Annotated in this window: 49 protein-coding genes and 1 tRNA gene (1 of these 50 running past the window's edge); 17 read left to right on the top strand and 33 right to left on the bottom strand. The window is 71.7% G+C overall.

The genetic code is table 11. The features are described 5' to 3' along the window. The 19 genes from H7A73_RS09820 to H7A73_RS09730 form a co-directional block, all read right to left on the bottom strand. A protein-coding gene (locus H7A73_RS09820) for a DUF58 domain-containing protein (protein ID WP_259362818.1) crosses the window boundary here: on the bottom strand, nt 1–1213 show its 5' portion. It extends 101 nt beyond the left edge of the window; the window shows 1213 of its 1314 coding nt (coding positions 1–1213); its start codon is at nt 1211–1213; its stop codon lies off the left edge, out of view. Between the two features lie 98 nt (nt 1214–1311). Beyond that, nucleotides 1312–2283: an AAA family ATPase gene (locus H7A73_RS09815; RefSeq protein WP_182065794.1), complete on the bottom strand. Its 972-nt coding sequence runs from the start codon at nt 2281–2283 to the stop codon at nt 1312–1314. Between the two features lie 67 nt (nt 2284–2350). Then, nucleotides 2351–8224 (bottom strand): Ig-like domain-containing protein, encoded by a 5874-nt coding sequence (locus H7A73_RS09810; RefSeq protein WP_182065793.1) that lies wholly within the window; start codon nt 8222–8224, stop codon nt 2351–2353. Further along, nucleotides 8221–9633 (bottom strand): serine/threonine-protein kinase, encoded by a 1413-nt coding sequence (locus H7A73_RS09805; RefSeq protein WP_182065792.1) that lies wholly within the window; start codon nt 9631–9633, stop codon nt 8221–8223. The genes H7A73_RS09810 and H7A73_RS09805 overlap by 4 nt, the downstream gene beginning before the upstream one ends. A gap of 130 nt (nt 9634–9763) precedes the next feature. Then, complete coding sequence (locus tag H7A73_RS09800; RefSeq protein WP_017885739.1) at nt 9764–10585, bottom strand: PP2C family protein-serine/threonine phosphatase; 822 nt, start codon at nt 10583–10585, stop codon at nt 9764–9766. A 3-nt stretch (nt 10586–10588) separates the two neighbouring features. Continuing rightward, nucleotides 10589–11398 (bottom strand): FHA domain-containing protein, encoded by an 810-nt coding sequence (locus tag H7A73_RS09795; RefSeq protein WP_182065791.1) that lies wholly within the window; start codon nt 11396–11398, stop codon nt 10589–10591. A gap of 28 nt (nt 11399–11426) precedes the next feature. Continuing rightward, the gene (locus tag H7A73_RS09790) at nt 11427–11984 is read right to left on the bottom strand and encodes a hypothetical protein (protein ID WP_182065790.1); all 558 of its coding nucleotides are present in this window, start codon (nt 11982–11984) and stop codon (nt 11427–11429) included. Nucleotides 11985–12093: 109 nt separating this feature from the next. After that, entirely contained in the window at nt 12094–12846 is a 753-nt protein-coding gene (locus H7A73_RS09785; protein ID WP_247737754.1) for a YaaA family protein, read from the bottom strand. 14 nt (nt 12847–12860) lie between these two features. After that, nucleotides 12861–13124 carry a F0F1 ATP synthase subunit epsilon gene (locus H7A73_RS09780; protein ID WP_027465776.1) on the bottom strand — a complete coding sequence of 88 codons (264 nt, stop codon included), beginning with the start codon at nt 13122–13124 and terminating at the stop codon, nt 12861–12863. Between the two features lies 1 nt (nt 13125). Continuing rightward, the gene (atpD, locus tag H7A73_RS09775; RefSeq protein ID WP_017885744.1) at nt 13126–14580 is read right to left on the bottom strand and encodes a F0F1 ATP synthase subunit beta; all 1455 of its coding nucleotides are present in this window, start codon (nt 14578–14580) and stop codon (nt 13126–13128) included. Between the two features lie 47 nt (nt 14581–14627). Then, nucleotides 14628–15530, bottom strand: coding sequence for a F0F1 ATP synthase subunit gamma (locus H7A73_RS09770; RefSeq protein WP_027465777.1), 903 nt, complete (start codon nt 15528–15530; stop codon nt 14628–14630). Next, nucleotides 15531–17159, bottom strand: a complete 1629-nt coding sequence (gene atpA / locus H7A73_RS09765) for a F0F1 ATP synthase subunit alpha (protein ID WP_110859011.1) — start codon at nt 17157–17159, stop codon at nt 15531–15533. Nucleotides 17160–17267: 108 nt separating this feature from the next. Next, nucleotides 17268–18062 (bottom strand): F0F1 ATP synthase subunit delta, encoded by a 795-nt coding sequence (locus H7A73_RS09760; protein ID WP_182065789.1) that lies wholly within the window; start codon nt 18060–18062, stop codon nt 17268–17270. A 2-nt stretch (nt 18063–18064) separates the two neighbouring features. Further along, nucleotides 18065–18619, bottom strand: coding sequence for a F0F1 ATP synthase subunit B (locus tag H7A73_RS09755; protein WP_182065788.1), 555 nt, complete (start codon nt 18617–18619; stop codon nt 18065–18067). 9 nt (nt 18620–18628) lie between these two features. Then, complete coding sequence (gene atpE / locus H7A73_RS09750; RefSeq protein ID WP_027465781.1) at nt 18629–18865, bottom strand: ATP synthase F0 subunit C; 237 nt, start codon at nt 18863–18865, stop codon at nt 18629–18631. Between the two features lie 61 nt (nt 18866–18926). Beyond that, nucleotides 18927–19787 carry a F0F1 ATP synthase subunit A gene (atpB, locus tag H7A73_RS09745; protein WP_259362816.1) on the bottom strand — a complete coding sequence of 287 codons (861 nt, stop codon included), beginning with the start codon at nt 19785–19787 and terminating at the stop codon, nt 18927–18929. A 104-nt stretch (nt 19788–19891) separates the two neighbouring features. Continuing rightward, the gene (locus H7A73_RS09740) at nt 19892–20383 is read right to left on the bottom strand and encodes a hypothetical protein (RefSeq protein ID WP_259362814.1); all 492 of its coding nucleotides are present in this window, start codon (nt 20381–20383) and stop codon (nt 19892–19894) included. Next, complete coding sequence (locus H7A73_RS09735; RefSeq protein ID WP_182065787.1) at nt 20380–21606, bottom strand: MraY family glycosyltransferase; 1227 nt, start codon at nt 21604–21606, stop codon at nt 20380–20382. Before H7A73_RS09735 ends, H7A73_RS09740 begins: the two co-directional genes overlap by 4 nt. Further along, complete coding sequence (locus H7A73_RS09730) at nt 21603–22277, bottom strand: L-threonylcarbamoyladenylate synthase (RefSeq protein WP_182065786.1); 675 nt, start codon at nt 22275–22277, stop codon at nt 21603–21605. Before H7A73_RS09730 ends, H7A73_RS09735 begins: the two co-directional genes overlap by 4 nt. 37 nt (nt 22278–22314) lie before the next feature. Between H7A73_RS09730 and H7A73_RS09725 the strand changes: the two genes are divergently transcribed. Next, nucleotides 22315–22968 carry an HAD family hydrolase gene (locus H7A73_RS09725; protein ID WP_182065785.1) on the top strand — a complete coding sequence of 218 codons (654 nt, stop codon included), beginning with the start codon at nt 22315–22317 and terminating at the stop codon, nt 22966–22968. A gap of 34 nt (nt 22969–23002) precedes the next feature. On the opposite strand, the gene prmC is transcribed toward H7A73_RS09725, so the two are convergent. From prmC to argS, 9 genes are all read right to left on the bottom strand, one after another. Further along, nucleotides 23003–23878 carry a peptide chain release factor N(5)-glutamine methyltransferase gene (gene prmC, locus H7A73_RS09720; protein ID WP_396136821.1) on the bottom strand — a complete coding sequence of 292 codons (876 nt, stop codon included), beginning with the start codon at nt 23876–23878 and terminating at the stop codon, nt 23003–23005. 25 nt (nt 23879–23903) lie between these two features. Beyond that, a complete protein-coding gene (prfA, locus tag H7A73_RS09715; RefSeq protein ID WP_017885756.1) occupies nt 23904–24986 on the bottom strand; it encodes a peptide chain release factor 1 in 1083 nt (360 codons plus the stop codon). A gap of 3 nt (nt 24987–24989) precedes the next feature. Beyond that, entirely contained in the window at nt 24990–27299 is a 2310-nt protein-coding gene (gene rho / locus H7A73_RS09710; RefSeq protein ID WP_182065784.1) for a transcription termination factor Rho, read from the bottom strand. Nucleotides 27300–27481: 182 nt separating this feature from the next. Then, nucleotides 27482–28465 carry a homoserine kinase gene (thrB, locus tag H7A73_RS09705; RefSeq protein ID WP_182065783.1) on the bottom strand — a complete coding sequence of 328 codons (984 nt, stop codon included), beginning with the start codon at nt 28463–28465 and terminating at the stop codon, nt 27482–27484. Between the two features lie 32 nt (nt 28466–28497). Further along, nucleotides 28498–29577: a threonine synthase gene (gene thrC / locus H7A73_RS09700; RefSeq protein ID WP_182065782.1), complete on the bottom strand. Its 1080-nt coding sequence runs from the start codon at nt 29575–29577 to the stop codon at nt 28498–28500. Nucleotides 29578–29664: 87 nt separating this feature from the next. Further along, the gene (locus H7A73_RS09695) at nt 29665–30972 is read right to left on the bottom strand and encodes a homoserine dehydrogenase (RefSeq protein ID WP_182065781.1); all 1308 of its coding nucleotides are present in this window, start codon (nt 30970–30972) and stop codon (nt 29665–29667) included. Nucleotides 30973–31037: 65 nt separating this feature from the next. After that, nucleotides 31038–32459 carry a diaminopimelate decarboxylase gene (lysA, locus tag H7A73_RS09690; protein WP_182065780.1) on the bottom strand — a complete coding sequence of 474 codons (1422 nt, stop codon included), beginning with the start codon at nt 32457–32459 and terminating at the stop codon, nt 31038–31040. 59 nt (nt 32460–32518) lie between these two features. After that, entirely contained in the window at nt 32519–33274 is a 756-nt protein-coding gene (locus H7A73_RS09685) for an LmeA family phospholipid-binding protein (protein WP_182065779.1), read from the bottom strand. 154 nt (nt 33275–33428) lie between these two features. Next, a complete protein-coding gene (gene argS, locus H7A73_RS09680) occupies nt 33429–35099 on the bottom strand; it encodes an arginine--tRNA ligase (RefSeq protein WP_056068838.1) in 1671 nt (556 codons plus the stop codon). Nucleotides 35100–35158: 59 nt separating this feature from the next. On the opposite strand from argS, the gene H7A73_RS09675 reads away from it, so the two are divergent. From H7A73_RS09675 to H7A73_RS09660, 4 genes are all read left to right on the top strand, one after another. Next, on the top strand, nt 35159–35734 hold the full coding sequence (locus H7A73_RS09675) for a hypothetical protein (RefSeq protein ID WP_182065778.1): 576 nt from the start codon (nt 35159–35161) through the stop codon (nt 35732–35734). 246 nt (nt 35735–35980) lie between these two features. Beyond that, nucleotides 35981–36052: transfer RNA gene (locus tag H7A73_RS09670), tRNA-Arg, on the top strand. Nucleotides 36053–36350: 298 nt separating this feature from the next. After that, entirely contained in the window at nt 36351–40247 is a 3897-nt protein-coding gene (locus H7A73_RS09665) for a Pls/PosA family non-ribosomal peptide synthetase (protein WP_182065777.1), read from the top strand. Nucleotides 40248–40261: 14 nt separating this feature from the next. Beyond that, the gene (locus H7A73_RS09660; RefSeq protein WP_259362813.1) at nt 40262–41662 is read left to right on the top strand and encodes a M1 family metallopeptidase; all 1401 of its coding nucleotides are present in this window, start codon (nt 40262–40264) and stop codon (nt 41660–41662) included. Here the strand turns inward: H7A73_RS09660 and H7A73_RS09655 are convergent. Then, on the bottom strand, nt 41625–41894 hold the full coding sequence (locus H7A73_RS09655; protein WP_031259117.1) for a helix-turn-helix domain-containing protein: 270 nt from the start codon (nt 41892–41894) through the stop codon (nt 41625–41627). The two genes, H7A73_RS09660 and H7A73_RS09655, sit on opposite strands and share 38 nt — an antisense overlap. A 32-nt stretch (nt 41895–41926) precedes the next feature. Here H7A73_RS09655 and map point away from each other — a divergent pair, with 32 nt between their 5' ends. Continuing rightward, on the top strand, nt 41927–42694 hold the full coding sequence (gene map / locus H7A73_RS09650; RefSeq protein ID WP_182065775.1) for a type I methionyl aminopeptidase: 768 nt from the start codon (nt 41927–41929) through the stop codon (nt 42692–42694). Here map and H7A73_RS09645 read toward each other — a convergent pair. Together H7A73_RS09645 and H7A73_RS09640 are read right to left on the bottom strand one after the other, a co-directional pair. Further along, the gene (locus H7A73_RS09645; protein ID WP_182065774.1) at nt 42678–43232 is read right to left on the bottom strand and encodes a 4'-phosphopantetheinyl transferase family protein; all 555 of its coding nucleotides are present in this window, start codon (nt 43230–43232) and stop codon (nt 42678–42680) included. The genes map and H7A73_RS09645 overlap by 17 nt on opposite strands. A gap of 72 nt (nt 43233–43304) precedes the next feature. Further along, nucleotides 43305–43508: a hypothetical protein gene (locus tag H7A73_RS09640; RefSeq protein WP_071255966.1), complete on the bottom strand. Its 204-nt coding sequence runs from the start codon at nt 43506–43508 to the stop codon at nt 43305–43307. Between the two features lie 284 nt (nt 43509–43792). Here H7A73_RS09640 and H7A73_RS18205 point away from each other — a divergent pair, with 284 nt between their 5' ends. The 5 genes from H7A73_RS18205 to H7A73_RS09615 all read left to right on the top strand — a co-directional run bounded on the left by H7A73_RS18205 (nt 43793) and on the right by H7A73_RS09615 (nt 49213). After that, the gene (locus tag H7A73_RS18205; RefSeq protein ID WP_182065773.1) at nt 43793–45712 is read left to right on the top strand and encodes a TPM domain-containing protein; all 1920 of its coding nucleotides are present in this window, start codon (nt 43793–43795) and stop codon (nt 45710–45712) included. Between the two features lie 91 nt (nt 45713–45803). Then, nucleotides 45804–46529: a PspA/IM30 family protein gene (locus tag H7A73_RS09630; protein ID WP_182065772.1), complete on the top strand. Its 726-nt coding sequence runs from the start codon at nt 45804–45806 to the stop codon at nt 46527–46529. Between the two features lie 44 nt (nt 46530–46573). Then, the gene (locus tag H7A73_RS09625) at nt 46574–47395 is read left to right on the top strand and encodes an arginase family protein (protein WP_182065771.1); all 822 of its coding nucleotides are present in this window, start codon (nt 46574–46576) and stop codon (nt 47393–47395) included. Nucleotides 47396–47450: 55 nt separating this feature from the next. Next, nucleotides 47451–48854: a dihydrolipoyl dehydrogenase family protein gene (locus H7A73_RS09620; RefSeq protein ID WP_182065770.1), complete on the top strand. Its 1404-nt coding sequence runs from the start codon at nt 47451–47453 to the stop codon at nt 48852–48854. Nucleotides 48855–48856: 2 nt separating this feature from the next. Further along, nucleotides 48857–49213: a Fe-S oxidoreductase gene (locus H7A73_RS09615; protein ID WP_175330772.1), complete on the top strand. Its 357-nt coding sequence runs from the start codon at nt 48857–48859 to the stop codon at nt 49211–49213. A gap of 610 nt (nt 49214–49823) precedes the next feature. Here the strand turns inward: H7A73_RS09615 and H7A73_RS09610 are convergent. Together H7A73_RS09610 and H7A73_RS09605 are read right to left on the bottom strand one after the other, a co-directional pair. Beyond that, nucleotides 49824–50642, bottom strand: a complete 819-nt coding sequence (locus H7A73_RS09610; RefSeq protein ID WP_182065769.1) for an ABC transporter ATP-binding protein — start codon at nt 50640–50642, stop codon at nt 49824–49826. Next, nucleotides 50642–51544, bottom strand: a complete 903-nt coding sequence (locus H7A73_RS09605) for a siderophore-interacting protein (RefSeq protein WP_259362808.1) — start codon at nt 51542–51544, stop codon at nt 50642–50644. Before H7A73_RS09605 ends, H7A73_RS09610 begins: the two co-directional genes overlap by 1 nt. Nucleotides 51545–51610: 66 nt before the next feature. Here H7A73_RS09605 and H7A73_RS09600 point away from each other — a divergent pair, with 66 nt between their 5' ends. The 6 genes from H7A73_RS09600 to H7A73_RS09575 all read left to right on the top strand — a co-directional run bounded on the left by H7A73_RS09600 (nt 51611) and on the right by H7A73_RS09575 (nt 57643). Next, nucleotides 51611–52621 carry an alpha/beta fold hydrolase gene (locus H7A73_RS09600; RefSeq protein ID WP_182065768.1) on the top strand — a complete coding sequence of 337 codons (1011 nt, stop codon included), beginning with the start codon at nt 51611–51613 and terminating at the stop codon, nt 52619–52621. Further along, a complete protein-coding gene (locus H7A73_RS09595; protein ID WP_182065767.1) occupies nt 52618–54162 on the top strand; it encodes an ABC transporter substrate-binding protein in 1545 nt (514 codons plus the stop codon). The genes H7A73_RS09600 and H7A73_RS09595 overlap by 4 nt, the downstream gene beginning before the upstream one ends. 64 nt (nt 54163–54226) lie before the next feature. Further along, on the top strand, nt 54227–55180 hold the full coding sequence (locus H7A73_RS09590) for an ABC transporter permease (RefSeq protein WP_071404591.1): 954 nt from the start codon (nt 54227–54229) through the stop codon (nt 55178–55180). Further along, nucleotides 55177–56043 carry an ABC transporter permease gene (locus tag H7A73_RS09585; protein WP_182065766.1) on the top strand — a complete coding sequence of 289 codons (867 nt, stop codon included), beginning with the start codon at nt 55177–55179 and terminating at the stop codon, nt 56041–56043. The genes H7A73_RS09590 and H7A73_RS09585 overlap by 4 nt, the downstream gene beginning before the upstream one ends. Next, on the top strand, nt 56040–56861 hold the full coding sequence (locus H7A73_RS09580) for an ABC transporter ATP-binding protein (RefSeq protein WP_182065765.1): 822 nt from the start codon (nt 56040–56042) through the stop codon (nt 56859–56861). Before H7A73_RS09585 ends, H7A73_RS09580 begins: the two co-directional genes overlap by 4 nt. Further along, nucleotides 56858–57643, top strand: a complete 786-nt coding sequence (locus H7A73_RS09575) for an ABC transporter ATP-binding protein (protein WP_182065764.1) — start codon at nt 56858–56860, stop codon at nt 57641–57643. Before H7A73_RS09580 ends, H7A73_RS09575 begins: the two co-directional genes overlap by 4 nt. Nucleotides 57644–57671: the final 28 nt, after the last annotated feature.

Here is a 57671-nt window from a genome sequence, read left to right as displayed (position 1 = left end):
CCTCGGGCTCGCAGATCACCGCGACGACCTCCACCCCGACGGGGAACCGCGTGGCGGCGAGTCGGAGCGCGGGCAGGCCGACGGTCGACCCCACCACGAGGAACGCGACGGAGATGCCCTCGGTGTCGCTCCCGACGATCCGGGAGACCTCGGCGATCGGCAGGCACGCGTCAGCGAGGCCGACCGAGGCGAAGTCGTCGAGCAGGCGCGTCGGCGTCACGGTGGGGAGCGTCCGCACGGCGTACACGGCACGCTTCGCGAACTCGGGCGTGCGCTGGGACACCACGACCGAGACCTCACGGCCGTCGCGGATCGCCCGCGCGCCGAGGGACGCGGCCGCGCTCACCGCGAGCTCGAACTCCTCGTCGTCGGCGAACTCACCTCGGGCGATGCCGAGCGCGACGACGAGGTGCGAGCGACGGGTGTCCTCGAACTGCCGGACCATGAGCGCGCCGGACTTGGCCGTCGACTTCCAGTGGATGGTGCGCGGGTCGTCGCCGGGCATGTACTCGCGGATGGCGTGGAAGGCGATGTCCGCGGGCGACAGGTCCGTCGTCGCCTGCCCCTCGAGGTCGCGCACCAGGCCGGTGCTCGTCGACGGGATCGCGATCGTGCGCGGGTGCACGATGACCTGCTCGCGGGCGGTCCAGACGAGCTCGCGGCGGACGAGTCCCACCGGGTCGGCGCGGACACCCGTCACCGGACCGACGTCGAGCACCCCGCGGCGGAGCGTCGGGACCGGGACCTGCCGCTCGAAGGTACCGTGCGGCCCGATGGCCGGGATCGCGACGTCGACCAGGCCGGATCCGACCGGCACCTCGACGGTGGTCGGCACCGACGGCAGACGCGTGGGGTTCTCGGCCGTGATGACCACGCCGGCGTCGTCGCCGACCGCCACACGGTGCTGCGGCAGCCGCATCCGGATCGCCAGCCGCGACCGGCCGATCAACGCCACCGCGGCGACCACCGCGAGCACGGCGCCGGCGAACCCGACGACGACGATCTCCCGCAGCCCGAACCGGTAGCCGGTCACGAACGCGACGAGCGTCAGGGCGGCGACCGTCCACCCGAGCCCGGTGACGACAGACGAGACCTCGTCCCAGAGACGCAGGACGAGCCTCCAGGCCGTTGCCCAGAGCCGGACGATCCCGATGACCGCATCAGCTGCCACGCCCTCGCGGTCACCGACGATGCGCGTCCGGACGTTGGTCATGCCGGTGACCGTCCCCGTGCGCTCGTACGCCGTCGTGCCACGACGCGACCGCGTCGAGGACGGACGGCGCGAGCGCGTGGAGACGGGCCGGCGGTCCGTCACGTCGTGACCCGGTCGGCGGGCGGCGAGGTCTCCACCAGGAGCTGCGCGATGACGCTCGGCGCGCTGACGCCGTCGAACTCGGCCTCGGCGTCGAGCACCAGGCGGTGCGCGAGGACCGGGACGGCCAGCGCTTTCACGTCGTCCGGCGTGACGTAGTGCCGGCCGCTCAGCGCCGCGAGGACACGGGAAGCGCGGATCAGGCCCATCGCCCCACGGACGCTCACGCCGAGCCGGACCTCGCTCGCGGAGCGGGTCGCGTCCACCAGGCGGGCGACGTAGTCGGCGATCACGGCATCGACGTGCACGGTGCGCGCCAGCGCGGCCATCTCGGTGATGGTCGCGGCGGGCACGACGCTCGCCAGCGGGACCGAAGCCGACGGTGCGGACGAGGTCTCGAGGATCTTCACCGTCGCGGCGTGGTCGGGGTAGCCGATGGAGGTCTTCATGAGGAAGCGGTCGAGCTGCGCCTCGGGCAGGCGGTAGGTGCCGGCCTGCTCGATCGGGTTCTGGGTCGCGATGACCATGAAGGGCGCGGCGAGACGGTGGTTGACGCCGTCGACCGTGATCGCCGACTCCTCCATCGCCTCGAGCAGCGCGGACTGGGTCTTCGGGCTCGCACGGTTGATCTCGTCGGCGAGCACGATGTTCGCGAAGACCGGCCCGCGGTGGAAGTCGAACTCCTGCGTCCGCTGGTCGTAGACGCTGATGCCGGTGATGTCGCCCGGTAGCAGATCAGGGGTGAACTGGATGCGGTTCGTGGTGCCCTGCACGCTCTGCGCCATCGCCCGGGCGAGGCTCGTCTTGCCCGTTCCGGGGACGTCCTCGAGGAGCAGGTGCCCCTCGCTGAGCATCGCCGTGACCGCGAGGCGGATCACGAACGTCTTCCCGAGGAGCACCTGCTCGACGTTGGTCACGATGCGGCCTGCGACGTCGGCGAACCAGGTGGCCTGCTCCGGGGTCATGCTCATGCGGGATGGTCCTTCGGTCGTGGGGAGAGGTGCGGCGGAGGGCGGGTCTGGGCAGGTCGGGCGGGCGTCAGCCGCCGGGAGCGGGTTCCGGGGCGGGCTGCTCGGGAGCTGGCTGCTCCGGTTCCGGTGCCGCATCGATCGACGCGCTCGGCGGGTTCGGGTCCTCGTGGCCGTCGACGATCGCCGCGACGTACACGTAACGCGAGAGCGGTGCGTCCTCGACCGTCGGCAGGGCGTCCGGCGCGTAGACCGTGCCCTCTCCGCAGAGCTGGTAGTACCGAGAGGCGCAGAAGACGACGCGGTAGCCGGTCGGCTGGAGCCCGGCGTTCTGCGGCGGAGCAGTCACCGTCAGTTGCGTCCCCGCCGTCACGGAATCCGGCAGCGTAGCGCGGGTCTGCACCGGGCGCAGCCCGCCCACCGTGGAGCCGTCCCCGCAGAAGTTGGACGTGCCGTCCGCACAGGCCACCACGGTCACGCTCACCGTCGCGCCGAACGCGGCACCGGTGACCCAGGCGCCGTTCCCGCCGAAGGACACGAGGCCGCCGCCGTTGACCGAGTAGGCGTAGTGGTCGATCGATCCGTTGGGGCTCGGCTGGGCTCGTGGGTTCCGGATGCGGATCGCGAAAGTGCCGTCGTCCTCGCTGAACCGCTCGACGCCGATGTCGGCCGACGCCGTCCCCGGAGCGGAGAACCCCTGCACGGACGCCGCACGGCTCGGCGTGCAGAACAGACCGTTGTCGGCGAGCGCGACGTACTGGAAGTTGCCGTTCGAGTTCAGCGTGTCGTTGGCGCTGCCGCCGTCCCAGCGCTTGTCCGAGCCGGTGGTCGAGCAACCGTTCGGGATGTTCGCCCCGGGCGGGTACCGCACGATCGTGAGCGTTCGGCCACCCCCGGCCCAGTCGCTCTCGGCCGCACTGAGCGACACGTTCGTCCGCCCGGGCGACACGTCGCGCGACGCGTTCAGCGTCGGGACGCCCGGTGTGCCGACGGCACTGCCGGTGGCGGACGCGGAGTTCCACTGCACGACGGTGCCGTTGCGGTCGGCAGCGTTGCGAGCGGACACGGTGACCTTGTACTGGGCTGCACTCTGGGCGCCGGTGAACGAGGTGCTGGTGGCGGTGCCGGTGTGCCGCGTCGTCGACAGGCCGGGCCCCTCGATCGTGACGATGTAGTCGTCGACCGCGCTGCCGTTGTTGGGCGCGGACACCTTGCCCCACTTGACGTCGAGCTGGTTCGGCGTCGCCTTGCTGGGCGTGACCGTGATGCCCTTCGGCGGTGCCGGCACGAAGTCCGCACTCATCGGACCCGAGCGGGCCGAGGGCTTCGAGTCACCGATCGCGTTGGTCGCGACGACCTGGAACCGGTACGACGCCTTCGGATCGAGTCCGGTGATCGTGCACACCGTCGCGGTCCCGCAGTTCTTCGAGACGCCGTTGGTCCCGACGACGCGGTAGCCCGTGATCGGCGAGTTGTTCCCCTGCGGTGTCGACCAGGTGAGCGTGACCTGACCGCCGTCGTAGGAGCCGGTGCGGGTGGGCGCTCCAGGAGCTTCCGGGACGTCCTGCACCGAGATGGTGACGTCGCCCCAGACGTACCGGTCAGGGTCGTTCGTCGCGTCCGCCACCTGGTACTGCAGGTGGGCGTCGCCGGGCTTCGCGGCGTCCGCGACCGAGACCTGCAGGCGCGTGCGGTCACCGCTCGGCGTCACGGTGACGCCGCTCGGCAGCCCGCCGGACAGACCCCGGATGTTCACGACGCGCAGCCGCTCTCCCGGGAACGGGTTGGTCGGCCGGTCGTTCGTGAGCACGTCGATGGTTGTGGTCGCTCCACGCTTGGCCACCGAGCGGTCGGCGCCTGGCTGGACCACGGGACGGGTGGAGGCGACGACGCCCACCGTGACGGTGCCGGCGCGACCGCTGTTGGCGTCGTCCGCGACACCGATCCCGATCGACGCGGTGGTGTTCTTCCTCGCGGTGTCGGCGACCGCGATCGTGAGCTGCTGCTTCGCGATCGACGCGGTCGTGCCGGCAGCGGGCCGGCCGACGATCGAGTACCGGAGTTCCGGCAGGTCCCGCGGGTACGGGTAGTCGGTCAGCTTCGTCAGGTCGATCTTGCGCGTCTCCCCCGGCTGCATCTCGAGCGAGGACCCCGTGAACGCCGGCGGCTGGTTCGACCGGGGCGTGACCGTGATCGGGAGCACGAGCGTGGCGACGCGGCCCTTGCCGCCGTTCGCGGACGACCCGTCGGTGACCTCGAACGAGATCGACGCCTTGCCGTAGTAGAGCTTCGCTGACGTGAACTGCAGCGTCGACGAGTCCACCACCAGGCTCTGCCCGTTGGCGTGGGTGGCCTTGACCGTGCCGCGGTCGGTGATCTTCGCGGTCTCGCCGTTCGCCGTCACGACGAAGTCCTGCAGCGGGATGCGGACGGTCGCCTCGCTCTTCACCGTGACCGCACCGGCGCTGCGGTTGATCTGGGGCAGGGCGTCGTCGAAGCCCGGCACGTTGATGAAGCCGTAGGAGACGATGTCCGGGTGATCGGCCCGGGCGACCGAGAACGGGATCACCTGCGAGTCGTCGGTCAACCGGACGGTGATGCGGCCGTCGTCGGTCGGCGTCGCCGTGTCACCGTAACCGGGGACGACCCCGACCCGGAGGTCGGCAGCGGTGCCCTCGGCGAAGAAGACGTTGTCGAGCACGTCGACCGTCACGCTCTGCCGGTGCAGGATGTCCTGCAGGTCGAGGGTCGTGTCGTCGACCTCGGGCCGGAGCGGCTGGGCGTCGGGGTCGACGGTCACCGTGAGGAACGCCGTGCTCGATCCCCCGCTGCTGTTCGCGACCGTGTAGAGCACCGCGAAGTCACCGCTCGTCGCCGACTTCGGGGGCGTGACGCGGATCTGCTGCTTCCGGAGGACCTTCGCGGTGACGTCCTCGGCGGTCGGCTCGGCCTGCGATACGGTCAGCTGCCCACCCTCTGGGTCGGAGTCGTTCTGCAGGACGCGCACCGTCACCGACCCGCCGGGGCGGATCGTGACGTGGTCGGCCTCGGCCACCGGGTTCGAGGCCTGTTCGGCACGGGGTGCGATGCCGACCCGCACGGTGCCGGTGGCGCGGGCTCCGAGGGCGTCGACGACGGTGTAGGTGAACTCGTCGGTGCCGGCCGAGTAGTCGCCCGCCTCGTAGGTGAGGGCGTCCGAGGCCACGTCGGTGACCGATCCCTTGTCGGGGTTGGACCCCACGCCGACCAGCTGGACGGAGTCGCCGTCCGGGTCGATCCCGTTCAGCGGCACGCTGACCCGCACCGACGACCCGGCGACGACGCGCGCGGTGACGGTCTGCGGGACCGGCGGGTTGTTCGTGGCGGCGTCGCGCTCGCGCACCGAGATCGACACCGCGGCGTCGGCGTACTGGCCGTCCGGCCCGGCGACGCGGTAGACGGCGGTGTGGTTGCCCGGCGTCTTCGGGGCGAGGTAGCGCAGGTGGTCGCCGGAGGCGAACAGCAGGCCGCCGTCGCCCGGCACGTTCTGCACCAGCTCGGGCTGGAGCGTCAACGGCTCGCCCTCGGGCTGGGTGTCGTTGCCGAGCACGTCGATGTTCGCGACGTCTCCGACGCGCACGGTGGCGGTGTCCGGCTGGGCGACCGGGGGCTGGATGCGGTCGGGCTTCGGGATCTCGACGACGGTGATCGTGCCCGGGGACGACGCCAGGCCGTTCGTCTCCGTGTACCCGAACGACACCGGACCGTCGAGCGGCGCCGTGAGCGTGACGCGGACCGTGTGCTGGTCGAGGATGCTCGCCTGCACACCGCTGCCCCGTGCGGGCCCGTCCAGCGCCGTCACGAGCAGCACACCACCCGCCGGGTCGATGTCGGTCGCGGTGACGTCCGTGTCCTTCGTGGACAGCGTGTTGACGAACACCGTCTTCGGCGTGGTGATCGGCGCCGTCGAGGCATCCGGCGGCGCGAGGACGGTCACCCGGACGATGCCGCTCGAGGTCTTCACGCCGTCCGTCACCGTGTACTCGAGCTGGTGGTCGCCCGCCCGCTCCCCCTGCACCCGGAAGGTCCCTGCGTCGTAGCTCGGGGTGACCGTGAGCCCGGACGCGGACGACACGCTCGTCAGCGTCACGGTGCCGTTGCCACCGCGCACGTGGTCGAGCGGCTCGACCGTGAAGGCCTTGCCGGCGTAGCCGGACACGGGGAACGGATCGGCGCGCAGCGGGACGGCGCCCTGCTTGGCGACCCGTACCGTCACGGCTCCCCGTCCGTCGGCGCGTCCGTCGCTCACGACCAGCTGCACCGACCGCTCACCGGTGCGGCCGCTGTCGTTCCGGAAGTCGAGCAGGCCGTCCGGCGTGGTGGACACCCGGTCGCCGTTCGACGCGGTCGCCGACTCCAGGTACACCGGATCGCCGTCCGGGTCGACCCAGTCGCCGAGGACGTTCGAGACGACGTGCCCGTTCTGGACGACGTCGGCCGAAGTGTCGCGGACCTGTCGCGGGGCCTCGTTCTCGCTGTCGGGGCGCACGCTGATCCGGACGGTCGCGGTGTCCGATCCCCCGTTGCCGTCGGTGATCGTGTACGGGAACGTCACGGTCCCGGTGGCGCGCGACGACAGCGTGACCTGCAGACGTTGACCGTCGCCGACGATCGCGACGCGGCCGGCGGACTTCGAGATGGTGCCGACCTCACTCACGATGATCGGGTCACCGTTCGGGTCGTAGTCGTTGAGCAGGACCGGGAGGCTCGTGGTGCGTCCCGGACGAGCGCCCAGTTCGTCGTCCACCGCAACCGGCGGCTTCTGGTCCTTGTCGACTTCGGGGTCGTCGTCGGAGACCTGCTCCTGCTGCTGGTCGTCGTCCTGCTTGATCAGGTCGGCCCAGTTGTCGATGAGCTGACCGCTCCGGTCGATGGCCCAGGAACGGCCGCTCGTCGGGTCGTTGGCGACGACGGTGGCGCCGTTGTGCAGGATCTGCAGTTCGCTCGTGCCGCCGGTGCTCGCCAGCCGCTGCAACGCGCTGCCGTCACACGTGTCGATCGCCTGTCCGCCTGCCCAGGCCGCGTACGTGCAGGAGCCGTCGACGTAGGGCCGCGCGGCTCGTCCGGACACCTGGAGTGCGGTGGCGTCCACGGTGCCGGAGGCGCTGACGCGGACCAGGCCCGCCGTGCCCGCGACCGTGACCTGGGCGGTGCTGTCGGAGGACCGTTGGAGGGCCGGCGACGACCCGACCCGGTCGCCGAGCTCGACCGTGCGGCCGTCGACCGACAGGGCACCGCTCGTGCGGTCGAGCACGGCAAGGTGCCCGTCGAACGTGGCGACCTGGAAGTCGTCGCCCCGGTCCATGTCGACCTTCCACCGTTCGGCGACAGTGAGGGTCGCGCCGACGTCGACCAACGACGCCGTCCCGGTCTTCGCGGAGTAGACCGCGACGTGGCCGTCGGAGGCGTCGAAGACGGTGTCGGCGCCCAGGGTCAGGTCTGCCTTGGCCGACGCGTCGAACTCGGCGAGGTCGCTCGCGGGGGTCGCCCAGAGCTCGCCTGTGTCCGCGTTGCCGACGACCGCGGTGTCGCCCGCGAAGAAGACCTGCGGCGTCCCCGCCGGCAGCGTGATCGCGTCACCCACGGTGGCGTCGGCGACGTCGACCCGGGCGACCGTGCCCTTGGTCTCGTCGACGCTGTAGACGGTGGAGCCGCGCTGGAGCACGGACAGGTCGTCGCTGGCCGTCTCGACCGCGGTGTTCAACTGCAGGATGCCGGTGTTCGCCCGGCCGACCGCGCCGTACTCGGCCGACGGCACCCACACGGTGCCGTCGCCGAGGTCGACACGTTGTGTGTGGTACCCGGTGGAGACGATGGCGGTGGTCGCGACGACGGCGGCGACGAGCACCGAGGCACCGGTGGTGACGGCGGCGGAGCGGTGCTTGGCGAGGAGTGCCCGGATCACCCGGCGCTCCCGATCGTCGCGCACTTCTGCGCGCTCGCCGCGCCCGTCTTGCCGTCACGGTTCACGGCGACGGCGATGCACTCCTCGTCGCCCCGCTCGCCGGAGACGACGAACGTCGTGCCGGTCTGCTGACTCGAGGACCCGTCGGACGAGATGACGTACGTGTCGCCGCTGCGCAGCCCCGGGTCGGTCCAGCTGAAGGACACGGACTGCGGCGACGGCTCGGCACGGACCTCGTCCACGACCGGGATGGCCCCGGCGCCGAGCCGACCGACGACCACGACCGTGGCGATCGCGAGGGCGGCGACCACGACGACGGCGAGGGACGTCGCCCACACCAGGGTCGAACGGGTCCGGCGCCGGGCACGGGTCACGGACCCCGTGCGGTGCACGGTGCCGACGCTGTGCGAACCGCCGGCCACGACCCCGCCCTGCACCGCGCGGCGGGTGCGACGACGCCCGCCGACCCGGGTGGGTGGCTGCAGCTCACGGATCACGGTGCGGTCACCGTGCGGGGTCGGCGTCGAGATCGCCCAGGCCTCGACAGCAACGTCGGCGGACGTCTGCGGGATGCCGAGCTCGGCCTCGACCTGCTGGAACCCACGCACGAGTTCGATCACCGTCGCGGGACGTCCCTGCGGCTTCCGGGACAGCGCCGTCGCGAGCAGGCGCTCGAGCGAGGGCGGCACGTCGGTGCGACCGGTGGGCTTCACGCCGCCCTTGTCGATCCGGTGCATCAGGTCGTTCGCACCGTTCTTGCCGCCGCGGACCTCGAACGGGCTGCGCCCGGCGAGGAGCGAGTACACGGTCGCCGCGAGCGAGTACACCTCCGACTGGATGGTGCCGCGCGACTCGTCGATCAGGACCTCGGGCGCGGACCACGGGATCGACATGCCGATCGGCTCGTCCGGGTCGGTGCCCCCGATCGTCGCGGCGATGCCGAAGTCGGAGAGCACGGGGTTGCCGTAGGCCGTCAGCAGGATGTTCGACGGCTTGATGTCGCGGTGCAGCACGCCCTCACGGTGTGCGGTCTCGAGCGCCGAACCGATGCGGATGCCGATCGACAGCACCTCGGACACGGGGATCGGTTCGCGACGGTAGCGCTCGCTGAGGGACGAGGAGCAGAGCTCCATGACCAGGTAGGGACGTCCGTCAGCAGCGACGCTGGCCTGGAAGACGGTGAGGATCGACGGGTGCGTGCTGAGCCGGGCCATCAGGTTGGCCTCGGCCTGGAACATCTGGCGGACGCGGTCGTCGACGACCTCGTCCAGCAGCACCTTCACCGCGACCTGTCGTCGGGGCATGTCCTGCTCGTAGAGGAAGACGTCGGCGAAGCCACCGGACCCGAGGACGTGCACAGGACTGAAACCGCCGATCACGGGCGGGTCGGACGGCAGGCGTCTCGCCATCGTCCTCTCCTCCCCCGGCCGAGCGGCCAGCTCTCTCGACGTGGCCATGTCATTGTACGAAGCGTGGGTGACCGACATTCCGCACGCCGATCCCCCACAGCTCGACGTGTTCCCCCAGTTCGGGGGCCAGCTAGTGCCGCGGCAGCGTGTCCTCGAGGTCGCCGTCGTCCGGTGCGGCATCGACCTGCAGCACCACGACGGTGACGTTGTCACGCCCGCCTGCCACGACGGCGTCGCCGACCAGGCGCTCCGCAAGGTCCTGCGCGCCCGGCTCACGTGCCGCGATGCGTGCGATGCCGGCGTCGCCGAGTTCCTTGGTCAGCCCGTCGGAGCAGACGATGTAGCGGTCACCGGCCCGCAGGGGCAGGGTCCACCAGTCCGGCGCCGGCGGTTCGCCGAAGCCGACCGCTCGCGTGATGACGTTGCTGTCCGGGTGCTGTTCGGCGTCCTCGGCACGCAGCAGGCCGGCGTCCACCATCTCCTGCACCACCGAGTGGTCGACGGTGACGCGGCGGAGCACGCCGTCCTCGATGCGGTAGGTGCGGGAGTCGCCGACGTTGAACACGAGCGCCGCGGGCTGCCCGAGCGACGCCACGAGCGCGATACCGGTGACCGTGGTGCCCGCGCCGATGGCGTTGCCACCGGCCGCACGCTCGATGTCGGCGGTCGCGAGGAGCAGTGCACGCTGGATGCCCTGGCGCGTGGTGAACGGCTCGGCCGTCACCTGTTCGAGCCGACGCACGACCGCGTCGCTGGCGCGGTCGCCCGCGAGGTGCCCGCCCATGCCGTCGGCGACGACGAAGAACGGCGCGCCCACGATGTAGCTGTCCTCGTTGTGGTCACGCCGTCGACCGACGTCGGTCGCGGCTCCCCACGAGAGCGTCAGGGTGGCGCCGTCGGCACCGGGGACGTCGATGGCGTGCGCAGTGGCTGCTCGGCCGAGTTCGGTCACGTGTCAGGATCGCTCTCTGGTGGGTCGGGGCGTGCCGTGTGCTGTCTGATCGGAGGGCCACGGGGGAACCGGAGGCAGCCCCTCTGCCGTCGGTGCGACCCGGAGGTACGGCGAGAGGACCTCGATGGCGTTGCCGTCACCGATCTCGACTACCGTACCCGTCAGCGCGACGATCGACGCACCCGATGCCATGCGGTACGCGGGCGCGCCGGCCGGGCGGACGACCGTGCCGTTCGTGGACCGGAGGTCCTGCACGACGACGGCTTCGCCCTCGGCGTGCATCCGGACGTGGGACGACGACACCTGGCCGTACGCCGACCGCACGGTCACGAGTTCGGGCTGCGGGCCACGGGTGACCCGCGGCAGCGACGGCCGTCTGCCGATGACCACGGGGTGGTCGAGACGGAAGGTGCGGTCGCCGATGCGGATCGAGGGCACGCGTGCCGTGGGGGCGGCGGGTACCGCCGGGACGGACGGGAGGCCCGGTGCAGCACCCACGAACGGGCTCGCTCCGGCGCCGGGTCGCGCCGGCACCCGGACGACGGTGTCGTCCGGATCGACGTCGACCACGGCTGGCGGTGGCTGACCGGGTGCCCCGGGCCCGGGCCGGATGACCGTGTCACCGAGGACCCCGTCGTCGGACCCGGGGTCGGGATCGGGGTCGGGACCGGGGACGACGGGAGCTGCGCCGCGGATGACGGTGTCGTCGATGGCGTCCGCCGTCCGGTCGCCCAGCGATCGTCGGGGTCGCGGGATGACGGTGTCCTCGATGTCGTCGTCGCGCAACCGGAGCCCTCCCAGTGTGGTCCCCACCACCGTAGACGATCCGGTCGACCCCACGTCATCGACGCTCCCACGACGGCCCGCTGCCCGCGACGACCGAGCGCAGGACGAGGCCGGCGAGCGGGTCGTCCGCGCGGGTCTCGAGAGCGTACCGCGCACGCGTCTCCGCCCGGGCCCACGACCCGAGCGCCCACGCGCACCAGGCACCGAGCGACAGGGCACCGGCCGCGCCCGACGATCCATCGAACGGGCCGTCCTGCGCCCGCCACACCCGCCACGCTTCGGCGCACCGGTCGCCGGCGACCCGCACGCGGGCCCGATCGGGAGCCGGGCCGAAACCATGGAGCGCGGGCGGAGTCGGGTCCGCGAAGGGGTCGAACACCCGGATCGAACGGGGATCCGGCGTGCCCTGCGCCGCGATGAACGGCACCAGGGCCATCCGGGGCGCGAGTGCGCCGCACGCCGTCACCACGGCCGTCGCAGCGGCCGTCGACAGGACGGCGCGGCCGGGCGCGACCAGCGCGGCCGCTGCAGCAGGGAGGGTGACCGCCGCGGCGATCTCGCGAGGGAAACGGACTGCGGAGCCGGGACCGGACTGTGCCGTGAGAGGGATCATGCACGCCATCGAAACGTGCCGCGGGCCTCCAGGCAGGGGCGCCCCGACCATCTGTGGACCGGAGCGACCCCGCTCACGCCTGTGGAGGACGGGCCGACCCAGCACCCGCTCAGGCCGCGACCGGCTCCAGGCTCTCAGCGACCAGGTCCCAGCTGCCCTCGTTGCGCTCGACGACCACGCCGTTCGCGGCCGCCCAACGCACCAGGTCGTCCATGCTGCCGATGCGCGCGCCGGTGCGGGCGAGCAGCGCCACCAGGCGGCCCTTCGCGGTCTTGTTCCAGTGGTTCAGTGCACGACGACGGCCGGAGCCGTCGACGCTCACCACCCGTGGTGCCACCGCCCCAGACACGGGCCCGAGCTGCCGGTACCCCTCGGACCGCAGGTCGAGCACCAGGCCGTCCGCACGGGTCAGCAGGGAGCGGGTCGACACCGCGGGCCAGTGCGCTGCCAACCGGATCGACCCGAGCCGGGAGTCGTGCGAGAGCCGGTACGCCGGGATCGGGTCACCGGCACCGATCGGCCCGAACATCGCGGACTGCACGATCACGTGCTCCGCCCACCACGCACGGGTCGCCACATCCGCGTCCTGCGCGCCCAACGGGTCGTACAGGACCCCGGTGTACCGCTCGATCGCGGGCATGGTGCCCGAGGTGTCGAGCTCCAGGTTCCGGAGCCGCTCGGCGATCGACTTCGGACCGAGTTTGAGCGCCGTCCTGGCCGAGGACTCCTCGGAACTGACGAAGCGGGCCGCGGTCATCACCGCGGCCCGCTCATCGGCCAGTTCCGGGAACGAGAGCGCACGCAGATCGAGCGTGCGGCTCGTGTCCCCGCCCTCCCGCTTCGTCTCCGAAGGCGGGAGCAGGACGGTCAGTCCGGTCAGGACGCCAGCGCGGCCTGCCGCGCGACGATCGTCACCGTGTCGTGCTCGACCGACAGGAAGCCGTCCTCGGCGTCGACCGCGACGGTCGACCCATCGGCCCGCGTGATGCGGACCTGACCCTGCGCCAGGATCGCGAGCATCGGCTCGTGTCCGGCGAGGATGCCGATCTGGCCCTCTGTCGTCCGTGCGACGACCATGGTGGTGTCGCCCGACCAGACCTCACGGTCGGCCGAGACGACGCTCACGCTGAGACCCGCCATGTCAGCGGTTCTCCTTCTGGATCTGAGCCCACTTCTCTTCCACGTCGTTGATGCCACCGACGTTGAAGAACGCCTGGGTCGCAACGTGGTCGAACTCGCCGTCGGCGATGGCACGGAAGGACTCGATGGTGTCCTTGAGCGGCACCGTGGATCCCTCGACACCCGTGAACTTCTTCGCCATGTAGGTGTTCTGCGAGAGGAACTGCTGGATACGACGAGCGCGCTCGACCGTGATCTTGTCCTCTTCGGAGAGCTCGTCGACACCGAGGATGGCGATGATCTCCTGCAGTTCCTTGTTCTTCTGGAGGATCTGCTTGACGCGCGTGGCCGTCTCGTAGTGGTCGGCACCCAGGTACCGCGGGTCCATGATGCGCGACGTCGACGCCAGCGGGTCGATCGCGGGGTACAGACCCTGCGAAGCGATCTCACGGGAGAGCTCGGTCGTCGCGTCGAGGTGCGCGAACGTGGTGGCCGGAGCCGGGTCGGTGTAGTCGTCAGCCGGCACGTAGATCGCCTGCAGCGAGGTGATCGAGTGACCGCGCGTCGAGGTGATGCGCTCCTGGAGCACACCCATCTCGTCGGCGAGGTTGGGCTGGTAACCCACGGCGGACGGCATGCGGCCGAGCAGCGTCGAGACCTCGGAGCCGGCCTGCGTGAAGCGGAAGATGTTGTCGATGAAGAGGAGCACGTCCTGCTTCTGGACATCGCGGAAGTACTCCGCCATCGTCAGCGCCGACAGGGCCACGCGCAGACGCGTTCCCGGCGGCTCGTCCATCTGGCCGAACACGAGGGCCGTCTTGTCGAAGACACCCGCCTCTTCCATCTCACCGATGAGGTCGTTGCCCTCACGGGTGCGCTCACCGACCCCGGCGAACACCGACACACCGCCGTGGTCCTGCGCAACGCGCTGGATCATCTCCTGGATGAGGACGGTCTTGCCGACGCCCGCACCACCGAAGAGGCCGATCTTGCCACCCTGCACGTACGGGGTGAGGAGGTCGATGGACTTGATGCCGGTCTCGAACATCGAGGTCTTGGACTCGAGCTGGTCGAAGGCCGGAGCCTTGCGGTGGATCGGCCAGCGCTCGGTGATCTCGAGCTTCTCGTCCGTGTTGAGCACGTTCCCGAGGACGTCGAAGACCTTGCCCTTGGTGACGTCGCCGACGGGGACCGAGATCGGAGCGCCCGAGTCACGGACCTCCTGGCCACGGACCAGGCCGTCGGTCGGCTTCAGGGAGATGGCACGGACGAGGTCGTCGCCGAGGTGCTGCGCGACCTCGAGGCCGATCTCCTGCGACGAGTCACCGATGGTGATGGTCGTGAACAGGAGGTTGTACATCTCCGGGATTGCGTCGTGGGGGAACTCGATGTCGACGACGGGGCCCGTGACACGGGCGATCCGGCCGACACCGGGCGCCGACGACGTCTCGACCGCGGTGGTTGCGGTGTCGGTCATGGCTGGTGCCTTCCTGAGGGTGGGTATCTGTCCGCGAACGACGCGGACTACTTCTTCTTCGACGAGAGGGCGTCGGCGCCGCCGACGATCTCGGAGATCTGCTGGGTGATCTCCGCCTGACGCGCGTTGTTCGCGAGTCGGGTGAAGTCACGGATCAGCGAGTCGGCGTTGTCGCTGGCCGCCTTCATCGCCTTCTGACGCGCGGCGTGCTCGGAAGCAGCCGACTGCAGCATGGCGTTGAAGATGCGGCTCTCGATGTAGACCGGGAGCAGCGAGTCGAGCACCGCGTCGGCGTCCGGCTCGAACTCGTAGAGCGGCAGGGGCTCGTTGCCCTCGGGCTCGTCGATGCCCTCGACGACCTCGAGGGGCAGCAGGCGAACGACCTGCGGCTCCTGGGTCGCCAGGCTGATGAACCGGTTGAACACGATGTGGATCTCGTCCACACCGCCGTCAGCGGTGTCCTGGAGGAACTTCGCCACGACGGCGTCGCCGATCTCCTTGGCCGTCGAGAACTCCGGCTGGTCGGTGTTGCCGACCCACTGCTGCTCGGACGGACGCTCACGGAACGCGAAGTACCCGACGGACTTGCGGCCGACCAGGTAGTAGACGACGTCCTTGCCCTCGCTGCGGAGCAGGGAGGCTAGCTCCTCGCCCTGCTTGAGGACGTTCGTGCTGAACGCGCCGTTCAGGCCGCGGTCCGAGGTGAAGAGCACGACGGCTGCACGGGTCGACGACTCCGGCTCGGTGGTCAGCACGTGGTCGACGTTCGAGAACGTCGCCACGGCCGACACCGCACGCGTGACGGCCCGCGAGTACGGACCGGACGCAGCCATGCGGGCCTGCGCCTTCTGGATCCGCGACGCCGAGATCAGCTCCATGGCGCGGGTGACCTTCTTCGTGGTCTTCGCCGACTTGATCCGCTGGCGGTAGACCCGGACCTGCGCTGCCATCTAGCGACGACCCTTGACGATCTGCTCCTGGTCGACGTCCTCGGCGTCAGCCGCGTCGAACTGCTCGGAGCCGAGGGTCTTGCCGTCGCTCGTCTGGAAGCTCTTCGTGAACTCGTCGATCTGCTTGTCCATCTCGGCGACGGTCTCGTCGCTGAGCTGGTTCGTCTCGCGCAGGGTCGTGAGGACGTCGGAGTTGCGACGCAGGTGGTCGAGCAGTTCGGACTCGAAGCGGAGCACGTCCGGCACCGGGACGGTGTCGAGCTTGCCGTTCGTGCCGGCCCAGATCGAGACGACCTGCTCCTCGACCGGGTACGGCGAGTACTGCGGCTGCTTGAGGAGCTCGGTCAGACGTGCACCGCGCTCCAGCTGACGACGCGACGCCTGGTCGAGGTCGGACGCGAACATCGCGAACGCCTCGAGCGAGCGGTACTGCGCCAGCTCGAGCTTCAGCGTGCCGGAGACCTTCTTGATCGACTTCACCTGGGCGTCACCACCGACGCGGGACACCGAGATGCCCACGTCGACGGCCGGACGCTGGTTCGCGTTGAAGAGGTCCGACTGCAGGAAGATCTGACCGTCGGTGATGGAGATGACGTTGGTCGGGATGTACGCCGAGACGTCGTTCGCCTTGGTCTCGATGATCGGGAGGCCCGTCATCGAACCGGCGCCGAGCTCGTCGGACAGCTTCGCGCAACGCTCCAGCAGACGGGAGTGCAGGTAGAAGACGTCACCCGGGTAGGCCTCGCGGCCCGGCGGACGACGCAGGAGGAGCGACACCGCACGGTAGGCCTCGGCCTGCTTGGACAGGTCGTCGAAGATGATGAGGACGTGCTTGCCCTGGTACATCCAGTGCTGGCCGATGGCCGAACCGGTATACGGGGCGAGGTACTTGAAGCCGGCCGGGTCAGAGGCCGGGGCGGCGACGATGGTGGTGTACTCCATCGCGCCGGCGTCCTCGAGCGCACCCTTGACCGAGGCGATCGTGGAGCCCTTCTGACCGATGGCGACGTAGATGCAGCGGACCTGCTTCTCCTCGTCGCCGGACTCCCAGTTGGCCTTCTGGTTGATGATCGTGTCGATCGCGATGGCCGTCTTGCCGGTCTGGCGGTCGCCGATGATCAGCTGACGCTGACCACGGCCGACGGGGATCATCGCGTCGATCGCCTTGATGCCGGTCTGCAGCGGCTGGTGGACCGACTTGCGGGCCATGACGCCGGGGGCCTGGAGCTCGAGGGCACGACGGCCCTCTGCGGCGATCTCGCCGAGACCGTCGATCGGGGCGCCGAGCGGGTCGACGACGCGACCGAGGAAGGCGTCGCCGACGGGGGCGGAGAGGACCTCACCCGTGCGGGTGACCTCCATGCCCTCCTCGATGCCGCCGAACTCGCCGAGCACGATGGCGCCGATCTCGTCTTCGTCGAGGTTCTGCGCGAGGCCGAGCGTGCCGTCCTGGAAGCGGATGAGCTCGTTCGCCATGACGCCGGGGAGACCCTCGACGTGGGCGATGCCGTCACCGGCGTCGGTGACGTGCCCGACCTCGGCCGTGGAGGCCTTCGTCGGCTCGTAGTTCGAGACGAAGTCCTTCAGGGCATCACGGATCTCATCGGGGCTGATGGTGATGTCTGCCATGGGATTTTCCTTGTGGTTTTCCGGGGCCCTTCGGCTCCGAGAGGGTGACGCTGCCGGACTCGGCAGTTCCCGTTGTGGACTTGGGGAGGAGCGGCTTCGACCGTACGCCTAGCCGGCGAGCTGGAGCCGGAGCTCCGAGAGTCGCGTGGACACGGTGCCGTCGATGACGTCGCCGCCGATCTGCACCCGGACCCCGCCGACGACCGTGGGGTCGACGACCTGGTTGATGCTGATGTCCTTGCCGTACCGCTCGGACAGACCGCGTGTGACGCGGGCCGACTGTGCGGGGGTCAGTGGCGTTGCCGTGACGACAGTCGCGACGAGCTTGCCGGCCTGCTCGGCCACGATGCGCGAGGCATCACGGACGATCTCACCGATGCGGCGGCCGCGGGGCTGCTGCACCAGGGCCGAGACGATCGTGATCGTCTGCTCCGATGCCTTGGCACCGAGGAGCCGCTCGACGAGCGCGCCCTTCTGTTCGGGGCTGCCGAGCTTGGTGCCGAGCGCCAGCTCGAGGGCGGCGTCCGACCGGACGGCGGTCTCGAAGGCGAACAGCTCCGACTCGATCGACGAGTCCGGACCCGCGGTGGCGGCGACGGCGCGGATGCCCGCGTCCTCGATGCCGGCGAGCAGGTCCTGCTGCGAGGACCAGCGCGAGCCGGCCACCGCGGTCAGGACCGCACGCGTCGCGTCCGACTGTCCGGCGAAGACACGATCGATGAGGACCTTCTTGCCGGCCGGGTCGGCCGTGGGGTCGGACAGCAGCCCGAGCAGCTGCGGCGCACCGGCGATCGCACGCCCGGAGGCGAGGATCTCGGCACCCGCGGCCAGGCCGGCGCTCGGACCGAGGTCCGACAGCACCGCCCTGGTGGACGCGAGTGCTTCCCTGGTAGCGCTGCGCATGCTCAGTGCTCCCCCGTCTTCGTGGCCTGCGAGGCCTCGAGGTCGGCGAGGAAGCGGTCGACCACTGCGGTCGACTTGGCGTCGTCCTTGAGGGACTCACCGATCACACCGGACGCGAGGTCCAGCGCGAGGGTGCCCACTTCGGACCGGAGCGCCTGAACGGCGCTCTGACGCTCGGCCTCGATCTGCGCCTGGGCGTTGGCCGTGATGCGTGCTGCATCGGCGGCCGCCTGCTCGCGGACCTCGTTGCCGATCGCCGTGGCGTCGGCGCGGGCCTGCTCACGGATACGCGATGCCTCGGCACGTGCATCGGCGAGCTGCTTGTTGTACTCGTCGAGCGCGGCGGCGGCCTGCTCCTGAGCGGCCTCGGCCTTCTTGATGCCGCCCTCGATGGCCTCGGTGCGCTCATCGAGCATCTTCGTGATGCGCGGCGTGACGACACGCCACATCACCACGAAGATGATGACGAATGCGAGCGCCGACCACACGATGTCGTACAGCGGCGGGATCAGCGGGTTGTGCGCTTCCTCCGCTGCGATGATGAGTGCGTTCTGCATCGAGGAACCTTAGTTGGTGAAGATGAAGTACGTGGCGATACCGATGAAGGCCAGGGCCTCGGTGAAGGCGATACCGATGTACATGAGGGTCGTCAGGCGGCCCTGGAGCTCGGGCTGGCGAGCGACGGACTCGATCGTCTTGCCGACGACGATGCCGACGCCGATGGCCGGGCCGATCGCTGCGAGGCCGTAGCCAACCGTCGCGATGTTGCCGTTGATCTCCGCGAGAACGGTCGTTGCGTCCACGTGTTTTCCTTTCGAGGTGCGGGTCCGACGGTCGCCGGTCCCGTAGGGGGTCAGTGAGGAATCAGTGCTCGTCGGCCAGCGCCAGCTGGATGTAGACGGCGGTGAGGAGCATGAAGACGTAGGCCTGCAGCAGCGCGACGAGGATCTCGAAGAAGCTGAACGCGATGCCGAACGCGATGGTCCCGACGCCGAAGGCCTTGAAGCCGAGCGATGCGTCGAAGAAGAAGAACTGCGTGGCCGAGAAGAACAGCACGAGGAGCAGGTGCCCCACGACCATGTTCATCAGGAGTCGCAGCGTCAGCGTGACGGGACGGAGCACGAAGGTCGAGACGAGCTCGATCGGCGTCACGATGATGTACAGCGGCCACGGCACCCCGGGCGGGAAGAGCGAGTTCTTGAGGAACGTGCCCGGGTGCTTGCGGAGGCCGGCGTAGATGAAGGCGAGGTACGCGACGATCGCCAGGATCATCGGCATCGCGATGCGGCTGGTGCCGGCGAGGTTCATGCCCGGGATCAGACCCGTCAGGTTCATGAACAGCACGCCGAAGAAGATCGTCGCCAGGAGCGGCAGGAAGCGCTTGCCGTCCTTCTCTCCGAGGTTGTCGAAGGTGTTGCGACGGACGACGTCGAACGCGTACTCGATGAACGCCTGACCGCGGTTCGGCACGAGCTTCAGTGCACGGGTGCCCACGAACGCGAACACCAGGAGCACGGCGACGGCGAAGAAGCGGATGAGGACGACCCGATCGATCTCGAACGGCGTCCCTGCCCACAGAAGAGCATCGGGGAAGAACTCGTTGATCGACGGACCATGGAACTCGGCGGCCTTGCTGCTCCCCGCCGCGACGGTGTCAACCGCAGCGGAGAGGGACAGGGGAAGAGCGTGGGATAGCAGCGCTGTCTCCTGTGTCGGCGCGCGCACATCATGGCACGCGATGGTGGACGTTGTGGAGGCTTGTCCGCCCGAGCGGGGCTCCGGAAGCGGACGTCGAGAAGCCTATCAGGTGCGAGAGGCTTCCCGGCTTCTCAGTTGGGCGGGGTCGTGTTCCCAGCGTCTGCGGAGCCGGCGCCCTCGTCGCCCGGCAGGCGGACGCCGATCGGGATGCGGGCCTTCGCGACGGCGACGACGTCGATCACCAGGGAGCCGACGACCCCCGCGATGATCACGATCGCCAGCACCGGGAAGTCGACCCAGTCGCGGTCCTTGAGCAGGACCAGCAGCACGATGAAGACGATGAACTTGAGCAGCCAGGTGCCCATCACGATGCCGAAGAAGGCACCGGAGATCATCTGGCCCTTCGAGACGCGCAGCGCGACGAGGACACTGACCGCGGTGAGCCCGAGGAACACGACGCTCAGCACGGCGCCGAGCAGTCCCCCGACCAGCCCGGGACCGTCCGCGACGAGGAACCCGACGAGTCCGCCGACCACCGCCAGGGCGACGGCGAGGACCGCTCCCCAGGTGATGATGCGGCGGAACACCGGCCGGACGTGGTCGAGCGCGTTCGGTGCGGTCACGTGAGGTCTCCAGGGATCGTGCGGTCGTTGGCGGCCCGGTCGAGCGGGTCGAGGCTTGCGTCCACCACGGCGGCGGAGCGGTTGGCGGTCTGGGCAGCGATCTCGGTGCGTTTCCGGCCGAGCGGCGCGAACGTGGCGACGGCACAGACGGTGAAGCCGACGGACACGAAGACGACCACCCAGTACCAGTCCACGAAGAGGAACAGCAGACACCCGAAGGCGACGGTCGCGGTCCACGCGTAGAAGATCAGCACCGCGTGGAAGTGCGAGTGCCCCATGTCGAGCAGGCGGTGGTGCAGGTGTTTCCGGTCGGCCGAGAACGGCGACTTGCCCGCGCTGAGTCGGCGGGTGACCGCGAGACCGAAGTCCAGGATCGGCACGATCAGGATCGCGAACGGCAGCAGGATCGGGATGAACGCCGGCAGCAGCGCCTGGCGTGTCTGCACCGCCGCCGGGTCGATGTTGCCCGTGACCGAGACCGCGCTGGTGGCCATCAGGAACCCGACGAGCAGCGCGCCGGCGTCACCCATGAAGAGCTTGGCGGGGTGCCAGTTCAGGATGAGGAAGCCGAAGCAAGCTCCGACGAGGACCGCGGTGAGCAGCGAGGGCAGGTTGAAGAAGAACTCGGTCTGCACGACCACGCGGTTGATGAAGAACGTGTAGAGGAAGAACACCCCACCGGCGATGATCGCGACGCCGGCCACCAGGCCGTCGAGCCCGTCGATGAAGTTCACCGCGTTCATCACGAGCACCACCGCCAGCACGGTGAAGATCAGGCTCATGTACGACGAGCCGACGCCCAGTGTGTTGCCGATCGGGAGCGACACGATCGCGACGCCCTGCCAGGCGAGGATGCCCGCCGCGATGATCTGCCCAGCGAGCTTCGTCATCCAGTCGAGGTCCCAGATGTCGTCCGCGACGCCGAGGACCACGATGATGGTCGCTCCCCCGAGCACCGCGAGCACGCGGCCGGGTTCGGAGAACACGAGCCGGAAGTAGTCGGTCCCCGCGATCGACGGGAACAGGAACCAGGCCGCGAGCAGCGAGACGATGACGCCGATGTACATCGCGATGCCACCGAGCCGCGGCGTCGGCGTCCGGTGCACGTCCCGCTCGCGGACCTGCGGGTACCACTTGTACTTCAGCCCGAGCTTCCAGACGATCAGGCTCATCCCGAAGCTCACGACCGCGGCGATGGCCCCCGCGAGCAGGTAGTACTTCATGTGACGAGGTCGGCTCCGACGACCCGGGTGATCTCCTCGTCGGGGATCACCCCGTGCCGGACGATGCGGAGCTTCCCGCCGTCCGACAGCCCGGTGGCGTCGACGATGGTCGACCCGGTGCTGGCCTCGAAGCCGTCGTGCACCTCGACGGGCCCGCCGTCCAGGTAGATCGCGACGCTGTCACCGAGCATGCGCTCGGCGGCGTCGACGTCCATCGCGGCCGGGTCGCCCGTGGAGTTCGCGGACGAGACCGCGAGGGGTCCGACCTCCTGCAGCAGCTCGAGGGCGATCCGCGAGTCCGGCATCCGCAGCGCGACCGTGCCGCGCGTCTCGCCGAGGTCCCAGTCGAGCGACGGCTGTGCGTGCAGGATGACGGTCAGCCCGCCCGGCCAGAACTCGGCCACCAGGTCGCGCACCGGCTGCGGGACCTCGCTGGCGAGGGCGTCGAGCGTGGGCGGACCGGGGATGAGCACGGGCGGCGGCGACTGCCGTGTGCGGCCCTTCGCGTCGAGCAGCCGCTGCACGGCCGTCGCGCTGAAGGCGTCCGCGGCGAGGCCGTAGACGGTGTCGGTGGGGACCACGACGAGCTCTCCGCGTCCGAGGGCGGCACGTGCGAGCCGCATCCCGGTCAGGAGCCCGTCGGAGTCGGTGCAGTCGTATCGGGATGCCATGACTCGACGATGATAGTGCGACACAATGGTGGACATCGTGAACGAGACGCCCGCACCCCCGCTCCTGTTCCTCTTCGACATGGACGACGTCCTGGTCCGGTACGACTGGCAGGTGCGCATGGCCGCACTCTCCGAGTTCACCGGACACGAGTTCCAGGAGCTCCGTCGCCGCTGGTGGGACTGCGGCCACGAGATGCGTGCCGAGGCCGGTGGGTTCGCCGACGGCGACGAGTACCTCGCCGCGTTCGAGCGCGCGATGGAGTGCGACGTCCCCGAGGCCGACTGGGCCCGGATCCGGGGATCCGCCATGACCGAGCTGCCGGAACGCATCGAGGCGGTCCGGATCGCGAGCGAACACGGGCGTGTCGGGCTGCTCACCAACAACGGACCGCTCGCCGGCCGCTGGATCCACGAGTGGGCGCCGTCCCTGCCCGAGGTCTTCGGGGAGCACCTGGACACGTCGAGCAACTTCGGCGCCCGGAAGCCCGAGCCCGAGGTCTTCCAGCGTGCGGTCGCGCACCACGGCGTCCCCGCGGAGCGCACCTTCTTCGCCGACGACATGCCCGAGAACGTCGCGGGTGCGAGGAGCGTCGGCATCCACGCGGTCCTGGTCGAGCACGACACCGACCTGCGGGAGCACGTCCGCGCCTTCGTCGCGGCGCAGCAACAGACGGCGACTCCGGTCGCGTGACGCGGCACCGCACCGGAGGCGCGACTCGCCCCGTCTAGCGGGTCGCGGTGGTCGTGCGGTCGCGCCCCGTCAGGTCGACGTGCGTCTCGGGGGTGCGGAACCCCCGGCGCGCCAGGACCTGCCGGACGCCGGCGCCCTGCGGTTCGGCGTGCTCGATGACCAGGACTCCCCCGGGCACCAGCAACCGCCAGGCCGTCTCGGCAAGTGCCCGGACGGCGTCGAGACCGTCCGGCCCGCCGTAGAGCGCCATCGCCGGGTCGTGGTCGCGGACCTCGGGGTCGATCGGGATCGCGTCGTCCGGCACGTACGGCGGGTTCGACACGACGACGGCCACGGTGCCGTCGAGTTCCGGCAGCGCGTCGGCGAGGTCGCCCTCGACGAGCCGGACCGTCCCGCCGTGGGCGTCGACGTTGCGCCGGGTCCAGGGCAGGGCCTCCGCAGACCGCTCGACGGCGTAGACCACGGCGTTCGGCACCTCGGTGTCCATCGCGATCGCGATCGCACCGCTGCCGGAGCCCAGGTCCACGGCGATCGGCTCGGGGACGGCGGTCGCCCGCAGCGCGTCGATGCCGAACTGCACGACGCCCTCGGTCTCCGGACGGGGCACGAACACGCCCGGTCCGACGGACAGGGTGAGCGCGCGGAAGTACGCCTGCCCGGTGATGTGCTGCAGCGGCTCACGGGTGGCACGGCGGGCGACGGCGTGCCGGAAGCGCTCGACGTGCTCCGGGGCGATGCCGCCACCGATGAGCGCGCGGGCCTGGACGGCACCGCGCGAGGTGTCGGTCGCCCACGCGAGCAGCAGCTCGGCGTCGACCCGGGGGGTCGGGACACCGACGGCGACGAGCGCCGCGGCCGCCTGCTCGAGCAGGCGATCCGCGGCGTACGTGAGGGGCGTGTCGGCGGTGATCCGGGCCTCCAGGCTGGGTGTGCGGTTACGCGTCCTGGTCGCCGATGGCGGCCAGACGTGCCTCTTCGTCCGCCTGGATGGCGGACTGGATGACGGGCTCGAGGGCACCGTTCATCACGCGGTCGAGGTCGTACGCCTTGTAGCCGGTGCGGTGGTCCGCGATCCGGTTCTCCGGGAAGTTGTACGTGCGGATGCGCTCCGAACGGTCCATCCCCCGGATCTGCGACTTGCGCGCATCCGAGGCGATCGCGTCGAGCTCCTCCTGCTGGCGCGCGAGGATGCGTGCACGGAGCACGCGCATGCCGGCCTCGCGGTTCTGCAGCTGCGACTTCTCGTTCTGCATCGCCACCGTGATGCCCGTGGGCAGGTGGGTGATGCGGACCGCGGAGTCCGTCGTGTTCACGGACTGTCCGCCCGGGCCGGAGGACCGGTAGACGTCGATCTTGAGGTCGTTCTGGTTGATCTGGACCTCTTCGGGCTCGTCCACCTCGGGGAACACCAGCACGCCGGTGGTCGAGGTGTGGATGCGCCCCTGCGACTCGGTCTGCGGCACCCGCTGGACGCGGTGCACACCGCCCTCGTACTTCAGGTGGGCCCAGACGCCCTGGGACGGATCGGTCGTGTTCGACTTGATCGCGACCTGGACGTCCTTGTAGCCACCCAGGTCGGACTCGGTGCGCTCGAGGAGCTCGACCTTCCAGCCCTTCGTCTCGGCGTAGTGCGAGTACATGCGCAGCAGATCGGCCGCGAACAGCGCCGATTCCTCGCCGCCCTCGCCGCCCTTGATCTCCATGATGACGTCACGGCCGTCGTCGGGGTCGCGCGGGATGAGCAGCCGGCGAAGACGCTCCTGGCGCTCCGACAGCTGCTCCTCGAGCCCGGGGACCTCGTCCGCGAACGCCGCGTCTTCACGCGCGAGTTCCTGGGCGGCGGCGAGGTCGTCCCCCGCCGCCTGCCAGGCCTCGTACGCGGACTTGATCTGGTTGAGCTCGGCGTACCGCCGGTTCACCTTCTTCGCCCGGGCCGCATCGGCGTGGAGCGCGGGGTCCGACAGCTGCTGCGTCAGGTCCTCGTGTTCCGCCAGCAGCCCCGCTACCGACTCGAACACGCGTTACTCCTGGTGACCGTTGTGGTGGGCGCCGGTCGTGGGGACCGACTTCTGCACCTGCACCAGGAACTCGACGTTCGACTGCGTCTCCTTGAGGTTCCGCAGCACGATCTCGAGGGCCTGCTGCGGGTCGAGCCCGGCGAGGGCGCGGCGCAGACGCCAGGTGATCTTGACCTCGTCGCCGGAGAGCAGCTGCTCCTCGCGACGAGTACCCGAGGCGTTCACGTCGACGGCGGGGAAGATGCGCTTGTCGGCGAGGTGACGGTTCAGGCGGAGCTCCATGTTGCCGGTGCCCTTGAACTCCTCGAAGATGACCTCGTCCATCTTGGAGCCGGTCTCGACGAGCGCGGTCGCGAGGATCGTCAGCGAGCCGCCGTCCTCGATGTTGCGCGCGGCACCGAAGAAGCGCTTCGGCGGGTACAGCGCCGCCGAGTCGACGCCACCGGAGAGCACGCGGCCCGACGGCGGGGTCGACAGGTTGTACGCACGGCCCAGGCGGGTGATCGAGTCGAGCAGCAGCACGACGTCGTGGCCCAGCTCCACCAGGCGCTTCGCACGCTCGATGGCGAGCTCGGCGACGGTGGTGTGGTCCTCGGCGGGACGGTCGAAGGTCGAGGCGATGACCTCGCCCTTCACCGTGCGCTGCATGTCGGTGACCTCTTCGGGCCGCTCGTCGACGAGGACGACCATCAGGTGCGCCTCGGGGTTGTTCTTGGCGACGGCGTTCGCGATGGCCTGCAGCACGACGGTCTTGCCGGCCTTCGGCGGGGACACGATGAGACCGCGCTGGCCCTTGCCGATCGGCGACACGAGGTCGATGATGCGGGTCGACAGCTTGCCCGGCTCCGTCTCGAGGCGCAGGCGCTCGTTCGGGTACAGCGGGGTGAGGTCGTTGAAGTCGACGCGGGCCGCGGCCTCGTCGGCGGACTGGCCGTTGATCGACTCGACGGCGACGAGCGCGTTGTACTTCTGGCGGCTCTGCTGCTCGCCGTCACGCGGCTGCTTGATCGAACCGACGACGGCGTCGCCCTTGCGCAGGTGGTACTTCTTCACCTGGCCGAGGGAGACGTAGACGTCGCTCGGGCCCGGCAGGTACCCGGTGGTGCGGACGAACGCGTAGTTGTCGAGGACGTCGAGGATGCCCGCGATCGGGATCAGGACGTCGTCCTCGGTGACCTCGGGCTCGAAGTCGTCGTTCTGGCCGCCACGGCCGCGCTTGCGGTCGCGCTGGCGACGGCTGCGGCCGCTCTCGGCCTCGTCGGCGTGCTGTTGCTGCTGCTGCTTCTGCTGACCGCTGGTCTGCTGCTTCTGCTGACCGGCGTTCTGCTGCTGCTTCTGGTCGGCCTTGTCGTCCTGCTTGGCCTCGGCCTGCTTCGGCTGGTCGTTCTGCTTCTGGCCGCCGTTCTGCTGGCCGTTCTGCTGCTCGCCGCCGTTCTGCTTCGGCTGGTTCTGCTGGTCGGCGCCGTTCTGCTTCTGCTGGCCGGCGTTCTGGCCGCCGTTCTGCTGGTCGGTGCCGTTCTGCTGCTCGCCGTTCTCGGCGTTCTGCCCACGGCCACGACCGCGACCACGGCTGCGACGACCGCGACGCGAGCCGCCCTCGCCCTGCTCGGAGTTCTGGTCGCCCTGCTCGTTCTGGTCGCCGGACTCGTTCCGGTCCTGATCGACCCGGACGGCGGACGTCGGAGCCTGCTGGCCCTGCTGGGCCGCCTGGCTCGGCTGCTCGGCCTCGGCAGGTGCCGACGCCTGCTGCCCCTGGTCGGTGCCACGTTGCTCGGTGCCACGCTGCTCGGCGTTCCGCTGGCCACGGCCACGGCGCTGCGAGCCGGACTGCGCGGCTTCCTGGGCGTCCTTCTCGGCGCGGACCTGGTCGAGCCCGGCGAGGAGGTCCTCGGTGCCGGTCTGGCCGTGGTTGGTGTGCTCGGCGGCCGAGGTCGGCGCGGCGTTCACGGTGCCACCGGACGACGCGCGGCGCGAACGACGGGCACGGCTCGGGGCTGCCGACTCGGCGGGTGCCTCGGGGTCGGCGACGGGGGCCTCGGCGGCGGGCTGCGCGAGGGCCTCGGCGGGCTCCGGCAGGGTCGGCTGCTCGGTTGCGGCCGGCTCGGCGGGGGTCTCGGCGACGACGGTGGCGGCCGGGGCGGCCGGGGTCTCGTCGACGGGACGCTTGTCCTCGATGGAGGCGATCAGGTCGCCCTTGCGGAGCTTGGAGAGCCCGGTGATGCCGAGCGAGGATGCGATGCGCTGCAGCTCCGGGAGACGGAGGGCACGCAGGTCGCTGGGGATCTCCACCTGGGCGGAGTTGTTGTCGGTCAAGGTCGGTGTTTCCTTTCGAACCGCAGAACGCGGAGAGTTTCCACCGTCCCGGATGCGCAGGGTGAGCATCGACCGCCGTTCAGACGACGGATCGGGATTCGGTGATCAGAAAGAGATGCACACTCGCGCACCGGACCCTGCGACGTCGCAGGAGCTGTCCTGAGGACGAGCGATCCATACGGTTACGCGGGTTCGGCTTCGAGCGCCGAGTGCGCTGCCACTGTAGCACCACCGAGATCGACGGCCAGCATGAGCGGCCGCCAGTCGGATTCGGCGTGTCGCTGCACCAGTTCGGCGGCGGTCAGGCGCTGTGCCGGGTCACTGCCGAGGACGAGCAGGCTCGGCCCGGCGCCGGAGACCACCGCGGCGAGGCCGTGTTGCCGGAGCAACCGGATCAGGGCGTCGGTCTCGGGCATGGCGCTGGCGCGGTACGCCTGGTGCAGCCGGTCCTCCGTCGCGGCGAGCAGCAGCTCGGGGCTCTGGATGAGCGCCGCGACGAGCAGCGCCGAGCGGGAGACGTTGAACGCGGCGTCGGCGTGCGGGACCTGCTCGGGCTGCAGGGAGCGCGCGAGCTTGGTCGAGAGCGTCGAGGTCGGCACGAACACCACCGGGGCGACGCCGCGGTGCACCAGGAGCCGCTTGTAGGCCGGGCCCTCGGCGGTCATCCACGCGATCGTCAGGCCGCCGAAGAGCGCCGGTGCGACGTTGTCCGGGTGGCCCTCCATCTCGGTGGCCAGGGTCAGGAGCGTCGAGGCGTCCAGGTCGACGATGCCCTCGAGCAGCCCACGGGCCGCCATCAGCCCGGCGACGATCGCCGCGGCGGAGGAACCGAGACCGCGGCCGTGCGGGATCGCGTTCGTGGCGTGCAGCTCGAGACCGGGCTGGTCGACACCGGCGTGCTCCAGGCCACGGCGGACCGCGCGGACGACGAGGTTCGTGTCGTCGGTGGCGACCTCACCGGCACCGACGCCCTCGACCGTGACGGTCGCGCCGGGTTCGCGGCGGACGCGCACCACGACCTCGTCGTAGAGCGAGAGCGCGAGGCCGAGCGAGTCGAAACCGGGGCCGAGGTTCGCCGACGTCGCCGGCACCCGGACGCGCACCGCTGATCCGGCCGGCAGCGTACGGACCGCCCGTCCGGCCGGTACAGCACTGCGGGCGGTCATGCCCTCACCCGGTCCGGACGAGCGGTCGGAGATCACTGCTCGCTGACCAGACCGAGCACGTCGGCGATCGACTTCGTGTCGACCGGGACGCTCGTCGGGGTGACCTCGCCGCCGTCCGACGTGCGGAGGGCCCACTGCGGGTCCTTCAGGCCGTGGCCCGTGACCGTGATGACGACCTTCGCGCCCTTCGGCACGACACCCGCGTCGGCACGCTCGAGCAGCCCGGCGACACCGATGGCGGACGCGGGCTCGACGAAGACGCCGACCTCGGCCGACAGGATGCGGTGTGCGGCGAGGATGGCCTCGTCGGTGATGGCCCCGAAGTAGCCGTCGGTCTCCTCTCGTGCCTCGAGCGCGAACTGCCACGAGGCGGGGTTGCCGATGCGGATCGCCGACGCGATGGTGTCGGGGTGCCGGACGACCTCACCGTGCACGATCGGGGCGGAACCGGCGGCCTGGAACCCGAACATGCGGGGCAGCTTGGTGCTGCGGCCGGCGGCGACGTCCTCGCGGTAGCCACGCGAGTACGCGGTGTAGTTACCCGCGTTGCCGACGGGCAGGAAGTGGAAGTCCGGTGCGTCACCGAGGACGTCGACGACCTCGAACGCGGCGGTCTTCTGCCCCTCGATGCGGTCGTTGTTGACGGAGTTGACGAGGTGCACCGGGTAGTTCGCCGCCAGGTCGCGGGCGATGTCGAGGCAGTCGTCGAAGTTGCCCTGCACCTGCAGCAGCTGGGCGTCGTGGGCGACGGCCTGGCTGAGCTTGCCCATGGCGATCTTGCCCTCCGGCACGAGCACCGCGGCGGTGATGCCGGCGTGCGTGGCGTACGCCGCGGCCGAGGCGCTGGTGTTGCCGGTGGAGGCGCAGATGACGGCCTTCGCGCCGTGCTCGACGGCCTTGGAGATCGCCATCGTCATGCCGCGGTCCTTGAACGAACCCGTCGGGTTCATGCCCTCGAACTTCACGTAGACCTCGGCGCCGGTGCGCTCGGAGAGCCGACGAGCCGGGATGAGCGGCGTGCCGCCCTCACCGAGCGTGACGATGGGCGTCGCCTCGGTCACGTCGAGTCGGTCGGCGTACTCGCGCAGGACTCCCTGCCACTGGTGGGCCATCAGGCTTCTCTCTCTGTCCGGTGGGGTGGATCTGGTGGTGGTTCGGCTCGGTGGGCCCGCTGGTCGGCCTGGAGGCCCGTGGTCGCGTCAGCGACCGACGACGCGCAGGACGCTGGTGACGTCCAGGACGACGTCCTCGCCGCGGAGGGCGACGACGGTGTCGGCGAGGTCGGCCTCGCGCGCCAGGTGGGTGCCGATGACGAGCGTCGCGGTCCCCTCGGCGGCGCCGGTGGTGGTCTGCTCGACCGTCTCGACGCTGACGCCGTGCTTCGCGAGCACGCCGGCGACGGTCGACAGCACGCCGGGGGCGTCCGTGACGTGCAGGGTGATCTGGTAGCTCGTGCGGACGGTGCCGATCGGGAACACCGGCAGCTCGGACTGCGTCGACTCGGCGACCCCCGGGCCGCCGATGACGTGTCGGCGGGCAGCGGAGACCAGGTCGCCGAGGACCGCCGAGGCCGTCTCGACACCGCCGGCACCCGCGCCGTAGAACATCAGGTCGCCGGCGGCCTCGGCCTCGACGAACACGGCGTTCTTCGCACCGTGCACGCTCGCGAGCGGGTGCGACTCGGGGACGAGGGCCGGGTAGACGCGGGCGCTGACGCCCTCGCGGCCGTCCTCGTCGGTCAGACGCTCGGCGGACGCCAGGATCTTCACGACGTAGCCGGCCTTGCGGGCGGCGCGGACCTGGTCGATCGTGACGTGCGTGATGCCCTCGCGGTGCACGGCGGCGAGCGGCACCGAGGTGTGGAACGCCAGCGAGGCCAGGATCGCTGCCTTCTGCGCGGCGTCGTAGCCCTCGACGTCGGCGGTCGGGTCGGCCTCGGCGTACCCGAGCTCCGTCGCGGTGGCCAGGGCGTCCTCGAACGTGGAGCCCTTGCGGTCCATCAGGTCGAGGATGAAGTTCGTGGTGCCGTTGACGATGCCCATGATCCGGACGATGCGGTCACCGGCGAGCGAGTCGTGCAGGGGCCGGATGATCGGGATCGCCCCCGCCACGGCGGCCTCGTAGTAGAGCTGCGCGCCGACCTGCTCGGCCGCGGCGAAGAGTTCCGGGCCGTGGGTCGCGAGCAGCGCCTTGTTGCCGGTGACGACGTCCGCGCCGGACTGCAGGGCCTGGAGCACGAGGGTGCGCGCCGGCTCGATGCCGCCGATCAGCTCAACGACGATGTCCGCGCCGAGGATGAGCGATGCCGCGTCCGTGGTGAAGAGCTCCGCCGGCAGGTCGACGTCGCGCTGCGCGTCCACGTCGCGCACGGCGATCCCGACGAGCTCCAGCCCCGCACCGGCGCGCGAGGCCAGCTCGTCGCCGTGCTCGAGGAGCAGCCGCGCGACCTGGGAACCGACCGAGCCGGCCCCGAGCAGCGCGACACGGACGTTGCGGTATTCGATCATCTGGTAGCGGTTCCTGTCGGTGGGGGTGCGCCCTGCGGGGTGGGCGAACCCGGTCGGGTCGGGGGTCAGCGGCCGGTGCCGTCGGCGGGCACGGCGGCGACCCCGGTGTCACGGGCGAGCAGGTCGTCGATCGTCTCGCCCCGCACGAGGATACGGGCTGTGCCGTCCGCGACGGCGACGACCGGCGGACGGCCCACGTGGTTGTAGTTGCTCGACAGCGCCCAGCAGTACGCACCGGTGGCCGCGACGGCCAGCAGGTCGCCCCGCCGCACGTCGCCGGGCAGGTACTCGTCGTCCACCACGACGTCACCGCTCTCACAGTGCTTGCCGACGACTCGGCTCAGCACCGCCGGGGCGTCGGAGGTGCGGGCGAGCCGGGCCGTGTAGTCGGCGCCGTACAGGGCGGGACGGATGTTGTCGCTCATCCCGCCGTCGACGGAGACGTACGTGCGGGTCGCACTGCCGCCGTCGTCGGTCTCGAGCGTGACCGGCTTGATCGTACCGACGCGGTAGAGCGTCACCCCTGGCGGGCCGATGATGTAGCGGCCCGGCTCGACGGCGATGTCCGGCACCGGGATGCCGCGCTCGGCGCAGGCCTCGCCGATGATCGTGGCCAGTGCGTCGGCGACGTCCTCCGGAGCGAAGGCGGAGTCGGCCTCGGTGTAGTCGATGCCCCAGCCGCCGCCGAGGTTCAGCTCGGGCACCGGACCGGAGGCCACGAGCGTCGCGTGCACGTCCATCAGTCGGCGTGCGGCCTCGCGGAAGCCGGCGTCGTCGAAGATCTGCGAACCGATGTGCGAGTGCAGCCCGACGAAGGCGAGCGACGGCTCGGCCCGGACGGCTGCCGCGGCCTCGACGGCTTCGGACAGCGGGATGCCGAACTTCTGGTCCTCGCGAGCGGTCGCCAGGTACTCGTGGGTGGACGCGTGCACCCCGGTGTTGATCCGGATGCGCACCCGCTGCACGACCCCGGCGTCGGCGGCGGCACGGGCGACGCGCCGCACCTCTTCGTGACTGTCGAGCACGATCGTGCCGATGCCGACCTCGACCGCGCGGGCGATCTCGGCGTCGGACTTGTCGTTGCCGTGGAAGCCGAGCCGACCGGGGTCGATGCCGCCGGCCAGGGCGACCGCGAGCTCACCGGCGGTGCAGACGTCGACGCGCAGGTCGGCGTCGGCCATCCACGCGACGACCTGCGTCGTCAGGAAGGCCTTGCCGGCGTAGTAGACGTGCGCGTGGCTGCCGATGCGCTCGAACGCCTCGGCGAACGCGTTCCGCACACGGACGGCGCGGGACTGGACGTCACGCTCGTCGACGACGTACAGGGGCGTGCCGAACTGCGCGACCAGGTCCGTCGCGCTGATGCCGCCGATCGCCAGGGTGCCGTCGTCGGTCCGCGTCGCGGACGCGGGCCAGATGCGGTCCACCAGTTCGGAGGCGTCCGTCGGGAACCGCAGCCGCGGCGGTGCAAGGGGGTTCTCGCTCACGGGACCCGATCCTACCGACGCGAGCCGTGCCTCCCGGGCCGCGTTACGCACCCGTCCGCTCAGCCGCAGCTGCCCACGGTCCGCAGGCCGTCCTCGTTGAGCGGCAGCGCGTCCGCGGTGATCCGGACCGTCGCGTCCGACTTCGACACGTCGAGCGAGCGCACCCGCAGCGGCTCGGGCAGGAACTGCGCGGTGCAGACCTGCACCGGGACGCCGGTGACGCCCGGGATCGAGTCGACCTTGAGGCCGAGGTCGGAGTTCGTGATCCGGACGCTCTCCGGGGTGATCGTGATGCCGCGGCCGTCGTCCTGCGCGACGACGGCACCCTTCGCCGCGTAGGTGATGTCGTAGCCGAGCACCGACGACGACCCCGTCAGTTCGACGCCGCCGTCGACCAGGTTCAGCCGGTCGAACAGCGGGCTGTACTTCGCCAGGTCCTTGACGCTCGACGACGCCAGGGTGACCGTGCCGTCGACGTCGCGGACACCGCCCTTGCCGTCCACCGGGACGTCCTGCGCGGTGACGTCGGCGGCGAGCGGGATGCCGTCGACGGTGAGCTTCGCCGAGGAGATCTCGACGCGGTCGAGCGTGCCGCTGATCAGCTGCGGGATGACGATGCCCTCGGCGTGGGCGTCGACCTCGCCGGTCGTGCCGTCCGGCAGCGACTGCTCGACCTGCTGGGCGATGATCCGGTCGACGACGCCGCGCAGCACGAGCTCGGCGATCACGACGAGGGCTGCGAGCACAACGACGACCACGAGCAGGACGACGGGCCAGCGGCGGCGCGGGGTGGGGCGTTCGGTGGCTGCGGGCATGCGTCCCACCCTGCCAGTCCGGTCTGCGGCGCAGCTGCGGCCCGGCTGCGGCCGGGCTGCGGCCGGGGCTGCAGAACGCCGGTGTTCGCGCTCGACACCCCGGGATGCGGGTGTTCGGTGCGCGAACACCGGTGTTCTGCGGGAAGCGCGACCGCTACATGCGGGAGGGAGCCGACACGCCGAGCAGGCCGAGGCCGTTCCGGACGACCTGGCCGGTGGCGTCGTTCAGCCACAGGCGCGTGCGGTGCAGGTCGGTCACGGGCTCGTCGCCGAGGGGCGTGACACGGCAGGAGTCGTACCAGCGGTGGTACAGGCCGGCGAGCTGTTCGATGTACCGCGCGATGCGGTGCGGCTCGCGCAGTTCGGCGGCGTGCCGGACCACTCGCGGGTACTCGGCGAGGGCTCCGAGGAGCGCGCTCTCGGACTCGTGGGTCAGCAGCGAGGCGTCGAACACGGACCGGTCGACCCCGGCGGCCGCGGCGTTCCGGGCCACCGACTGGGTGCGGGCGTGGGCGTACTGCACGTAGAAGACGGGGTTGTCGTTCGTGCGCTTCGTGAGCAGGTCGAGGTCGATGTCGATCGCGGTGTCGCTGGCGAAGCGGACCAGGGCGTACCGGCCGGCGTCGACACCGACGGCGTCGACGAGGTCCTCCATCGTGACGATGGTGCCGTTGCGCTTCGACATGCGCATCGGTTCGCCGTCCTTGAGCAGGTTCACCATCTGCCCGATCAGGATCTCGAGGTTCTTGCCCGGCTCGTCCCCGAACGCGGCGCACATCGCCATCATGCGGCCGACGTAGCCGTGGTGGTCGGCACCGAGCATGATCAGGTTCCGCTCGAACCCGCGCTCGCGCTTGTCGAGGTAGTACGCCAGGTCGCCGGCGATGTACGCGGGCTCGCCGTCCGACTTGATGACGACGCGGTCGCGGTCGTCGCCGAAGTCGGTCGTGCGGAGCCACTCGGCGCCCTCGGCCTCGTACATCACGCCGGCCGACCGCAGCCGGGCGATGGCACGCTCGACGGCCTTCGACTCGTGCAGGGCGTTCTCGTGGAAGTAGACGTCGAAGTCGACGCCGAAGTCGTGCAGCGACGACTTGATGTCGGCGAACATGAAGTCGACGCCCTCGCGACGGAAGAGCTCCTGCGCCTCGTCGCGCGGCAGGTCGCGAACGTCGATGCCCGGCTCGAGGGTCGCGATGACCCGTGCCGCGATCTCGGCGATGTAGGCACCGCCGTAGCCGTCCTCGGGCGTGGGCTCACCGAGTGCGCTGGCGACGAGGGAGCGGGCGAAGCGGTCGATCTGCGCGCCGTGGTCGTTGAAGTAGTACTCGCGGGTGACGAGCCCGCCCTGCGCCTGGAACACGCGGGCCAGGCTGTCGCCGACCGCGGCCCAGCGGACGCCGCCCATGTGGATCGGGCCGGTGGGGTTGGCGGAGACGAACTCCAGGTTGATCCGGACGCCGTCGTACAGGTCGCCGGTACCGAAGGACTCGCCGCCGTCCACAATGGTGCGCGCGATCTCGCCGGCGGCGGCCGCCTCGAGCGTGATGTTGATGAAGCCGGGACCGGCAACGTCGACGGAGTCCACACCGTCGAGCTCGGTCAGCTCCCCGGCGATCTCGGTCGCGAGCTCGCGCGGGTTCGTGCCGAGCCGCTTCGCGAGCTGCATGGCCGCGTTCGAGGCCCAGTCGCCGTGGGCGCGGTTCTTCGGACGCTCGAGCACCACGTGGGACTCCTCGATCGTCACGGTCTCGGACGCGCCTCGGCGCTCGACGATCCCGGTCAGGATCGACAGGTACGCGGCGGAGAGTTCGGCTGGAGTCACGAGGACCGATCCTACCGGGACGCCCAGGTCCGCACCGGTCGATGCAGCATCATGTCGGGATGACCCCCCGCAGCCGTGCCCGGGCGCTCACCGTCGCCACCCTCACCACCGCAGCAGCCGTCGTGCTCGCCGGGTGCTCGGGCGGCGGAGACGGCACCCCGTCGGCCACTGCGACCCCGGCGGGCAAGCCGGTGTCGCAGACCTGCGCGGAGCTCCTGCCGTCGAGCGCGCTGTCGGTGTACGGGCAGACCTTCGAGCTCGACGACTCCTTCACCCCGGCGAAGGGCTCCCCCGCCGCGGCCATCGCGAAGCAGCAGGGCCGCGTCTGCCGGTTCGTCAGCACCGACCCGGACGCCACGGCGATCACGCTCGCGGTCGCCGACCTGCCTGAGAAGTCGCTCACCAACCTGAAGGACGCCCTGTACGAGCGGGGCGGCTCCGTCCCCACCTACCGCGTGGAGGGCTACTTCGCCCTGAGCGGCGACGTCGGCCGCGCGGACGCCTTCGCCGACCCGTACTGGATCACCGCACAGTCGACGCTGTTCACCGAACCGGGTGGCGCGCAGCCCGTCGTCGACGCGGTGCGCGCCGCGCTGCAGCCGTCCGCGTCGGCGACGGCCACGCCCGGGGGCTGACGCGGTGCGGCGGCCGCGCACGGTGTCGGGGCCGCCGACTGGTGCGAGGTTGCGTGCGTGGTGCGCGTTTGCAGCGCCGCACGGGACACGGAACCTCGCACCAGCTCGCGACGGACGCACCGTGCGGGCGGGAGGCCCGTGGCGGGCCCGCACCCTGCCTCCTGGCCGTCCGACGCCACGTCCACACCGCGACACGCGCTGTCCGGCACCACCCGCCGGACCTGCTACGGTTGTTGACACCCCTTGGCCCCCATAGCTCAGGGGATAGAGCACTGCCCTCCGGAGGCAGGGGCGGAGGTTCGAATCCTCCTGGGGGCACTGGAAATCGCCGACCAAGGTGACGTCTCCGTTCCGCGGAGTCGGTACCGGCCGATGTCGCCTGCGGCGACTGCCCCCCGTTGAGGTCCTCCCCTCCGGGTCCGGTCGCGCTTCTGGTGGCTGGTGCCCTCGTCGAGTGAGCAGAACGCGCCGAGTCGGGGCGGGTGATCCGACGTCTTCTGCTCACTCGGCGCACGACGCAGCCGTCCAGTGCGGCACCGTCCGTTCCCGAGCAGGACACCTCGACCCCCTAGGATCACGGGCCGGTCGTCCCGCACGCGACCGGGAAGAGGCCTCGATGACCACCGGCACCGGGAACGCGCAGCTCGAACTCGCCCGCGGCGGCGACGCACCCGCACCACGGACCCTGTTCGACGTCCTGGCGGCGACCGCGGCGACCCACCCGGACGCGACCGCCCTCGAGGACCCTGCCGGCGGCGTCGACTACGCAGCCCTGCTCGACCTCGTGCGCGCGCAGGCCGACGACCTCGCCCGCCGCGGCGTCCGACGGGGTGACCGGGTCGGGGTGCGGATCCCCTCCGGCGGACGTGACCTGTACCTGTCGATCCTCGCCGTGCTCGCCGCCGGAGCAGCGTACGTGCCGGTCGACGCCGACGACCCCGAGGAGCGCGCCACCCTGGTGTTCGGCGAGGCCGGTGTCGTCGGGGTGATCGGCGCGGGCGGCGTCCTGCGAGACCGTGCCGGCGCCGAGCTGCCGGTGACGGACCCTGCGGCGAGCGCCGAACTCCCCCGCGAGACCGATGACGCGTGGATCATCTTCACGTCCGGGTCGACCGGGGTGCCGAAGGGCGTGGCGGTCACCCACCGCAGTGCAGCGGCGTTCGTGGACGCCGAGGCGCGGATGTTCCTGCAGGCGGCGCCGATCGGTCCGGGCGACCGGGTGCTGGCGGGGTTGAGCGTGGCGTTCGACGCGTCGTGCGAGGAGATGTGGCTGGCGTGGGGGCACGGCGCGGCGCTGGTGCCGGCGCCCCGGTCGCTCGTGCGGACGGGTGTGGACCTGGGGCCGTGGCTCATCGCGCACACGATCACGGTGGTGTCGACGGTGCCGACGCTCGCGGCCCTGTGGCCGGACGACGCGCTCGAGCAGGTGCGGCTCGTCATCTTCGGTGGTGAGGCGTGCCCGCCGGAGCTGGCGGCGCGCATCGCCTCGCGCGATCGGGAGCTCTGGAACACGTACGGTCCGACCGAAGCCACCGTCGTCGCATGCGGCGCGCTGATGGACGGCGGGTCACCGGTGCGGATCGGGCTGCCGCTGGACGGGTGGGACCTGGCCGTCGTCGATGCGTCGGGAGCCCGTGTTGCGCCCGGGGACGTCGGTGAGCTGGTGATCGGTGGTGTCGGGCTGGGGCGGTACCTGGACCCGGCGAAGGACGCCGAGAAGTACGCGCCGTTCCCCGAGCTCGGGTGGGAGCGGGCGTACCGGAGCGGCGACCTGGTGCGGTACGACCCGGAGGGGCTGGTGTTCCAGGGCCGTGCGGACGACCAGGTCAAGCTCGGTGGTCGTCGGATCGAGCTGGGCGAGATCGAGGCGGCGCTGCAGGCGCTGGACGACGTCGCGGGCGGTGCCGCGGTGGTGCAGCGGACCCCGGCGGGCAACCAGGTGCTGGTCGGCTACGTCGCCCCGGTGGCGGGGGCGACGGTGGACGTGACTGCCGCGAACGCGCGGTTGCGCGCGGAGCTGCCGGCGGCGCTGGTGCCGTTGGTCGCGGTGGTGGAGTCGCTGCCGACGCGCACCTCGGGCAAGGTGGACCGGGCAGCGCTGCCCTGGCCGCTGCCTGGAGCGTCCGAGGCGGCGATGCTGCCGGACACGGTCGCGTGGATCGCCGAGCGGTGGTCGGCGATCCTCGGGGTGCCGGTGGCGAGTGTCGACGACGACTTCTTCGCGCACGGCGGCGGGTCGTTGACGGCGGCGCAGCTGGTGTCGGCGATCCGGGAGCGGTTCCCGTCGACGACGGTGGCGGACGTGTACGACCATCCGCGGATCGGTGCGCTGGCGGCGGCGCTCGACGAGTCGGGTCCGGTGGCGGCGTCCTCGCGGGACGTCGCTCCGGTGCCTCCGGCGACCGGGCTGCTCATGACGGTGCTCGGGTTGCCGGTGCAGGTGCTCCGGGGGCTGCGTGTCCTGACGTGGACGGCCGTTGTGGCTGCGGTGCTGCACGCGACGACGCTGCCATTCCTGCCGGTGCTGCCGTGGCCGGTGCTCGTGCTGGCGGTGCTGGTGTTCGTGACGCCGATCGGCAAGATGGCGCTGACGGTGGTGCTGGCGCGGCTGCTGCTCGCCGGGGTCCGGCCGGGGTCGTACTCCCGTGGCGGTCCGGTGCACCTGCGGGTGTGGCTGGCCGAGCGCATCGCCGAGGCCGTCGACGGCCCCTCGACGGCGGGCGCCCCGTGGATCAGCTACTACGCCCGGGCACTCGGTGCGCGGATCGGCAGGGACGTCGACCTGCACACGCTGCCACCCGTGACCGGGATGCTCACGATCGGCAAGCGTGCGTCGATCGAGCCCGAGGTCGACCTGGCCGGGCACTGGCTCGACGGCGACGTGTTCCACCTGGGGCACGTCCGCATCGACGAGGACGCCGTGGTGCGCAGCCGGACGACGCTGCTGCCCGGGGCGCACGTCGGTGCGGGTGCCGAGATCACCGCGGGTTCCGCCGTCGGCGGCCCGGTGCCCGCGGGCGAACGCTGGGCAGGGGCGCCTGCGGAGCGCACCGGGTCGGCTCGCGACGACCGGGAGGCCCGCCCCGCGACCCGCAGACGCTGGCTGCTCGCGTACGGGGCCGGGTCCCTGGCCGTGGCCGGGTTGCCGGTGGTCGGTGTCGCGGTCGGACTGCTGGTCGCCCTCGCCCTGGTCGGGCGGGCGTCGACCCTCGGGGACGCGGTGCTCCGCGCGCTGCTGACGGTCCCCCTGGCGACGGTCGTCGCCGGTGCGGTGTACGCGCTGCTGGTGGTGGTCGCGGTGCGGCTGCTCGGCATCGGCCTGCACGAGGGCCGACACCCGGTGCGCTCCCGGACCGGCTGGCAGGTGTGGTCGACCGAGCGGGTGCTCGATGCGGCGCGCACCCTGCTGTTCCCGCTGTATGCCTCGCTCGTGACGCCGGTGTGGCTGCGGCTGCTCGGCGCCCGGGTCGGTCGGGACACCGAGATCTCGACGGTGCTGCTCATCCCCGCGCTGACGCAGATCGCTTCGGGAGCGTTCCTGGCCGACGACACGATGGTGGCGACGTACGAGCTCGGCGGCGGTCGGGTGCGGATCGGTCGCTCGAAGGTCGGCCGTCGGGCGTTCCTCGGCAACAGCGGGATGACGGGCGCCGGACGCTCGGTGCCGCGCGAGGCCCTGGTGGCGGTGCTGTCCGCGGTGCCGAAGAAGGCCAAGCGCGGCTCGTCGTGGCTCGGGTCGCCCCCGGTGCGGCTGCGGCGTGCGGCGACGGAGTTCGACGAGGCGCGCACGTTCCGTCCGTCCAGGCGGCTGAAGGTCGCCCGCGGCTGCTGGGAGCTGCTGCGCCTGGTCGCCCCGATGGTGTCCGCAGCCATCGCGCTCGGCGTCGCCGGAGCCCTGCTGGCGCTGTGGTCGGCCGTCGGGATCGGGTGGACGGTGCTGCTCGCCGGGCCGGTGCTCATCGCCGCCGGTGCCGTCGCCGCCGTGGTCTCGACGATCGCGAAGTGGGCGTTCGTCGGCCGGATCACGGCCCGGGAGCATCCGCTGTGGTCGTCGTTCGTGTGGCGCAACGAGGTGCAGGACACGTTCGTCGAGACCGTCGCGCGCCCCTGGTTCGCCGAGCAGGCCACCGGCACCCCCGCGCTGGCCGTCTGGCTGCGGAGCCTCGGTGCGACGATCGGCCGCGGCACCTGGCTCGAGACGTACTGGCTGCCCGAGGCCGACCTCGTGACCATCGGCTCCGGGGCGTCGGTGGCGCGCGGCACGGTCGTCCAGACGCACCTGTTCCACGACCGCGTGATGCAGCTCGACACCGTCCGACTCGACGCGGGCGCGACGCTCGGGCCGCACAGCGTGGTCCTACCGGCGGCCGGCATCGGTGCGGGGGCGACCGTCGGGCCGTCCTCGCTCGTCATGCGCGGTGAGCAGGTACCGACGGGCTCCCGCTGGTCCGGCAACCCGATCGCTCCGTGGACATCGGCAGCCCCCTCGGTGACCGCCCCACCGGCGCCATGAGGTTGACTGTCCCCGTGCCCTCCGATCCCGCCGCAGACCCGTACACCCCGCACAGCGGCGACCGACGGTGGAGCGCCGAGCACTACGAGCTCCGTCTCGACTACCGCGTCGCCACGAACCGGCTGGACGGCACCGCCACGATCACCGCGCGCGCCCTCGAGCCGCTCGACAAGGTCGTGATCGACCTGCACGGGCTCACGGTCGACCGGGTCGACGTCGACGGACGCCGGGCCAAGAAGGTCTCGACCGCGACGCACAAGGTGACGGTCACCCCGGCCGACCCCATCGCCGCCGACACCGTGTTCAGCGTGCACCTGCGGTACCGCGGCACCCCGCACCCCGTCCGGAGCGCATGGGGGCAGGTCGGCTGGGAAGAACTGTCCGACGGCGTCATCGTCGCCGCGCAGCCCACGGGGGCGCCCTCGTGGTTCCCGTGCAACGACCGCCCCGACGACAAGGCCACGTACCGGATCGAGATCGCGGCCGAGGCGGCGTACGACGTCCTGGCGAACGGGGAGCTGCTCGCCAAGGAGCGCGACCGTGTCGGCACCCGCTGGACCTACGCCACCACCGAGCCGATGGCGACCTACCTGGCGACCGTGCAGATCGGCCGGTACCGCACCACGAAGCTGCGCACGAGCGGGGTGCCCGTCACGCTGCACCACCCCGCCGACCTCGCCGCCGCCGCGAAGACCGACTTCGGACAGGTGCCGCAGATGCTCACGCTGTTCGGTGACCGGTTCGGCCCGTACCCGTTCGCGGCGTACGGCGTCGTGGTGACCGACGACGACCTGGAGATCCCACTCGAGGCCCACGGCCTGGCGGTGTTCGGCCGGAACCACGTCGACGGCGAGCACGGCACCGACCGCCTCATCGCCCACGAGCTCGCCCACCAGTGGTTCGGCAACTCCGTCACGGTCGCCCGGTGGCAGGACATCTGGCTGCACGAGGGGTTCGCCTGCTACGCCGAGTGGCTGTGGTCCGAGGACCGCGGCGACGACACCGCGGACCAGCTGGCCGAGCGGTACCGGCAGGGACTGCTCGAGCAGCCGGAGGACCTGGTGGTCGGTGACCCGGGCGCGGAGGACATGTTCGACGACCGCGTCTACAAGCGCGGCGCCCTCGCCCTGCACGCCGTCCGCCGCACGATCGGCGACGGCGCCTTCTTCACCGGGCTGCGGAGCATCACCGAGCGGCACCGGCACGGATCCGTCACCGTGCCCGACGTGCTCGGTGCGTTCGCGGATGCGGCCGGCAGTTCCGTCGCTCACGTCCGTGCGGTGGCCGGGCCCTGGATCGACGAGGCGTCGGTGCCGGCGCTGCCCGCTGGCGAGCAGGCTCCGCCGCGTCGGCTGGCAGGCTCCGCCGCCGCGTCGGCTAGCCGGCCAGCTCGCCGTCGACCGGGTCACAGCTGACCTCGGACCACACCGCGTCGAGCGACAGCCCGACCACACCGGCGACCGACGCGATGGTCGAGAACGCCGGCGTCGCGATGCGGCCGGTCTCGATCTTCCGGAGCGTCTCCGGCGAGATCCCCGCGGCCAGGGCGGTGTCCACGATCGATCGCGGACCACGGGCACGACGGAGCAGCGCACCGAGGCGACGACCACGCGCGACCTCGTCGGGGCGGAGTGGGAGACGGACCATGACCACATAGTAATACCGGTATGATCATCCGCGTGATCGAGATCCTGACCCCCGCCGAGGTCGACAAGGGCCGCGCCACCGGAGCCCTCGTCGGCACGATCCTGCACACCCTGCGCGAACGCACCCGCGTCGGCACGAACCTGCTCGAGATCGACCGGTGGGCGAAGCAGATGATCGAGGCCGCTGGCGCCGACTCCTGCTACGTCGACTACGCACCCTCGTTCGGCCGCGGTCCGTTCGGCCACCACATCTGCACGGCCGTGAACGACGCCGTCCTGCACGGGCTGCCGCACGACCAGGCGCTGCAGGACGGCGACCTGCTGACCCTCGACCTCGCGGTGTCCCTGGACGGCATCGCCGCCGACGCCGCGATCAGCTTCGTCGTCGGCACCGCACGCCCCGAGGACCTCGCACTCATCGACGCCACCGAACGCGCGCTGGCCGCGGGCATCGCCGCCGCCGGACCGGGCGCCCGCATCGGTGACCTGTCCCACGCGATCGGCACCGTGCTCGAAGCCGCGGGCTACCCGGTGAACGTCGAGTTCGGCGGACACGGCATCGGCTCGACCATGCACCAGGACCCGCACGTGTCGAACACCGGGCGCGCCGGTCGCGGCTACACGCTCCGGCCCGGGCTCCTGCTCGCGCTCGAACCGTGGGTGATGGCGGACACCGACGTCCTGGTCACCGACGCCGACGGCTGGACCCTGCGGAGCGCCACCGGAGCGCGGACCGCCCACACCGAGCACACGATCGCGATCACCGAGGACGGCGCCGAGGTGCTCACGCTCCCCCGCTGACCGTCCCGACGACCTCGACGGGCAGGCCACCCGCCGCGACGACGAGCACCACGTCCGGCGCGGGGTACAGCACGGTGAGCGGTCGTTCGACGCCCTCGAACCGGGCCGTGCCGGCGGCCACGTCGACCTCCACCGCGATCGGGTCGACGCGCAGCCCGCGTCCGTCGCGTTTCAGCACGGCCTCCTTCGCCGCCCACGCTGCGGCGAGGAGCGCCGGATTCCCGTCGGCTCGACGGAGTTCGTCCGGAGTGAAGACGTCGAGCGGCGCAGCGGCGACCCGCGACACCCGTTCGACGTCGACGCCGAGCGCCGACGGACCGACCGCGAGGGCGACGACCCCCGGCGCGCGCGACAGGCTCACGCCGACCGGGACGCCCGCGGCGGTCGCCCACGGACGACCGTGGTCGGTCCCCGCACAGTGCGGGCAGACGCGCCCCGCGCGCACCGCGACCGGGTCGACGCCGGTCGCCGACGCGACGGCAGCGAGCAGCGCCTCCCGGTCGTCCGCGCGGTCAGCAGCCGACGTCCGGAGCGTCACCGTGACGGTCTGGAGGCACGACCCGACGACCGGGGCAGCGCCCGTCGGTCGTGTGGTCGCGCCCAGGGCGGATCAGGCGTGCGTCAGCGCGATGAGCGCGACGTTCATGGTGCTGTACAGGCCTTCGGAGCGGGTCGCCTGGCGAACTCGTCCGCGCAGGACCTCGTAGCGGCCGTCGTGCTCGCGCACGAAACCGATCACGCCCGTCGCCGGAGTCGACACCCGGTGGTAGCCGTCCTCGAGCGGGACGACCTCGGTGCTCGTGGTGCGTTCCATCGTTCTTCCCCTTCCGTTCATCCTCGAACAGTGGCGCCAGCATACCCCGGTCCGGGGGACAAGACGTCCACAGGAAGCACGGTCCGGAGCGTTCCCCCAGAGTCTGTCCGTGCCCCTGCGTGGCCTGGATAGACTCCGGGCGACAGCGCACTCGTGGCGCGGTCCGGGGCGGTGCCACGGGGTACCGACCGGCGACGGACGGAGGACGGATGCGAGCGGTCCAGCACGGATCGGGCACGGACGGATCGAACGGGCACAGGGGGACAACGCGGCTGTGGAGCCGCGTGACGGCCGCCCTCGTCGCCATGCTGATCGTCCTGGCTCCGGCAGCGACCGCCCACGCCACGGCACCCGTCGACCTGGGCGGCGCGTACGTCCTCGACGAGGCCGACGCGTTGACCGCATCCCAGCAGGCGCGGGTCGAGCAGGCCGTGCAGGACCTGTACTCCGACACCCAGACGCAGCTGTTCGTCGTGTTCGTACCGTCCTTCACCAACCCCACCGACCACACCGAGTGGGGTCGGGCCGTGCTCGAGCAGAACCAGATCGACACCGACGGCATCCTGCTCTCGGTCGCGGTCGACGAGCGGAACTACGACGTCCAGCAGACGAACGAGACCGCGATCTCCTCGTCCGACGTCGAGAACGCCGTCAACGACTCGCTGCTCCCCGAGCTCAAGCAGGGCGACTGGTCCGGAGCCGCCGTGGCCTTCGCCGACGGGCTGACCCAGTCGCAGGCCCCGGTCGACCTCACCTGGCTGTGGATCCTGCTGCTCGTCGTGGTCGTCGGGCTCATCGTCGTGGTCCTGGTCATCCGGACCCGGAACAAGCGCCGCACCGCCGCAGCCACCGAGGCGCAGGAGGCCTCGCTCGCCGACCTCGAACGCACCGCCGGCGGCGCCCTGGTCACCATCGACGACGAACTCCGCACCGCCGAGCAAGAGGTCGGGTTCGCGAGCGCGCAGTTCGGCCCGGACGCCGCCAAGCCCTTCGCCGACGCCGTACAGGCCGCCCAGCGCGAGGTCCGCAAGGCCTTCGCGATCCGGCAGCAGCTCGACGACGAGGTCCCCGACACCCCGCAGCAGCGCGCTGAGTGGGCGAACCAGATCATCGTCATCTGCGAACGCGCGCACGCCGCGATCGAGGAGCAGACCGAGGCGTTCGACCAGCTCCGCTCGCTCGAGGACGGCATCGAGGACGCAGCCGCGTCGCTCGCCCAGGCCGTGGCCGCCGCACCGGCCTCGGTCGGCGCCGCCGCCGCTGCCCTCGACCGCGTCCGCGCCCGCTACACCGGTCGCACCCTCGCCACCGTGTCGGACAACGTCGATCAGGCCCACCAGGTGCTCGCCTTCGCCACCGAACGGTCGAACGCCGCCACCGCGTCGATCGCCGCCGGTGACAAGGGCGAGGCGGTCGTCGCCGTCCGCGACGCCCAGCACGCGCTCGCCCAGGTGCAGCAGCTCACCGACGGCGCACTCGCCGCCGAGCAGTCCTTCGACGAGGCCACCGCCCGCGCCGAGGCGATGCGCATCGACATCCAGGGGGACGTCGCCGCCGCCCGCAGCCTGCGCTCGGGCGGGCCGGACCTCGCCGCCGCGGTCACCCGTGCCGAGGCCGTGCTCCGCCAGGGGCTCGACCCGAGGGACCCGGTGGCGGCCGTCGACGCGCTGACCCGGGCGAACACCGAGATCGACCAGGCCATCGCCGCGGCGCGGGGTGCCGAGGAACAGCGCCAGCGCGCCACCCAGGCGCTCGACGCGGCCCTGCGCGACGCCCGCAACCGGATCAGCCAGGCCCGTGACTACGTGTCCCTGCACCGCGGCGGCATCGGACCGACCGCTCGGACCCGGCTGTCCGAGGCCCAGCGTGCCTACGACGACGCCGTCGAGCTCGCCCCGAGCAACCCCGGCCAGGCGCTCAACGCCGCCCGCGCGGCCGAGCAGTACGCGGCCGCCGCGATGGACGCCGCGAACGACGACCTCGGCGGCTGGGGTGGCGGCCAGGGCGGCGGCGGTGCCCAGCTGGGTGGTCTCGTCACCGGACTCGTCCTCGGCGGCCTGCTCGGCGGTCGCGGCGGCAGCAACGGCGGCGGCTCCTTCGGGGGCGGGGGCTTCGGCGGAGGCGGGGGCTTCAGCGGCGGGGGCGGCTTCGGCGGAGGCGGCGGCGGGGGTGGCGGCGGCTTCTCCGGCGGCGGCCGCTTCTGACCCGACCGGCTCCCCCGGCACCCCAGAACCAGACCCGACCCGACCCGACCCGACCACACCGTCCACAGGACTTCCACGAAAGGGAACAGCAATGGCCAAGCAGACCATCTTCGGACGCATCTCCACCCTCGTGCGCGCGAACATCAACCAGATCATCGACGACGCCGAGGACCCGCAGAAGATGCTGGACCAGCTCGTCCGCGACTACACGAACAACATCGCCGACGCGAAGACCGCGATCGCGCAGACCATCGGCAACGTGCGCCTGCTCGAGCAGGACCACGAAGAGGACAAGAAGGCCGCGGTCGAGTGGGGCCAGAAGGCCGCCAACGCCTCCGCCGCAGCCGACAAGTACCGCTCCGAGGGCAAGTCAGCCGAGGCGGACAAGTTCGACAACCTCGCCAAGATCGCGATCGGCAAGCAGATCGCCGCCGAGCAGGAGGTCAAGGACGCGGAGCCGAACCTGGCGTCGCAGAACGAGGCCGTCGAGAAGCTCAAGTCCGGTCTCGCCGGCATGGAGCAGAAGCTCGAGCAGCTCCGCGCGAAGCGGGACAACCTCGTCGCCCGCTCGAAGACCGCCGAGGCGCAGTCCCGCGTCAACGACGCTCTCGGCAACATCGACGTGCTCGACCCGACGAGCGACCTCGGCCGCTTCGAGGAGAAGGTCCGCCGCGAAGAGGCGAAGGTGCTCGGCCAGCAGGAGCTGCAGTCGTCCAGCCTCGACGCCCAGTTCGAGAGCCTCGAGGACGTCGGCAAGGACGCCGAGGTCGAGGCACGACTCGCCGCGCTGAAGTCCGGCGGATCCTCGAGCATCTGACGAACGCCCTGACGACGCCGGACCCCAGCTGACAGACTGAGACGATGCACTTCCTCGTGGTCGGTCAGTGGCAGGGTTCGGCGTCGTCGCGCGCGATGCGACTCGGGGACGGCGCGTCGGCGATCGCGGCCGACCTCCCCCGGGCGTCCACCACCGTGGTCGACGTCCCGGCCGGAGCGGGTGACCGCCTCGAGACCGCCGTCGCCCGCTACACCTCGGTGCTCGCCGTCGCCGAACGCGTTGCGGAAGAGACCGCCGTCGCCACGGAACCGGTGCTCGTCGTCGGCGGTGACGGCGCCAGTGTCCTCGGCGCGACCGCCGCCCTCGCACCGGACACCGCGTTCGTCCGCATCTCCGGCTCCGGCGGGTACCGCGCGCTCAACCGGGCCCAGCCCGTCGCCGCCGAGACCGCCGCCCTGCGCCTGCTGGTCGACCGCCCCGACGACCTGTTCCCCGGCCTGCCGGTGGTGCCGGCGTCCTCGGTCGTCGTCGCCGGGGTCCGCGGCGTCGAGGACGCCGAACGGGCCGCCCTCGACAGGGCCGGGATCGTGCACCTCGACGTCGACGCCGCCACCCCGGACGCCCTCGCCGCAGCGGTCGAACGGACCGGTGCCGCATCGGTCTTCGTGCACGTCGACCTCGACGTCCTCGACCCGTCCGAGGTCGACGGACTCCTCGAACCCGTCCCGTTCGGCCTCGACGGCGCAGCGCTCGTCGAGCGCATCCAGGCCGCGACCCGCGGCCGGCGCCTCGTCGGCGCCGCGCTCACCGGGTTCGCCCCCGTCGACCCGGACCGGGCGGTGGACGACCTCGGCGTGATCCTGCGCGTCGTCGGAGCGGTGACCAGCGCCTCCCGGGTGGGCTGACCACCGGCACGACGCGACCGGCGGACCCCCTGCCGTTCCGCGTACGCTCGGGAGCATGACGGACTACGACCTCATCGTGATCGGAGCCGGCGCTGTCGGCGAGAACGTGGCGGACTACGCCAGGAAGCGCGGCCTGTCGGTCGCGATCGTGGAGGCCGAGCTCGTCGGCGGCGAGTGCTCCTACTGGGCGTGCATGCCCTCGAAGGCGCTCCTGCGCAGCGGACACGCCCTCGCCGCGGCGAAGCGGCTCGACGGTGCGAAGCAGGCCGTGACCGGCACGCTCGACGCCGCCCACGTGCTCGCCCGACGCAACTCGTTCACCTCGGACTGGAAGGACGACAGCCAGGTCTCGTGGCTCGAGTCCGCCGGCATCGACCTGATCCGCGGGCACGCCCGCATCACCGGCCCGAAGACAATCGACGTCGACGGTGCGACGCACACCGCGCGCGCCGCCGTCGCGGTCGTCACCGGTTCCCTGCACACGTTGCCGCCCGTGCCCGGTCTCGCCGACGCGAAGCCGTGGGGCACCCGCGAGGGCACCAGCGCCCAGCAGGTCCCCGAGAGCCTGCTCGTCATCGGCGGCGGTGTCTCCGGCTCCGAGCTCGCGACAGCGTGGGCATCCCTCGGCGCGAAGATCACCCTCGTCGCCCGGCACGGTCTGCTCGGCGGCATGGAGCCCTTCGCCGGAGAACTCGTCGCCGACTCCCTGCGCGAACTCGGCGTCGACGTCCGCACCGGCGTCAACCCCGTCCGGGTCGACCGCGACGAGCACGGTCTCGTCACCACGGAGCTCGACGACGGCACCACGGTGATCACGAGCGAGGTGCTCGCCGCCACCGGTCGCGCCGCACACACGCGTGACCTCGGGCTCGAGACCGTCGGCCTGACCGCGGGCGACTGGCTCGACGTCGACGACACCATGCTCGTGCACGGCACTGACTGGCTGTACGCGGTGGGTGACGTCAACCACCGCGTCCTGCTCACGCACCAGGGCAAGTACCAGGCGCGTGCCGCCGGTGAGGCGATCGCCGCGCGGTACCAGGGCACGCCGCTCCACACCGAGCCGTGGGGTGCACACGTCGCCACCGCCGACCACGCCGCTTCGCCGCAGGTCACCTTCACCGACCCCGAGGTCGCGAGCGTCGGACTCACCGAGGCGAAGGCCCGCGAGCAGGGGCTGAACGTCCGCGCGGTCGAGTACGACCTCGGTGCGATCGCCGGGTCCGCCCTGCAGGCAGACGGATACGCGGGCCGCGCGAAGATGGTCGTCGACGAGGACCGCGGGGTCGTCGTCGGCGTCACGTTCGTCGGCCAGGACGTCGCCGAGATGCTGCACGGAGCCACCGTCGCCGTCGTGGGCGAGGTCTCGATCGACCGGCTGTGGCACGCCGTGCCGGCCTACCCGACTATGAACGAGATCTGGCTCCGCCTGCTCGAGACGTACGGCCGCCCAGCCTGAGCGTGCGCAACCCGCTGCTCGACTCCCCCGTGTCCCGTGCGGGGTGGGTGTTCGCGACGGCCGTCGGGCTCGCCGTGGGCGTCCCCCTGTCGACCGGGCGGATCCGGGTGGAGGACGGGCTCGTGGTCTGCACGGGGCTGCCGCGCTGGGTCTTCCGGCGCGGCGGCACCTGCGTCGGGTCGGTGTACCTGACCCGCGACAACGACGGCCCGCGGGTGCTCCGGCACGAGCGGGTGCACGTCGAGCAGTGGCGCCGGTACGGGATGCTCATGCCGCTGCTCTACGCCGTCGCCGGGCGGGATCCCCTGCGCAACCGGTTCGAGGTCGAGGCTGGCCTGGAGGACGGCGGCTACCGCTGACGGGTGCGGGTGCGGGGCGGGTGCGGCGTGGGTCTGCTGCGGCCGTGCCGACCGGGGGTCGGTCGGTCACAACAACCCGCCGGATGCGCGGCGAGCGGTCGCAGACCGTCGCCTGCGGCTCCGCCAGCCGACAGCTCGCGACCACTCGACGCCCGGGTCACGACGAGTCGTGACCACCCGGCGGCGGGCCGGCCAGGCGACGGAACGCGACCGGTCGACGGCCTGGAGGCGCGCGGCGGCGCCGCATCGGACCTCCCGGCCGCCGCGCCCCACCCCACTGCACCCGCCGGCCGGTCGCAACACCCCGCCTACCCCGCGGCGAGCGGTCGCAGACCGTCGCCTGCGGCGCCGCCAGCCGTCAGTTCGTGACCACTCGACGCCCCGCCGACGACGAGTCGTGACCACTCGCGGCGGGCCGGCCAGCCGACAAGACGCGACCGGTCAACAGCCTGGAGGCGCGTGTCGGCGCCGGAACAGAGTCCCGGCCGGTCGCAACACCCCGCCTGGGCCGCGGCGAGCGGTCGCAGGCCGTCGCCTGGGGCACCGCCAGCCGACACTTCGTGACCGCTCGACGCGCGCGCCACGACGCGTCGTGACCAGCCTCCGCGCGTCAGGCCGCGGGTCGCCGCGGCACCACGAGGGGCGTGCCGGTCTCGGGGTCGGGCACGACGACGCACGGCAGGCCGAAGACGTCCTCGACGAGGTCCGCGGTGAGCACCGACGACGGCTCCCCCGCCGAGACGATCGCCCCGTCGCGCATCGCGATGACGTGAGTGGCGTAGCGCGCGGCCTGGTTCAGGTCGTGCAGCACCGCGACGACCGTGCGACCGGCGGCGTGCAGCGTGGAGGCCAGTTCGAGCACGTCGTACTGGTGCGCGATGTCGAGGAACGTCGTCGGCTCGTCGAGCAGCACGATGTCGGTCTGCTGCGCGAGCACCATCGCGATCCACACCCGCTGCCGCTGCCCGCCGGAGAGTTCGTCGACGCTGCGATCGGCCAGCTCCACCGTCGACGTCTGCTCGAGTGCGGCCTGCACGGCCTGCCGGTCGGACCCGGACGACGGGTGCAGCAGGTCCTGGTGCGGGAAGCGGCCCCGCGACACCAGGTCGCGCACGGTGATGCCGTCGGGGGCGATCGGGGTCTGCGGGAGCATGCCGACCCGCCGGGCGACGGCCTTCGGGCGGTACGAGTCGATCGGCGCACCGTCGAGGAACACCGTGCCGGCGCGGGGTTTCAGGGTGCGGGCGAAGGACTTCAGCAGCGTCGACTTGCCGCAGGCGTTCGGCCCGACGATGACCGTCAGTTCGCCGTCGGGGATGTCGACGTCGAGCGTGTCCACCACGACCCGGTCGTCGTAGGCCAGGGTCAGCCCACGGGCCCCCAGCGCGGTGGTCGGGACCGGACCGAGCGCGGTGCCCGCGGCCGGCATCAGTGCTCGGCCTTGCCGTGCCGCCAGTACCCCATGAACGCGACCTGCTTGCGGTCGATGCCGACGCCGCGCACCAGGTGGCGGCGGAGTTCCTTGACGCAGCCGGCCTCACCGGCGATCCACGCGTAGACGGGACGCTCGTCGACAGGAGCGGGGACGTCCCACAGCACCTGCTCGTCGACGTCGACGTCGGTGAGCTCGGCGGCCGGCTCGCACGCGGCGGCGGACGCCGGCACGACGGTGGAGGCCCAGGCGTGCACCTGGTCGGTCATCCGGACCCCGTGGGTGGCGCCGTTGCGGGCGATCCAGCGGACCTCGACCCCGGCGGGCGCGGTCACCGGCAGCCGGTCGGCGTCGGTGGGCACCTCGATGAAGACGTGGCCGACGGTCGAGACGTCGAGGGCTTCGAGGATGGCGCAGATGGCCGGTGCGGCGGTCTCGTCCCCGGCGAGCAGGATCCGGTTCGCGTGCCCGGGGGCGAACTCGGCGGCACCGGTCGGCAGGTCCTCCGGCGACTCGGGGACGCGCGGCCCGACGATGCGGAGCTCGTCGCCGATGCGGCAGGCCGACACCCAGCGCGACGCCGGACCGGTGTCGCCGTGGGCGACGAAGTCGATGTCGAGCTCACGGGCGTCCGGCCGGAACGAGCGGACCGTGTACGTGCGGAGCGGGTTGCGGGCGTCGTCCGGCAGCGCACGCCAGGCGGCGTACCAGTCCTCGTCCTCCGGCAGTTCCGAGAAGCCGATGCCGGGCAGGGGCAGCACGATCTTGATCCGCTGGTCGAGACCGACCGAGGAGAAGTCGGCGAGCGCGTCGCCCGTCAGCGTGACCCGGACGAAGTTCGGGGTGAGTGACGTGACGGCGGCCACGCGGACGGAGAAGACGCGATACCGGGTTGCCACGGAATCGAGTATGGCATGCCTTACCTAACGTCTCCAGGCCCCCGGAACGGTGCGAGGATCGTCCCCGTGTCCGAAGCCCCCGACGACGAATTCGCCGACCTGCCCGCCCTCGCCAGCGCGAGCGGCGTGACCACGCCGCTCCGCGCCTCCAGGCAGGTGGTCCGCACCGCGGACGGGCAGGAGACCTCCGCGATCCGGTGGGGCGACGACGGCCAGGAGGCCCGGATCACCTACCTGCACGGGCTCGGCATCGACGCCCACAGCTTCGACACCACGGCACTCGCCGTGAGCGAGCCGGCGGTCGCCCTCGACCTGCCCGGCCACGGCCGGTCGTCGTGGCGGGAGGACGCGGACTACGCGGCGGCCGCGACGGCGCCGAGCGTGCTCGCCGCGCTCGACGCGCTCGCGGTGCCGCCCGGGATCGTCGTCGGCCACTCGCTGGGCGCCATCCTGTCTGCTCGACTCGCAGCCACGGCACCGGAGCGGGTCACCGGACTCGTACTCGTCGACATGTCGCCGGACTTCGCGCAGCGCGCGGTCGACCGGATCGCCCGCGCGCTGGAGGCCGAGGAGCCGTTCGAGTCCCTCGAGCAGGTCGTCGACCGGGCGATCGAGGCGCGGGTCGGCGACGACCGGCAGGTGCTGCTGCGCGAGGCCCGGCACACGACGGCCCTCGGTGCGGACGGGCGACTCGTGCGCCGCCACCACTTCCCGCACCTGCCCGCCGGGCGGACGTCGTCGGTGGGGCGCTTCGCCGACGCGTGGCCCGACCTCGAGGCACTGCGCGTGCCGATCCTGCTCGTCCGGGGTGACCGCGGGTACGTCTCCCCGAAGCTGCACGCCGGGTTCGCCGAACGCCTGCCGGACGCCGAGATCGTGACGGTGACCTCGCGGCACGCGGTGCAGAACCAGGCACCGCTCGAACTGGCTTCGGCGATCCGGGCATGGGCGGAGCGGCACGGATTGTTGCATCCGATCGAAGAACCGTCGCCGGACGGCACCAGCCGCCGGTACCCTCGTGCGAGCGCGAGGCCCGATCCCAGCCCTCGCGCCCGGAAGGAACCCACAACCCCATGAGTCCGCTCCTGCCCCGTCGCACCGCGCGCACCTCGCGCATCGGGCGCGCCGCCCTCGCCGCCACCGCGGTCGCCGTCGTCTCCGCCCTGGCGCTGGCCGGCTGCTCCGGTTCGTCCGACACCACCGGGGGCAAGGACGCCACGGTGCGCGTCGGGCTGGTGCTCGAGCCGACGAGCCTCGACATCCGCACCCAGTCCGGGGCGGCGCTCGACCAGGTGCTCATCGACAACGTGTACCAGGGGCTCGTCGGCCGGACCGCCGACGGCGAGATCCGTGACGTGCTGGCCTCGTCGCACGAGGTCTCGGACGACGGGCTGACCTACACGTTCACGCTGCGGGACGGCACGACGTTCCAGGACGGCAAGCCGGTCACCGCGGCCGATGTCGTGTGGTCGCTCGAGCAGGTCAAGTCGAACGACTCGTACGTCGACTCCGCCAAGCTCGCGGGCGTCACGTCGATCACCTCGCCGTCGGACGACTCCGTCGTGCTGCAACTCGCGAAGCCCGACTCCGACCTGCTCTGGAACCTGACCGGCCGCTCGGGCCTGGTGCTCGAGAAGGCCGCGGACAACGACCTCTCCGACAGCGCCAACGGCACCGGCCCGTTCGAGGTGGCCGACTGGAAGCAGGGCGACTCGCTCACCTTCGACCGCAACGAGGACTACTGGGGCACGAAGGCGAAGGTCGCGAAGATCGTCTTCCGGTACATCACGGACCCGTCGACCGCCGTCAACGCGATGGCGAACGGTGACCTCGACGTCCTGAACCCGGTCGACGGCACGCTGCAGAGCCAGCTGCAGGGCAACGCCGACATCGCGCTCCACAGCGGCAAGACGACCGACAAGTACACACTGGCGTTCAACGACCGCAAGGAACCCTTCACCGACGAGCGCGTGCGCCGGGCGATCCGGCAGGCGATCGATGCGAAAGCGCTCATCAAGGCGATCGGCGGCACCGGCGTGGAGCAGGGCGGCCCGATCCCGGAGCTCGACCCGGGCTACGAGGACCTGACCGACATCGACGCGTACGACCCCGCGAACGCGAAGAAGCTCCTGGCCGCCGCCGGGCAGCAGGACCTGAAGCTGACGCTCACCTACGCGAACATCTACCCGACCACGATCGGCGACGTGCTGAAGTCGCAGCTCGCCGATGTCGGCATCACCCTGACGGTCGAACGCGTCGACTTCGCCACCTGGCTGTCCTCGGTGTTCCAGGCGCCGAAGTCCGGCGAGCGGGACTTCGACCTGTCGATGGTCGACCACGTCGAGGCCCGTGACTTCGGCAACTGGGCGAACCCGGACTACTACTTCGGCTACGACAACGCGAAGGTGCAGGCGCTCTACGCCCAGTCGATCGCGGCGACCGACGAGGCCACGAAGACCGAGGCACTCCGGAAGGCGGCACGCATCGTCAGCGAGGACGCGGCCGGCGAGTGGCTCTACACGGCGACCGAGATCACCGCGGTGCGCTCCGGCGTGACGGGCTTCCCGGTCGACGGCGGGAACTCACGCCTCGACCTGGCGAAGCTCGCGGTCGAGTGAAGCGGGGCGGGCGCGTGCGGCGCAGCGGCCGCGGCGGGGTGTCCGTCCCCGTAGCATCGGTGTCGTGACCCGGTTCCTCATCGGGCGGGTGCTCCTGCTCGTCGTCGGCCTGCTCGTGGCGAGCGTCATCATCTTCGCCACGCTCCGCGTGCTGCCCGGTGACGTCGCCCAGGTCGTCGCCGGCACGCAGTCGACCCCCGCGCAGGTGGAGCAACTCCGGCAGCAGCTCGGACTCGACCGGCCCGTCGTGGTGCAGTACCTCGACTGGATCGGCGGGGTGTTCCGCGGTGACCTCGGCCGCTCCCTGGTGACGAACGGCGCCGTCGCACCGGAGATCGCCCAGAAGCTCGCGATCACCCTGCCACTCGCTGCGATGTCCCTGGCGACCGCGCTGGTGATCGGCGTCCCGCTCGGGGTGGTCGCCGCGGTGCTCCGTCGCCGACCGGGCGGTGCGGTGATCGGGTTCGCGGCGCAGGCGGTCGCCGCCGTGCCCGTCGTGTGGGCCGGCATGCTCCTGGTCGCCCTGTTCGCGGTGACGCTGCACTGGCTGCCGACGCAGGGCTTCCCGCTCGACGGCTGGTCGGAACCCGGGCGGGCGTTCGCGTCACTCGTGCTGCCCGCGCTGACGATCGGTGCCGTCGAGGGTGCCGTGATCCTCCGGTTCACCCGGTCCGCCACGCTCTCCGTGCTCGATGCCGACCACCTGCGCACCGCCGCCGCCGTCGGGCTCACCCGCACGCAGGCGCTGCTCCGACACGGCCTGCCGAGCGTCGCCCTCACGGTGCTCGCCGTGCTCGGGGTGCAGATCGCCGGGCTGCTCGTCGGGGCCGTCGTCGTCGAGCAGCTGTTCTCCCTGCCCGGAGTGGGCCGGATGCTCGTGACCGACGTCGGCCGCCGCGACATCACGAAGGTGCAGTCGGAGCTGCTCGTGCTCACCGGACTCGTGCTGCTCGTCGGGTTCGCCGTCGACGTCGTACACCGCACCCTCGATCCCCGACAGCGCGAGGTGCAGGGATGATCCGCCGCCTGGTGTCCCGGCCGACCGGGGTCTTCGCCGTCGTCGTGCTCGGACTGCTGCTCGTGCTCGCCGCCGTGTCGCTCGTCTGGACGCCGCAGGACCCGTTCCGCGCCGACCCGTTCCACCAGTGGGAGGGTCCGAGCGCCGCGCACTGGTTCGGTACCGACGCCGCCGGCCGCGACATCGCGAGCTACCTGCTCGCCGGCACCCGCACCACCGTGCTCGTCGCCGTCGGCTCCGGGGTGATCGCGAGCTTCGTCGGGATCGTCCTCACGGCGATCGGTTCGCTCACCGCCCGCTGGGTGCGCGAGGGCACGGCGGTCCTGCTCGACATCCTGGTGGCGTTCCCGACCCTGCTCACCGCGATGCTCCTGACCGCGGTGTTCGGCGGCTCGCTCGGTGTCGTGATCGTCAGTGTCGGGCTGTCCTTCGGCGTGACGATCGCCCGCGTGGCCAGGGGCGAGATCCGCCGCATCGCCCGGAGCGACTACGTCACCGCTGCCCGGGCCTCGGGTGTCGGCGGTGCCGGGGTGCTGTTCCGCCACCTCGTGCCGAACGCGGCGCCCCTGTTCACCGTGCAGCTGTCGCTCGCGATGGCCACGGCCGTGCTCGCCGAGGCCGGGCTGTCCTACCTGGGCTACGGCGCCGGGTCGGACACCGCGTCCTGGGGCAGCCTGCTCTCCGACCTGCAGACCTACATCGGGGTCCACCCGTGGAGTGCGACCTGGCCGGGAGCCGCCATCGCCCTCGTCGTCGCGGCACTGTCGTTGCTCGGCGACGCGGTGCGTGACGCCTCCGACCCGCGGCTGACGACGAACGACCGCACCGATCCCGCCACGACGACCCCGGGGCTGACCGCATGACCGCCCACGCAGCCGGCACAGCCGGCACAGCCCACGCCACCGCAGCCTCCGGGCTCGAGGTGCGCGGGTTGTCGGTCCGCATCACGGGGCGGACGATCCTCGACGACGTCAGCTTCACCGTGCCTCCCGGCCAGCGCGTCGGCGTGATCGGCGCGAGCGGATCCGGCAAGTCGATGACCTCGCTCGCCCTGATGGGGCTGGAGCCCACCGGCGCCGTCGTGACCGGCAGCGTCCGCCTGGACGGCACCGAACTCGTCGGGCTGCCCGACCGCGAGCGCGCACGACACCGCGGATCGGGCATCGCGATGGTGTTCCAGGAGCCGGGCACCGCCCTCGACCCGCTGCGCCGCGTCGGCGCGCAGATCGCGGAGCCGCTCCGGCTGCACCGCGGGCTCGACCGGCGTGCGGCCCGCGCGGCAGCCGTCGACCTGGCGGCGTCCGTGGGCCTGCCCGACCCGGAGTCGCTGCTGCGGCAGTACCCGCACCAGCTGTCCGGCGGGCAGCGGCAGCGGATCTGCATCGCGATGGCGATGGCGGGCGAGCCGTCGTACCTGGTCGCCGACGAGCCGACCACGGCGCTCGACGTCACGACCGAGGCCCGCATCCTCGACCTGTTCGAGCACCTGCAGGCGGGCATGGTGTTCGTCACCCACGACCTCGCCGTGCTCGCGCGCATCGCCGACACCGCGGTCGTCCTCGACGCCGGCCGGGTGGTCGAGCAGGGCCGCGTCGCGGACCTGCTCGCCGCACCGCAGCACCCCGCCACCGTCGCGCTGGTCGACGCCGCACGTGCCACTGCCAGGAGGATCGCCCCGTGACCCTCCCCGTCCTCGAGGCCACCGGTCTCCACCGCACCTACCGACTCCCCCGCCGCGGCCCGTTCGAGCCCGGTCCGGTCCGCACCGCCGTCGACGGGGTCGACCTGACCGTCGCCCCCGGCGCACGGCTCGGCATCGTCGGCGGATCGGGATCCGGCAAGTCGACGCTGGTCCGGTTGCTCGCCGGCCTGGAGGCTCCTTCCGCCGGCACCGTCGCCGCCTCCGGCCGTCCGGTGGTCGCGTCCCGGTCCGCGCGTGCGTTGCGATGGTTCCGTCGCGAGACCGGGGTGGTGTTCCAGGACCCGTACGCGTCCCTCGACCCGCGGATGCGCGTCGGCGCGATCGTCGCCGAGCCGCTGCGTGCCCTGCAGGTCCCGGGGTCGCACGCGTCGCTCGTGCGCGAGGTGTTGGAGCGCGTCGACCTGCCCGCCGACACGGTCGACCGGTTCCCGCACGAGTTCTCCGGCGGGCAGCGACAGCGGATCGCGATCGCCCGCGCCGTCGTGCACTCGCCGCGGATCCTGTTCGGCGACGAGCCGATGAGCGCCCTCGACGTGGTCGTCCGCGCCCGCGTGATCGAGCTGTTCCGGTCGCTCGCCGACGACCTCGGGCTGACGCTCGTGCTGGTGTCGCACGACATCGGTGTCGTGCAGCGGCTGTGCGACACGGTCGCGGTGATGTCCGACGGCCGGATCGTCGAGCACGGGCCGGTGTCGCTCCTGGACGCGCCGCAGCACCCGGTGACGAGGGCGTTGGTGGCGGCGGCGCCGACGCTGCCGTAGGCGGGCTGCGCGGGGCGGCGCGGAGCGG

Origin of the sequence: Curtobacterium sp. ME12, from assembly GCF_903970855.1 — a bacterium.
Classification (GTDB): Bacteria; Actinomycetota; Actinomycetes; order Actinomycetales; family Microbacteriaceae; genus Curtobacterium; species Curtobacterium poinsettiae_A.
Note: the sequence above shows the minus strand (reverse complement) of the source record. Positions and strands in the feature narration are given on the sequence as shown.

Excerpts from the sequence above, each read along its gene's own strand:
- H7A73_RS09675 (WP_182065778.1), top strand. The coding sequence starts at position 35,159 with ATGACCCCCCGCAGCCGTGCCCGGGCGCTCACCGTCGCCACCCTCACC.
- H7A73_RS09630 (WP_182065772.1), top strand. The coding sequence starts at position 45,804 with ATGGCCAAGCAGACCATCTTCGGACGCATCTCCACCCTCGTGCGCGCG.
- H7A73_RS09695 (WP_182065781.1), bottom strand. The coding sequence starts at position 30,972 with ATGATCGAATACCGCAACGTCCGTGTCGCGCTGCTCGGGGCCGGCTCG.
- H7A73_RS09665 (WP_182065777.1), top strand. The coding sequence starts at position 36,351 with ATGACCACCGGCACCGGGAACGCGCAGCTCGAACTCGCCCGCGGCGGC.
- H7A73_RS09730 (WP_182065786.1), bottom strand. The coding sequence starts at position 22,277 with ATGGCATCCCGATACGACTGCACCGACTCCGACGGGCTCCTGACCGGG.
- H7A73_RS09585 (WP_182065766.1), top strand. The coding sequence starts at position 55,177 with ATGATCCGCCGCCTGGTGTCCCGGCCGACCGGGGTCTTCGCCGTCGTC.
- H7A73_RS09655 (WP_031259117.1), bottom strand. The coding sequence starts at position 41,894 with ATGGTCCGTCTCCCACTCCGCCCCGACGAGGTCGCGCGTGGTCGTCGC.
- atpD (WP_017885744.1), bottom strand. The coding sequence starts at position 14,580 with ATGACCGACACCGCAACCACCGCGGTCGAGACGTCGTCGGCGCCCGGT.
- H7A73_RS09805 (WP_182065792.1), bottom strand. The coding sequence starts at position 9,633 with ATGGCGAGACGCCTGCCGTCCGACCCGCCCGTGATCGGCGGTTTCAGT.
- H7A73_RS09760 (WP_182065789.1), bottom strand. The coding sequence starts at position 18,062 with ATGCGCAGCGCTACCAGGGAAGCACTCGCGTCCACCAGGGCGGTGCTG.
- H7A73_RS09610 (WP_182065769.1), bottom strand. The coding sequence starts at position 50,642 with ATGCCGGCCGCGGGCACCGCGCTCGGTCCGGTCCCGACCACCGCGCTG.
- H7A73_RS09625 (WP_182065771.1), top strand. The coding sequence starts at position 46,574 with ATGCACTTCCTCGTGGTCGGTCAGTGGCAGGGTTCGGCGTCGTCGCGC.
- H7A73_RS09815 (WP_182065794.1), bottom strand. The coding sequence starts at position 2,283 with ATGAGCATGACCCCGGAGCAGGCCACCTGGTTCGCCGACGTCGCAGGC.
- H7A73_RS09595 (WP_182065767.1), top strand. The coding sequence starts at position 52,618 with ATGAGTCCGCTCCTGCCCCGTCGCACCGCGCGCACCTCGCGCATCGGG.
- H7A73_RS09780 (WP_027465776.1), bottom strand. The coding sequence starts at position 13,124 with ATGGCGGGTCTCAGCGTGAGCGTCGTCTCGGCCGACCGTGAGGTCTGG.
- H7A73_RS09580 (WP_182065765.1), top strand. The coding sequence starts at position 56,040 with ATGACCGCCCACGCAGCCGGCACAGCCGGCACAGCCCACGCCACCGCA.
- H7A73_RS09790 (WP_182065790.1), bottom strand. The coding sequence starts at position 11,984 with ATGATCCCTCTCACGGCACAGTCCGGTCCCGGCTCCGCAGTCCGTTTC.
- thrC (WP_182065782.1), bottom strand. The coding sequence starts at position 29,577 with ATGGCCCACCAGTGGCAGGGAGTCCTGCGCGAGTACGCCGACCGACTC.
- atpA (WP_110859011.1), bottom strand. The coding sequence starts at position 17,159 with ATGGCAGACATCACCATCAGCCCCGATGAGATCCGTGATGCCCTGAAG.
- thrB (WP_182065783.1), bottom strand. The coding sequence starts at position 28,465 with ATGACCGCCCGCAGTGCTGTACCGGCCGGACGGGCGGTCCGTACGCTG.
- H7A73_RS09640 (WP_071255966.1), bottom strand. The coding sequence starts at position 43,508 with ATGGAACGCACCACGAGCACCGAGGTCGTCCCGCTCGAGGACGGCTAC.
- H7A73_RS09735 (WP_182065787.1), bottom strand. The coding sequence starts at position 21,606 with ATGAAGTACTACCTGCTCGCGGGGGCCATCGCCGCGGTCGTGAGCTTC.
- H7A73_RS09755 (WP_182065788.1), bottom strand. The coding sequence starts at position 18,619 with ATGCAGAACGCACTCATCATCGCAGCGGAGGAAGCGCACAACCCGCTG.
- H7A73_RS09685 (WP_182065779.1), bottom strand. The coding sequence starts at position 33,274 with ATGCCCGCAGCCACCGAACGCCCCACCCCGCGCCGCCGCTGGCCCGTC.
- H7A73_RS09620 (WP_182065770.1), top strand. The coding sequence starts at position 47,451 with ATGACGGACTACGACCTCATCGTGATCGGAGCCGGCGCTGTCGGCGAG.
- H7A73_RS09770 (WP_027465777.1), bottom strand. The coding sequence starts at position 15,530 with ATGGCAGCGCAGGTCCGGGTCTACCGCCAGCGGATCAAGTCGGCGAAG.